This window comes from Bacteroides sp. 41_26 (genome assembly GCF_949740115.1).
Classification (GTDB): domain Bacteria; phylum Bacteroidota; class Bacteroidia; order Bacteroidales; family Bacteroidaceae; genus Bacteroides; species Bacteroides nordii.
On sequence record NZ_CATJGZ010000033.1, the window covers coordinates 1 to 46,987 of the forward strand.

General features: G+C 42.1%; 36 protein-coding genes and 1 tRNA gene. 26 read left to right on the forward strand and 11 right to left on the reverse strand.

All coding sequences use genetic code 11. The features are described from left to right. From QX565_RS00485 to QX565_RS00515, 7 genes are all read left to right on the forward strand, one after another. The coding region (locus tag QX565_RS00485; RefSeq protein WP_289290602.1) for a hypothetical protein at nucleotides 1-343 on the forward strand (343 nt) is incomplete at its 5' end. A gap of 27 nt (nucleotides 344-370) precedes the next feature. Next, nucleotides 371-583: a hypothetical protein gene (locus tag QX565_RS00490; RefSeq protein ID WP_289290603.1), complete on the forward strand. Its 213-nt coding sequence runs from the start codon at nucleotides 371-373 to the stop codon at nucleotides 581-583. Next, nucleotides 580-1,068 (forward strand): hypothetical protein, encoded by a 489-nt coding sequence (locus QX565_RS00495; RefSeq protein WP_289290604.1) that lies wholly within the window; start codon nucleotides 580-582, stop codon nucleotides 1,066-1,068. The genes QX565_RS00490 and QX565_RS00495 overlap by 4 nt, the downstream gene beginning before the upstream one ends. Before the next feature lie 213 nt (nucleotides 1,069-1,281). Next, complete coding sequence (locus QX565_RS00500) at nucleotides 1,282-1,692, forward strand: structural protein P5 (RefSeq protein ID WP_289290605.1); 411 nt, start codon at nucleotides 1,282-1,284, stop codon at nucleotides 1,690-1,692. 6 nt (nucleotides 1,693-1,698) lie between these two features. After that, on the forward strand, nucleotides 1,699-2,241 hold the full coding sequence (locus QX565_RS00505) for a hypothetical protein (RefSeq protein ID WP_289290606.1): 543 nt from the start codon (nucleotides 1,699-1,701) through the stop codon (nucleotides 2,239-2,241). Then, on the forward strand, nucleotides 2,238-5,801 hold the full coding sequence (locus QX565_RS00510; RefSeq protein ID WP_289290608.1) for a phage tail tape measure protein: 3,564 nt from the start codon (nucleotides 2,238-2,240) through the stop codon (nucleotides 5,799-5,801). Before QX565_RS00505 ends, QX565_RS00510 begins: the two co-directional genes overlap by 4 nt. Before the next feature lie 2 nt (nucleotides 5,802-5,803). Beyond that, nucleotides 5,804-7,606, forward strand: coding sequence for a hypothetical protein (locus QX565_RS00515; protein WP_289290609.1), 1,803 nt, complete (start codon nucleotides 5,804-5,806; stop codon nucleotides 7,604-7,606). Between the two features lie 56 nt (nucleotides 7,607-7,662). Here the strand turns inward: QX565_RS00515 and QX565_RS00520 are convergent, their stop codons facing one another. From QX565_RS00520 to QX565_RS00535, 4 genes are all read right to left on the reverse strand, one after another. After that, a complete protein-coding gene (locus QX565_RS00520; protein ID WP_289290610.1) occupies nucleotides 7,663-8,067 on the reverse strand; it encodes a DUF5053 domain-containing protein in 405 nt (134 codons plus the stop codon). Between the two features lie 42 nt (nucleotides 8,068-8,109). Beyond that, entirely contained in the window at nucleotides 8,110-8,295 is a 186-nt protein-coding gene (locus QX565_RS00525) for a hypothetical protein (protein WP_289290611.1), read from the reverse strand. 117 nt (nucleotides 8,296-8,412) lie between these two features. After that, on the reverse strand, nucleotides 8,413-9,600 hold the full coding sequence (locus tag QX565_RS00530; protein ID WP_289290613.1) for a tyrosine-type recombinase/integrase: 1,188 nt from the start codon (nucleotides 9,598-9,600) through the stop codon (nucleotides 8,413-8,415). A 144-nt stretch (nucleotides 9,601-9,744) separates the two neighbouring features. Beyond that, nucleotides 9,745-9,817, reverse strand: a tRNA-Met gene (locus QX565_RS00535). A 236-nt stretch (nucleotides 9,818-10,053) separates the two neighbouring features. Here QX565_RS00535 and QX565_RS00540 point away from each other — a divergent pair. The 3 genes from QX565_RS00540 to QX565_RS00550 are packed head-to-tail and all read left to right on the forward strand — an operon-like array spanning nucleotide 10,054 to nucleotide 12,088. After that, complete coding sequence (locus QX565_RS00540; RefSeq protein ID WP_221650931.1) at nucleotides 10,054-10,644, forward strand: TetR/AcrR family transcriptional regulator; 591 nt, start codon at nucleotides 10,054-10,056, stop codon at nucleotides 10,642-10,644. Between the two features lie 16 nt (nucleotides 10,645-10,660). Beyond that, nucleotides 10,661-11,407 (forward strand): 3-oxoacyl-[acyl-carrier-protein] reductase, encoded by a 747-nt coding sequence (gene fabG / locus QX565_RS00545; RefSeq protein ID WP_195350526.1) that lies wholly within the window; start codon nucleotides 10,661-10,663, stop codon nucleotides 11,405-11,407. 9 nt (nucleotides 11,408-11,416) lie between these two features. Continuing rightward, nucleotides 11,417-12,088 (forward strand): RluA family pseudouridine synthase, encoded by a 672-nt coding sequence (locus tag QX565_RS00550; protein WP_221650932.1) that lies wholly within the window; start codon nucleotides 11,417-11,419, stop codon nucleotides 12,086-12,088. A gap of 365 nt (nucleotides 12,089-12,453) precedes the next feature. Here the strand turns inward: QX565_RS00550 and QX565_RS00555 are convergent, their stop codons facing one another. From QX565_RS00555 to QX565_RS00565, 3 genes are all read right to left on the reverse strand, one after another. Then, nucleotides 12,454-12,705 carry a hypothetical protein gene (locus QX565_RS00555; protein ID WP_221650933.1) on the reverse strand — a complete coding sequence of 84 codons (252 nt, stop codon included), beginning with the start codon at nucleotides 12,703-12,705 and terminating at the stop codon, nucleotides 12,454-12,456. A gap of 76 nt (nucleotides 12,706-12,781) precedes the next feature. Next, nucleotides 12,782-13,024: a hypothetical protein gene (locus QX565_RS00560; protein ID WP_289290620.1), complete on the reverse strand. Its 243-nt coding sequence runs from the start codon at nucleotides 13,022-13,024 to the stop codon at nucleotides 12,782-12,784. Between the two features lie 217 nt (nucleotides 13,025-13,241). Continuing rightward, entirely contained in the window at nucleotides 13,242-14,582 is a 1,341-nt protein-coding gene (locus QX565_RS00565) for a sigma-54-dependent transcriptional regulator (RefSeq protein WP_289290621.1), read from the reverse strand. A gap of 91 nt (nucleotides 14,583-14,673) precedes the next feature. Here QX565_RS00565 and QX565_RS00570 point away from each other — a divergent pair, with 91 nt between their 5' ends. From QX565_RS00570 to rodA, 16 genes are all read left to right on the forward strand, one after another. Beyond that, entirely contained in the window at nucleotides 14,674-15,522 is an 849-nt protein-coding gene (locus tag QX565_RS00570; RefSeq protein WP_221650936.1) for a peptidylprolyl isomerase, read from the forward strand. Between the two features lies 1 nt (nucleotide 15,523). Next, nucleotides 15,524-16,768: a M16 family metallopeptidase gene (locus QX565_RS00575; RefSeq protein ID WP_221650937.1), complete on the forward strand. Its 1,245-nt coding sequence runs from the start codon at nucleotides 15,524-15,526 to the stop codon at nucleotides 16,766-16,768. A gap of 144 nt (nucleotides 16,769-16,912) precedes the next feature. Further along, nucleotides 16,913-18,253 (forward strand): MATE family efflux transporter, encoded by a 1,341-nt coding sequence (locus tag QX565_RS00580; protein WP_221650938.1) that lies wholly within the window; start codon nucleotides 16,913-16,915, stop codon nucleotides 18,251-18,253. Nucleotides 18,254-18,346: 93 nt separating this feature from the next. Continuing rightward, nucleotides 18,347-20,809 (forward strand): ATP-binding response regulator, encoded by a 2,463-nt coding sequence (locus QX565_RS00585; RefSeq protein WP_289290623.1) that lies wholly within the window; start codon nucleotides 18,347-18,349, stop codon nucleotides 20,807-20,809. Between the two features lie 60 nt (nucleotides 20,810-20,869). Beyond that, entirely contained in the window at nucleotides 20,870-25,375 is a 4,506-nt protein-coding gene (locus tag QX565_RS00590; protein WP_289290624.1) for a translocation/assembly module TamB domain-containing protein, read from the forward strand. Continuing rightward, complete coding sequence (gene tamL / locus QX565_RS00595; RefSeq protein WP_289290625.1) at nucleotides 25,372-27,735, forward strand: translocation and assembly module lipoprotein TamL; 2,364 nt, start codon at nucleotides 25,372-25,374, stop codon at nucleotides 27,733-27,735. The genes QX565_RS00590 and tamL overlap by 4 nt, the downstream gene beginning before the upstream one ends. A gap of 170 nt (nucleotides 27,736-27,905) precedes the next feature. Continuing rightward, entirely contained in the window at nucleotides 27,906-28,808 is a 903-nt protein-coding gene (locus tag QX565_RS00600) for a glycosyltransferase family protein (protein ID WP_221650941.1), read from the forward strand. A gap of 100 nt (nucleotides 28,809-28,908) precedes the next feature. Further along, nucleotides 28,909-30,318 (forward strand): S41 family peptidase, encoded by a 1,410-nt coding sequence (locus tag QX565_RS00605; protein WP_289290627.1) that lies wholly within the window; start codon nucleotides 28,909-28,911, stop codon nucleotides 30,316-30,318. A 147-nt stretch (nucleotides 30,319-30,465) separates the two neighbouring features. Beyond that, nucleotides 30,466-32,427, forward strand: a complete 1,962-nt coding sequence (locus tag QX565_RS00610; RefSeq protein WP_289290630.1) for an ABC-F family ATP-binding cassette domain-containing protein — start codon at nucleotides 30,466-30,468, stop codon at nucleotides 32,425-32,427. A 164-nt stretch (nucleotides 32,428-32,591) separates the two neighbouring features. Continuing rightward, on the forward strand, nucleotides 32,592-34,625 hold the full coding sequence (locus QX565_RS00615) for a M13 family metallopeptidase (RefSeq protein WP_221650944.1): 2,034 nt from the start codon (nucleotides 32,592-32,594) through the stop codon (nucleotides 34,623-34,625). A 150-nt stretch (nucleotides 34,626-34,775) separates the two neighbouring features. Then, complete coding sequence (gene purH / locus QX565_RS00620) at nucleotides 34,776-36,299, forward strand: bifunctional phosphoribosylaminoimidazolecarboxamide formyltransferase/IMP cyclohydrolase (protein WP_221650945.1); 1,524 nt, start codon at nucleotides 34,776-34,778, stop codon at nucleotides 36,297-36,299. A gap of 126 nt (nucleotides 36,300-36,425) precedes the next feature. Next, complete coding sequence (locus tag QX565_RS00625; protein ID WP_002562696.1) at nucleotides 36,426-37,448, forward strand: rod shape-determining protein; 1,023 nt, start codon at nucleotides 36,426-36,428, stop codon at nucleotides 37,446-37,448. Nucleotides 37,449-37,556: 108 nt separating this feature from the next. Continuing rightward, a complete protein-coding gene (gene mreC / locus QX565_RS00630) occupies nucleotides 37,557-38,399 on the forward strand; it encodes a rod shape-determining protein MreC (RefSeq protein ID WP_289290633.1) in 843 nt (280 codons plus the stop codon). Continuing rightward, nucleotides 38,399-38,896, forward strand: coding sequence for a rod shape-determining protein MreD (gene mreD, locus QX565_RS00635; RefSeq protein ID WP_002562694.1), 498 nt, complete (start codon nucleotides 38,399-38,401; stop codon nucleotides 38,894-38,896). Before mreC ends, mreD begins: the two co-directional genes overlap by 1 nt. A 2-nt stretch (nucleotides 38,897-38,898) precedes the next feature. Next, complete coding sequence (locus QX565_RS00640) at nucleotides 38,899-40,755, forward strand: penicillin-binding transpeptidase domain-containing protein (RefSeq protein ID WP_289290636.1); 1,857 nt, start codon at nucleotides 38,899-38,901, stop codon at nucleotides 40,753-40,755. After that, nucleotides 40,736-42,193 carry a rod shape-determining protein RodA gene (rodA, locus tag QX565_RS00645; RefSeq protein ID WP_289290637.1) on the forward strand — a complete coding sequence of 486 codons (1,458 nt, stop codon included), beginning with the start codon at nucleotides 40,736-40,738 and terminating at the stop codon, nucleotides 42,191-42,193. The genes QX565_RS00640 and rodA overlap by 20 nt, the downstream gene beginning before the upstream one ends. An 85-nt stretch (nucleotides 42,194-42,278) precedes the next feature. On the opposite strand, the gene gldH is transcribed toward rodA, so the two are convergent. The 4 genes from gldH to metF all read right to left on the reverse strand — a co-directional run bounded on the left by gldH (nucleotide 42,279) and on the right by metF (nucleotide 46,423). Next, the gene (gene gldH, locus QX565_RS00650) at nucleotides 42,279-42,758 is read right to left on the reverse strand and encodes a gliding motility lipoprotein GldH (RefSeq protein ID WP_289290638.1); all 480 of its coding nucleotides are present in this window, start codon (nucleotides 42,756-42,758) and stop codon (nucleotides 42,279-42,281) included. Next, nucleotides 42,736-44,232 carry a regulatory iron-sulfur-containing complex subunit RicT gene (locus QX565_RS00655; RefSeq protein ID WP_289290640.1) on the reverse strand — a complete coding sequence of 499 codons (1,497 nt, stop codon included), beginning with the start codon at nucleotides 44,230-44,232 and terminating at the stop codon, nucleotides 42,736-42,738. The genes gldH and QX565_RS00655 overlap by 23 nt, the downstream gene beginning before the upstream one ends. A gap of 76 nt (nucleotides 44,233-44,308) precedes the next feature. Beyond that, on the reverse strand, nucleotides 44,309-45,418 hold the full coding sequence (locus tag QX565_RS00660) for a DNA polymerase III subunit (RefSeq protein ID WP_289290641.1): 1,110 nt from the start codon (nucleotides 45,416-45,418) through the stop codon (nucleotides 44,309-44,311). Between the two features lie 51 nt (nucleotides 45,419-45,469). Continuing rightward, nucleotides 45,470-46,423: a methylenetetrahydrofolate reductase [NAD(P)H] gene (gene metF / locus QX565_RS00665; RefSeq protein ID WP_289290643.1), complete on the reverse strand. Its 954-nt coding sequence runs from the start codon at nucleotides 46,421-46,423 to the stop codon at nucleotides 45,470-45,472. Nucleotides 46,424-46,987: the final 564 nt, after the last annotated feature.

A 46,987-nucleotide genomic window follows, 5' to 3' on the forward strand; every position in this document is an offset into this window, starting at 1 on the left:
GCCGGACGGAACGGAACGCGTTGTACAGGGAATTACTGTTTATAATGCGGATATTTATCCTACCCACATGGTTTGGGGCCGGTATATGGATTTGATTGCAGCCAAAGAAGGCGGTTCCACTTCTTCACATTGGTTTGACAGGTTCTATGTGGGTACTGGGCTTTCTCGTGTGGTGTATCGGTCGTTCAGCTACGCGAGCGCGTATGGCGGTGTTTCGTGTGCGAGCGCGAGTGACGTTTCATCGAACACGTACGCGAACATTGGCGTTCGGCTTGCCTTTAGGGGCATAATACGCTGGGCGGGTAGCGTCTCGGCCTTTAAGGCCATAAATCAGGCTGATTAAGATAAAAAAATAGCAACGTAAAACGTTGTGCGAGTAGCGCAGGCGTCCGGAAGTAAGACGGGTGCCGGTGCTTCCTGCCAACAGCAACCGTTTACGGCTGGAAAGGGGAAAAATAAAGCGCAGAATGGGGTGGCAGGAACTTTTTTCGAAGAAGCCCGGTCCGGGGGAATTGAAGAGGTACATTGCAAAGGTGAAGTAAATGAAAAAAGGATTGATAATTATATATTTTACTTGAAATGATACGAATTTATGCAGACAGCAAGGCGGAACCGGTAAGATGCACCAACCGCCGCCGGGGAATCTGGCGTATTACGTGGGATTACCGGGAAACAGAGACACCCGAAGGAGTGCAACGCAGTTACATGGAAGAGACGTTCGACCATAGACCCGCACTGGCAGAAATCAAGGCGGTTATTAATGAATGGTATAACCGGCAGATAACCGACACGATCGAAAGCGGGTACGTGTGGAACGGTTTGAAAGTCTGGCTTTCCATGGAGAACCAGATGAATTATAAGACGGCGTACGATCTTGCAATACAGACAGGCGGGGAAAACCTTCCTGTGACGTTTAAGTTCGGGACGGATGAATGTCCTCAGTACCGGACATTTGAGAAGTTAGAGGAGTTGACGGATTTCTATACGAAAGCGATGAAATACATACAGGATACTTTGTATGAGGGGTGGAGGAAGAAAGACGGGTTGGACTTGAATTTATATCAATAAATAAAAACCGCCTTACTTTCACAAGTAGGGCGGTAAAATTTAGGATGTTTTCTCATTTAGAGAAAGTACTATGAAAGACGATATAAAGATAGTATAATTATTATTTCGTTGTTATCGATAATTTATATTTGATTTTAATAAGGAGATTTTTTGTGTCCTATTTACTCCGCTTTTTCACTTTTAGTTTTGTGCTCATCATTAAAAAAAACTTATATGAGCACATCAAGAGGTATTCGTAATTGTAATCCCTTAAACATTCGTCGTAATTCAACGAAGTGGCAGGGGCTACGTACAGAGCAGACTGATTCTGCTTTCTTCCAATTTATTAGTATGCCGTATGGCTATCGTGCGGCTATCAGAACACTTGTGACGTATTACAATAAATACGGTCTCAAGACAATTCGGGGCATTGTATCGCGATGGGCACCACCCTCTGAGAATAACACAGAGAACTATATTAATGTGGTTGCGAAACGTTCCGGCTTTTCTCCGGATGTGGAGATTGACATCTATGATGCGGATACGATGATCGCTATTGTGTCGGCTATGAGCTTTGTTGAGAATGGTGTAGAAGCTGATGAAAACGAAGTGCGTCAAGGCTATTTGTTAGCTTTTGCATCCTAATTCGCGATGGCTGAAGAGCATCTGATGACAGTAGAAGAGTTCAATCAGGCTGCTACGAAATGGGCACTAAAAATTCGTGCACAATCACGTAGTAGCTTGAGCAGGACTCATGCATCCGGGCGGCTTGCAATTCTTCTTGAACAGTTTGTTGACAAAGGATCTTCCGATAAGCCGGCATATAAGATCAAGTTCAATTTTCTTCGATATGGTGTTTTCAGGGCGTATGGTGCCGGACGTGGTTATGTCATTGTGAACGGTGTACCGGTTCGCGGTTATCGGGTTCGATCAGACAGTGATATTAAAAAGAAACTATTTGGGGGAGAAGCTAAGGAAATGCTGGAGAATGGTTACAGAACACGCGAGATCAATGTAGCTAAAAAAGTTATTAAAGACCAGAGGAGGGTTATGCGTACCCCACTTGATTGGATTGACCAGCACATTCAGGCAAATATCAACCATTTGGCAGATGCCGTACAGGAATTTTATGGTGACGAAGCTCTTCGAAATATGCTCAGAAATTTCAATCAAATTAAAATCGTCAAAAAATGAGTACTAATAAGGATGTCAGAAGAGGTATTGTTCTCTATCTCGATGGTAAGGAGGTTGTCAATAATATTACTGCTATTGAAGCCGAATGCCGTAAATTGGTCAAGGACCAGAAGTCAATGACAAGAGGTTCTAAAGAGTATATAGAACAGGGGAAGAAGATACGTATGCTTAAAGGCATTCTTGCCGAACACAATCAACAACTTAGGGCTATTGACCAGACACAAAAGATGTCTTTATCAAAAGGGGTTGATTTATTTAATAAATACGCAGCATCAATAACAGCCGTAGTTGCAGCCTTAACAGGTGTAGTACTTAAACTGAATACATTCCGCAATTTATTAAATGAGCGTGAAGAGTCGAAAGCCAACGTGAAGGCACTGACCGGTTTGGATGATGACGCTATCGACTGGATGGAGCAAAAGGCGGTTGAGCTTTCTACCACAATGGATGAATCCGGGCTTCGTATTCGTCAGAGTGCAAGCGAGATCATGGAAGCCTATATGATGGTCGGTTCAAATAAACCGGAACTTCTTGAGAGCAAAGAAGCATTGAATGCTGTCACCGTTGAGACAATGCGTTTGGCCACTGCTTCGGGGATGTCTCTTACTAAGTCGGTGGATGCAACGACTACTGCATTAAATCAATACGGTGCCAGTGCTGACGATGCGTCAAGGTATGTAAATGTACTGGCTGCCGGTTCCAAATTCGGTGCGGCTAATGTAGAACAACAATCTGCTGCCATCTTAAAAGCCGGTACTATTGCGGCAAACTCTAATATTTCGATTGAGGAATTGGTCGGTACGATTGAGATGTTGGGCGAAAAAGGTATTAAAAGTGAGATTGCCGGTACCGGACTTAAAACTTTCTTCACCCGTTTGGCAACAGGAGCTACTGATACAAATCCTAAAGTAGTGGGTTTGGCAACCGCGCTTGATAATCTGAATGCAAAGGTAGAAGCAGCTGAGCGGCAGAATGTAGGTGACGGTACAGCACTACTGAAGAAACTTTTTGGTGATGAAGGCATGCAGACAGCCATGATCCTCTCTCAGAATACTGAGAAGGTCAATGAGTATACTCAGGCAGTAACCGGTACCAGTATTGCTTATGAACAGGCCGCAATTAATTCCGATACGGCTGTCGCCAAGTTGGATCAAGTGAGAAATGAATTAAATGAACAGGGTATTATTCTGATGCAGGAGCTGAATCCCGCTATAACGAAAACTTTGTCCCATTTGGTTAACTGGTCCAGATATACCGTAACACTTGTGCGCTTTATTGCAGATCACCGGTCGGCTTTGGCCATGTTGACAACTGCCATTGCTTTATATTGGGTTTGGATAAACAAAAAAATCATTTTAGATAAGTTGCAGGTCTTGTGGAATACTAAAGTTTTTACTTCCACAAAGGCGGTTAGTGCTGCACTGAAAGCAAATCCCTGGTTGGCTGTTGCTTCCGCAATTTTATTGGTAGTGGGGGCACTGGTAGATTATCAACGGAATCAGAATAAAATTACTCAATCTATGCGTTCTTTTGAATCTATCAACAAAAAGGTGGCAGATGAGTATGGCGGGCAGGCGGCAAATATTGATCGGTTGACGCAAATGATAAACAATAACAATCTTTCTCTTGCTATTCGTCGGGAGAAATTAGAGGAACTTAAAAAGATCATTCCGGATTATAATGCAGAATTGACGGATGAGGGTACGATTATTAATAATAATACCGAAGCTATAAAAAAATATCTGGTGGAGTTGGAGAAACAGATCAAGATGAAAGCTGCGGAAGAAGAACTTGAGGAATTAATTAAGAAGCAGCGCCTTACGAAAAAACGGTTACTTAAAGAAAAGGACGAAGAGAAGAATGCAGCGGCTTCTTTGGCCGGAGCCAGATTTGCAGCTTCACAGCAATCTTCTTCTCTTTCTACATCTGGGACAAAAGCGTTGAACATAGGCTTAAATCAAAGTGTGAAACAAATGGAAACATTGCATGATGTTGCTGTCAAAGTGGTACGTGCAACCGAAGGTGAACTAAAAGAATTAGCGGCCGCGATTGAGGATGTTAATAAAGAAATAGCTTCTACTTCTGTTATAACAATTGAGACTGATGATCAGAAAACGGGTGGAAATGGTGGTACCGGTGGAGAGTCTGAGATAGAAGCTAAAAAAAGAATAAAAAAAGAGCTGGAAGAAATCGAGACTGCATACCTGAAGCGGCAGAATGAGCTAAAGCAGCAGTATATGCGAGATGAAACAATGACTCAACAGGATTACGCTAATGAACTTGAAAAACTGGAGCTTGAGAAGCTTGATAAGCAGTTGGCGATTGTCGGTCTTGAACCTGATGCACGCGAGAAGATCAGTCAAAAGATAGTTGATATTTCATTAACCACAAAGCAGAAGATCGAGAGTATTTTAGAGTCTATTACCAAAGAGAGTTTAAATGAATATCAGAAACAAAAAGCGGAATTGGAGAAGCATGAGAACGAGGAACTGGAGGTTTTGCAAAAGGCACTTGATCAGAAATTAATATCTGTACAGAAGTATGAAGAAACGCTTTTGGCCATTAAGAAAAAGTATGCTGAGAAAGTTAAGAAAATAGAGAAGAAACGTACTAAGGAGGAATCTGCTGCAATACGGTTACAGTATAGTGATCAGGTTCAAAGTATAATAGATGATGCAGATGGTGATCTTAAGAAATTTAATTTTAAAGGATTCTTTTCTAAAATCAGTTCTTCTGCCTTTGAAATGAGACAGGATATACAAACAGCATTCTCTGAGGATGATCCTATGTTTACACCGTTGATGGAACAAGTTACGGAGTTAGAAGAACATGCAAGAGAGAAAATGGAAGAGTTTGCCAATGATATTGTAGACGCATTATCATCTATTGGTGAGAGTTTTGCAGACTTTTTCACGAATGAAGAGACGGATTTCGGAGACTTCATGGGTAACATCTTGACGATTCTACTTGATTTTTTGCAGAAACAGTTGATTGCTACACAGGCGAATGCAATTGCTACTATATTGATGAAGGATATAACGCTTCATGGATTAGTTGGTATAGCTAAGGCTTCAGCTAAGATAGTACTTATAACGGCAGCATTTGAAACGGCCAAAGGAATATTAGGTGGTTTCTATACCGGTGGCTATACTGGCGGTGGTGATTGGGATGAACCTAAAGGTGTGGTACATTCCAACGAGTTCGTTGCAAATCGTTTTGCGGTTGCTAATCCTGCTGTACGTCCGGTTTTGGACTTGATCGATGTCGCTCAACGTACAGGTTCGATTGATAATCTTTCAAGTGATGATATTGCAGCCGTTACCGGCAGAAGTGATTTTTCTCCTGTAACGGTGGTTTCTTCTCCTGTTCCTGTTCCGGATCACGGCAGTGATGACGAAGTTAAGTTCTTGCTAATAGAGTGTTCCCGGCTGATGAAGCAAATGAGAGAGCGGTTAAAAGAGCCATTAATGGCGCGTACCTATGCTAACGGCAAGGGGGGGACAATGGAAGCCGAAGAGCTTGTAAATAAAATGAAACGAAATGCACAAAGGAGAAGATAATTATGACAATTTTATATTTAAATGACAAACAATGTGCGATGCCGGCGGATTTTTCATTTACATTAAAAAAAACTTCGCTGTTTTGGAATGAAGAGACGGACCACACATTCGATCTCGATCTTGATCTGTCATCATCTGATAATCGAATTATTTTTGGTCATATCGATCGTTACAATGTCAATAAGCAGATACCCGATATGACAGCTAAGTTAATCGTAAATAACCGGCTTATATTGGTGGGTGACGTGTACTTGTTAGATATCAACGGTGACATCATAACGATACAGATTGTCAGCGAAGGGACTTCTTTCTCTTATAAATCAGAGGATACGACTGATCAGGAGGGCAGCCGCATGGTTTACGATCTCCATTTAGGTACAATACAAGACACAAAAATAACCTCAGAGGATGCACTTAATTCCCTGCAAGCGTGTTATCCTGATCGTAAATACGTTTGTCTGCCTACCTTGTACAAGTACAAACGTCGTGTTGTTTTGAATACGAATATGTCTACATCTGTCTGGGATGGAATTGCGAATTGTGTCTCTCCTGACAATTTACAGGATTGGGTCCCGGATAGACCGTTTATCGGCCATCCTTATTTATTATTTATCATAGAGAGAATCGCCGGAGCATTAGGATATACGATTCGGCGTAATGACCTGTTAGACGATGAACAGGCCTGCCGTGAATTTGTTGTGACTGCTTTTTCTTCGTTGCAACTGGTTAATCATCTACCATCATGGACGGTAGCGAAATTTTTCCGTGAGATTGAGAAGCACTTTAATGCGCTTTGTCTCTTTAACCGGATTAGCAAAACCATTGATATTTATACTTTTCGCAATGAGATACGAATGCAGCGTATTTCATATATTGATAAGGTATTGGATAAACCAGATGTTAAGTTTGAAGAGGATAGTGTAAATATTGAGCGGAATTTTTCTGACGTATCATATAATTTCCCGTCCGGATATTCTTTTTTTAAAGAAGCTGATTTCAGTGAAGATTTGATGTCACAATGTACTGTTATAGAGGTTACTTCTCTTGACGATGTGGCCGCCTACGACTCTAAGGTGATAAGTCGTTATAATGGTATAGATTTAATTCGCAGACGTGAAGAGACAACTTCAGCAGAACAGGGGTATTACGAATATATTGTGCCGGTTAACTTATTCCGGCATAAAGGCGATGAGACAGGTGGTCTCGATTTAGATATCGTGCCTTGTATCTATTCAGTAGGACATGCGAAGTTTTGTGCTATTCCTGGCGGGGAGAGGATTAATACTGCATATAAGGTTCCGGTAATTGTTGCATGCAATGAGATCGAGCAAGAAGAATCTGCCGATCAGGGGCTGAATGATATGATAGAAAACGGTGTACAGGAGCGAAAAAGAAATGTTGCGGAACAGTTATTTATTGGTGTTTATAATGGGATTCAAAAGCAAACATTTAAACTTGCAGAGTATACCCACTTCTTTGAATATCCGGAGATATCCGTACCACTCATGATCGATACACCCAATGATAATCCGTTATTAGGTAAAAAGGTACTTTATCAAAAGGAACAGAAATATAGCTTGCAGCTCACAGGGGCAAACAGTTTATCGGAGCATTATTACTCTTCTGAATTTCTAATGCAGAATAAATACTATTATAAGATAAAATTCCCGGTAACTGATATTATAGAGCCGGGTGAAGCTGTATTAAGAAACCGGAGGATGTTTTGTTCTTCGATTGAATATTTAGTGACCGCGCAGGGGCTTGATGTTATTGCAGAGGGAGAATTCTACGAAATAAAGGTATAAAAAAGCCCTGCAAATGGCTCAATTTGCAGGGCGGTGTCAAAATAAAAGCATAACCATTACGCAATGGATATTGAGCCTATTTCTTTAGCTATATCTTTCAGGGCATTATTGAATATGGCCTTTTCCTTTTCATTTAGCGTATAAACACGACCTCGTACTTTGGTACCGTTGATTCGTTGGTATAGCCAAGAAGTACTTTTATTGAAATAGTTTTTAGCAATGTATGAGATAGGAAGTATTTCATAGTTTTTTTGTAACTGTTTTTTTATGATCATACTATCCAATTCTTCATTAACAGACTTTATTTCATTTTCAATCTGCTTGCATTCATTGAGAAGATAATCTTTTATAATTTCTTTGTCTGAAGGACTGTTATATTTTTCTTTAATGGCTAATAACGCCAGGTCTAAAGCTTCTCCCTGAAGTGATTCTGTTTTTTTAAGTTCCTCAAGTAATTTCATATTGATTTCTTTTTTTTGCCCCTCACTGAGAGGGGCTTGTTATTATTTCTTTTTGAGTTTCTCTTTGATATCGTCTCTCTTTTTTAATGTTTCCGAAAGCAATTCTAATAACCGGTCGATTTTGTCACTCATGTCTGTTTCCAGTACTCTTGCTTTTCGTTGTGTCATCATGATTGCTGCCTTTAGTCTTTCAATGTGCAGCTCAATTTTTTCTAACTCATTTTCCATTGTTCTTTTTTTATGGTTAATACTTACTTATTTTGACATCACAAAGATACATAATATTTTTGTTATGCTAAAGAAATACATAATATTTTTGTGATGTATTTGTTTGTTTTTTGAGAATTAGAGATTTCCTTCATAATTTTTTAGTTCCGGATGTGCCAATAGTTGTTCTTTTCTCACGTACTTGTTTGTTGTAGCGACAGACGAGTGACGTGCCTGATCTTTTGCGATGGTTAGACCGACACGATCGATAGTGTCGGTTATGCCGGTATCTTTAAGGCTATAAAATTGATAACTTTTAGGGAATTCCAATTTCTCCCGTACTTTTATCCACTTTTCGCGGAAAATACGGCTATCGGAACGTTCTTTGTTAGGCCTGAATCCTGTACCGAATAGATAGTAGTCGCCCGGATAGCTAAATATCCCGCGATCGATCATCATTTTGATAACCTTTGCCGGTATAGTGACTTTTGCGTCTTTCCGGTTTTTACTAACCTCTTTACTTATGAATAGAGTCTGGTCGCGGACGCTGATGTCATTGATTTGCACGAAAGTTAATTCATTAGGGCGGATGAGAGTATAATAATGTATCTGGCAGGCTAAAAGGAAATCTTTGTCATGTTCGGACAAATATTCGTTCAGCCTTTTCATATCTGTTTCAGATAGTGGTTTTCGCTGTTTATCCTTCTCTCTAAGTGGAGTTATTTTTTCTGCCGGATTCTCTGATATGTAGCCGTTTGACTTTAAATAACTACAAAACGAAGATAGCCAATTTAAATAGTTGTTCCGAGTGCGTGGAGTGGTATTACGATCAATATATATGTGCTCAAGAAAACCCTCAATGTAGCTTTGGTTTAACTGATAAACATAGATTATTTTTTCAGGCAGTGCTTCATTGTATTCTTTTAGGTGCTTGAGACGACATTTATAATCATCGATTGTTTTTTTCTTTATAACATCATCTTTAAAGAGCTTATTCAAATAGGTGGTGTATCGTTCTAAGACAGTGGGATATAGAGTAAAACCTCTTTTCCCGCACTCTTGTATGAGCGGATTCCAACCTTGTTTTAGTTTTATAGAAACTTCGTCCCGGAAGCGTAAGGCAGCTTCGTCCCGGTCTTTCTTATTATGAATGTGGTTGAATTTCTTCCGGATGCGGCGTAATCGTGGTGTTCCTGCTAATACTGATTCCGGATCAAGTACGTAGAAGTACACGTACTTTTCTTTTCCTTTCCTATTATATATAGGCAAACGGAATTTTTCAATTTCCGCAAAAGATAACTTATTGTTCTTGAGTTCAGACAACATTTTTTTTACATTGTTTCGTTCCCGTAACAATGCAGCCGTTAATACTCGATTTACAAATAGATTTGTTTTGTCCCGTTTTTGTCCCGGTACAAAACGAAAAAACGGAATAACTAATTGATTTACAATTAATTATTCCGTATGTTGTTGCGGAGATCCGACTCGAACGAATGACCTTTGGGTTATGAGCCCAACGAGCTACCAACTGCTCCACTCCGCGATGTTTTCTGAGTGCAAAGGTACGGCTTTTGATTGAATAAGCAAATTATTTCTGAATTATTTTTCTAAAAAAATCCCAATACCCGTTTATTGTATTGATAATGAACAAGGTATATGAGAGATTTTTTCTTGGCATATATTAATATACAAATGTTAATAATCTCGTATTTTTCTTGTAGGGTAGAAAGAAAAGAATTACTTTTGCTCAAATTATTCAGCAATGTGCAATTATAACCTATGACCGTATCAAAAACGAAAGCCAGATTAGTAGACGTCGCCCGTCAGCTTTTTGCGAAGATGGGAGTGGAGAATACCACAATGAATGATATTGCCCTCGCTTCAAAAAAAGGCAGGAGAACCCTCTATACCTATTTTAAGAGTAAGGACGAAATCTATTTGGCGGTCGTTGAGTCTGAGTTGGATATACTCTCGGATATGATGAAACGTGTGGCTGAGAAGAATATTTCACCTGACAAGAAAATCATTGAGATGATTTATACACGGTTGGATGCGGTGAAAGAGGTGGTGTATCGTAATGGGACGTTGCGTGCTAACTTTTTCCGGGATATATGGAGAGTTGAAAAAGTGCGTAAGAAGTTTGATGCAAAGGAGATGGTACTTTTCAAGGGGGTATTGCAGGAAGGTAAAGATAAAGGAGTTTTTCATATCGATGATGTTGACATGACTGCTTCGTTGGTGCATTATTGTGTGAAGGGGATAGAAGTCCCTTATATCCGTGGGCATATAGGAGCTAATCTGGATATGGAAACCCGGAAAAAATATGTAGCCAACATTGTGTTTGGCGCACTTCATAGAACAGAAATTTAATTAAAATCAATTTAGTATGGGATTATTAGATGGAAAGACAGCCATTGTAACGGGTGCTGCTCGTGGTATTGGTAAGGCTATCGCTTTAAAATTCGCTTCAGAAGGAGCAAATATCGCATTCACTGATCTTGTGATTGACGAAAATGCAGAAAATACAGCCAAAGAAATAGAAGCAATGGGCGTGAAAGCTAAAGGATATGCTTCAAATGCTGCTAATTTTGAAGATACTGCAAAAGTAGTAGCAGATATTCATAAGGATTTTGGACGTATTGATATTCTGGTAAATAATGCAGGTATTACACGTGACGGCTTGATGATGCGTATGAGCGAACAGCAGTGGGATATGGTTATCAATGTCAATTTGAAATCTGCATTCAACTTTATCCATGCTTGTACACCGATTATGATGCGTCAGAAAGCTGGTAGCATTATCAATATGGCTTCTGTAGTGGGTGTTCACGGAAATGCAGGACAGGCTAACTATTCTGCTTCAAAAGCAGGTATGATTGGTTTGGCTAAATCTATTGCACAGGAATTGGGCTCTCGTGGTATCCGTGCCAATGCCATTGCTCCGGGCTTTATTATTACAGACATGACTGCTGCTTTGTCTGAGGAGGTAAAGACAGAATGGGCAAAGAAGATTCCTTTGCGTCGTGGTGGTACACCCGAAGATGTGGCTAACATTGCTACATTCCTGGCTTCTGATATGTCTGCTTATGTATCTGGTCAGGTGATTCAGGTAGATGGTGGTATGAATATGTAATTCTTCGGTATGACCGTCATATACGAAGACAATCACATTATAGTAGTCAATAAGACCGCTTCCGAGATCGTTCAGGGAGATAAAACGGGTGATACGCCTCTTTCCGAAACTGTAAAACAGTATTTAAAAGAGAAATATGCAAAGCCCGGCAATGTCTTCATCGGTGTTACTCACCGGCTGGACCGCCCCGTAAGCGGTCTTGTTATTTTTGCCAAAACCAGTAAAGCACTTCCCCGTTTGAATGAAATGTTCAAAAATAGTGAAGTGAAGAAAACTTATTGGGCCATTGTGAAAGACGCTCCGAAGGAACCGGAAGGTGAATTAGTTCATTATCTGGTGCGCAATGAAAAGCAGAATAAGAGTTATGCTTATGATAAAGAAGTACCTAATAGTAAGAAGGCGATTCTTCACTATCGGCTTATAGGTCGGTCACAGAATTATTTTCTTCTGGAGGTTGATCTCAAAACCGGGCGTCATCATCAGATTCGTTGCCAACTTGCTAAGATGGGGTGTCCCATAAAGGGGGATTTGAAATATGGTTCGCCACGTTCCAATCCCGATGGCAGTATTTGTCTGCATGCACGGCATGTGCAATTTATACATCCTGTGTCTAAGGAATTGATAGAGTTGGATGCTCCTGTTCCTGCAGGAAGTTTGTGGAATGGGTTTGAGATGTTCTGATATAATCGTTTGTATGAATCCCTTCAATAGATTGCTACCTTTATCTTATTATTAACAGTACACTTTCGGGTAGTAAAGTAATAGCTTTCAACCAGAGATAATTCAAAGGTTTAATAGTAAAAACATCCCCATGTTCTTGCTGAAAACACCCGGATGTTTTGATGTAGAACATCCGGGTGTTATCTGTCAGAACATCTGGGTGTTTTTGTAGCAGATATAGGGCTTTATGCTGTGTATAATAATGATATACAGTATCCTAAGCAAGTATACTTTAGTGTATAAAGAGTGTATACTTTGGGTATACAAAAAAGCCATCCCCGGAATAGACGAAGCAGGGATGGCTTTTTATGGTAGTGTGCTTACTATTATTCGGCAGACTGAGCAGGAGTTTCTGTTGAAGCGGGGGCGTCAGTAGCCGGAGCATTTTGGGCCGGTTCTTCTGCTTTAGGCTCTTCAGCTTTAGGTTCTTCCTTTGCAGGCTCAGAAGTTGTTGTTTCCTCTGTGCTTTCTGTTTTTTCAGTTGCAGGCTGAGTTTTAACAGGATCTTGAGCCAATGCAAAGGCTGAACCACCACAAACAAACATAAACATTGCTACTACTAATACTAACTTTTTCATAATTTCTTTGCTTTAAAGAAGTAATCTTTTAATTGATTTCAATTCTCTCGTGTTAAGGTTGGTTAGGTTTTATATCTTATTCAGCAGCAGGAGTTTCTGTTGTCGGAGCGTCCTGTGCCGGAGCTTCTGCGGCAGGTACATCTGTTTTAGGCTCTTCAGCTTTGGGTTCTTCCTTTGCAGGCTCAGAAGTTGTTGTTTCCTCTGTGCTTTCTGTTTTTTCAGTTGCAGGCTGAGTCTTAACAGGATCCTGAGCCATTGCAAAGATTGAACCACCACAAACAAACATAAACATTGCTACTATTAATACTGATTTTTTCATGACTATATATTTTTAAGTTATTTGTATCGTTGGGGCTTTGTTACTGAACGCTTACGGTTATATAAGTTCAAAGGATGTGCCAAAAAAAATATGTACTCCTGTAAGTGCCTTGTATATAGATGCTTATTTGCTTATTCTGCTTTTGGAGCGTGTAGAAAAGTGTGGAAATGTGTGTGGGGTGTAGAAGAAAGGTGTGGAAATAATCCACACCTTTTTATTATAAGTCGATCCCGTAGAGTTTGAGTTTATTATAGAGCGTTTTTCTGTCAATATCCAGCAGTTGTGCCGCTTTACTTTTGTTGTTACCTGTCTGTCTTAGTGCTTCAAGGATATGTTCTTTTTCCGTTTCTTCATTCTTTAAAGAAATATTAGACGGAGTGGAAGATATTTCAAGCAGATCTGTACCTAACTCAACGGGAGTAATGAAGCTTCCTTGTGCTAGTAAAGTTGCCCGTTTGATAATGTTTTTCATTTGCCGTAAATTACCCGGCCAATGATAATCGAGTAACATTCGCGAGGCTTTGGCATCGAATCCGATCAGTTGTTTGTCTAACTCTCTGTTGGCCTGATCGAGGAAGAAATTGGCGAATAATAAAATATCTTCTCCACGTTCTTTAAGAGTTGGCATTCGTAACGTAAACTCATTGATACGATGATACAGATCCTGGCGGAAACTTCCTTTTTCTATTGCCAGTTCCAGATTCTCATTGGTAGCAGAAACGAGACGAATGTCTACTGTAATTTCTTGTGTAGACCCCAGCGGGCGTATTTTGCGTTCCTGAAGGGCACGGAGTAACTGTATCTGTACCTCGTAGCTGAGATTGCCTATCTCATCAAGGAAAATAGTACCACCATTGGCGGCTACGAAAGCACCGGTCTTGTCTGTTAGTGCACCGGTAAAAGAACCTTTTATGTGACCAAAAAACTCCGAAGCTGCCAGTTCTTTGGGAATGGAACCGCAGTCGATGGCTATAAAAGGTTTATCAGCTCGTTTACTGAGTTGATGGATACGATGGGCTATATACTCTTTTCCTGTTCCACTGGCACCATTAATAAGAACAGACATATTGGTTGGTGCTACCAGCCCCACATAATTATATAATTGCTTGGCGGCATCACTTTCACCTTCCAGATAAGCATGTTTTGGGTCAGGGGTAACTGAGTGTTGGCTTTTGGCGGATAAAGGTTTCCCATTTTCTTTGCCTTGTAAGGCTTCGGACATTTTTTTGAGAAGTTCTTCCGGATTCACCGGTTTGGCTATATAGTCCCGTGCACCCAGTTTGATGGCCTGGACTGCCGACTGTATATCTGCATATCCGGTCATGATAATCAACGGGATATCCATATGCTGTTCATTCATCCATTTTAATAAATGGATACCGTCATGATCGGGCAGGCGGAGATCGGAGAGAATTAAGTCGGGCATTTGTGCTTCGATACATTTCTTTGCCCGGGCAATGTTACTTGCCGAGTTCACCTCAAATCCTTTTTTCCCTAACCAGGTTTTCAGCATCATGCCGAAGGTTATATCATCTTCAACTATTAATATGGATTTCATGATATTATCTTTAGCCATTTTGTGAGTTACAAAGGTAAGAGGTTTTAGACGAAAATCGTATATTTGCAAACTTAAATTAATTGAAAGCGTTATGAAAAGGAATTTATTGATACTATTAACAATATTGGTTTGTGGAGCTGTAGCTTCTTGTAAACCAGGTCAAAAGAAAAATGTAGATATGGAAAATCAGAAAGAAACAATGTTGAAGATTGAAACTTCGCTTGGAGATATTAAAGTGAAACTTTACAATGAAACTCCGAAGCACAGAGATAATTTTATTAAACTGGCTAAAGAAGGTATGTACAACGGTACACTGTTCCACCGTGTGATAAAAGATTTTATGGTGCAGGCCGGTGATCCGGATTCCAAGAATGCTCCGAAGGGTAAAATGCTGGGTGCCGGTGATGTTGGATATACCATTCCTGCTGAGTTTGTTTATCCGAAATATTTCCATAAAAAAGGTGCTTTATCGGCAGCTCGTCAGGGAGACAATGTGAATCCGAATAAGGAGTCGTCCGGTTGCCAGTTCTATATTGTAACCGGAAAGGTATACAATGATTCTACTTTACTGGGTATGGAGCAGCAGATGAACGAAAACAAACTGACTAATATTTTTAATGGGTTGGCGCAGAAACATATGAAGGAAATTTATAAGATGCGTAAAGCCAATGATGAGGATGGATTGTACGATTTGCAGGAAAAATTGTTTGCACAGGCCCAGGAAGAAGCAGCTAAGCAGCCGGAATTTCATTTTACTAAAGAACAGATAGAAGCTTATACTACTGTAGGTGGCACTCCTCATCTGGATGGTGAATACACAGTGTTTGGTGAGGTCGTTGACGGTATGGATATTGTAGACAAGATACAGAATGTGAAGACTGACCGTAGTGACCGTCCGGAAGATGATGTGAAAATTATTAAAGTATCTGTATTAGATTAAGATGTTAAAGATAAACAGGCATATTTTAGCCAATGGGCTGAGGCTGGTGCACTCACAGGATGATAGTACCCAGATGGTAGCTCTTAATATATTATATAATGTAGGAGCGAGAGACGAACATCCCGAACATACAGGGTTTGCTCATCTTTTTGAGCATCTTATGTTTGGTGGTTCAGTGAATATCCCCGATTATGATGCTCCGCTTCAACTTGCCGGCGGGGAAAATAATGCCTGGACAAATAATGACATCACTAATTATTATCTTACCGTTCCCCGCCAGAATGTAGAAACAGGTTTCTGGTTGGAGTCCGATCGCATGTTGAGTCTTGATTTTAATGAACGTAGTCTGGAAGTTCAGCGGGGAGTGGTAATGGAGGAATTTAAACAACGTTGCCTCAATCAGCCTTATGGCGATGTGGGGCATCTGTTGCGTCCGCTTGCTTATAAAGAGCATCCTTATCAATGGCCTACTATCGGTAAAGAATTGTCACACATCGCTAATGCCACGTTGGGCGAGGTGAAAGATTTCTTTTTCCGATTCTATGCGCCCAATAATGCAGTACTTGCTGTAACCGGAAATATCTCCTTTGAAGAGACAGTGGACCTTACCGAGAAGTGGTTTGGAACTATTCCGTGCAGGGATGTTCCGATACGCCGGTTGCCGCAGGAACCTGTACAAACAGAAGAGCGGCGTTTAACGGTAGAACGCAATGTTCCTCTTGATGCACTCTTTATGGCATTTCATATGTGTGAACGTGCTCATCCTGACTATTATGCATTTGACATCTTGTCAGATATTCTGAGCAATGGACGTTCCAGTCGTCTGAATCAACATCTGGTACAGGAGAAGCAGCTGTTTTCCAGTATTGACGCATCTATTTCGGGCTCGATAGATGCCGGATTGTTTCATATATCCGGTAAACCTTCAGCGGGTGTGTCACTGGAAGAGGCGGAAGCTGCGGTGCGTGAAGAGTTAAAGATACTGCAGAATGAAGCAATCGCTGCACAAGAGCTGGAAAAAGTAAAAAATAAATTTGAGTCTACTCAGATATTTGGTAATATCAATTATCTGAATGTAGCTACTAATCTTGCCTGGTTCGAGCTGAATGGAGAGGCTGAAGATATGGAAAGAGAGGTAGAACGTTATCGGGCTGTAACTGCCGGGCAATTGCAAACTGTAGCACAAGCAGCTTTTGACAAGACTAACGGAGTGGTATTGTATTATAAAAGAGTGAGTAGTGATTAGTGAGTTAGTGATAAGTGAGTAGTGATGGGTGATTAGCGGGCTGCGCTATAGGTTGTAGCCTTTAATATCCATACTTTTTTCTACTCACTTATCACTCATCACTAACTACTCATTACTTATTGTTGATCACTAATCACTACTTTCATGAGATTAAGAAACTTCTATGAAACCTACAAGGGGCATTACAAAGCGTTGTTCCTCCTGGGATTACCCATCGTTATCGGACAGGTGGGAGTCATTATCCTTGGATTTGCTGACACGCTGATGATCGGGCATCATAGCACCAGTGAACTGGGAGCTGCCTCCTTTGTAAATAATGTATTTAACCTGGCTATTATTTTCAGTACAGGTTTTTCCTATGGATTGACCCCCATTGTGGGAAGTTTATATGGAAATAAGAAATTTGCACCTGTTGGTCAGGCTTTGCGCTGTAGCCTGCTGGCAAATCTGCTTGTTGGTTTGTTGCTGACACTGATAATGGGGATTTTGTTTTTGAATATAGAACGGTTAGGACAGCCTGACGAATTGCTTCCACTGATTAAGCCTTATTACATAGTATTGCTCATTTCCCTTGTATTTGTATTGCTTTTCAATGGCTTTAAGCAGTTTACAGATGGTATTACCGATACTAAAACTGCGATGTGGATATTGTTGGGTGGTAATGTTCTGAATATTATCGGGAACTATATCCTGATTAACGGTAAGATCGGTTTTCCGGAATTAGGATTGCTGGGTGCAGGTATTAGTACTTTGTTTTCCCGCATTGTCATGGTGATTGTATTTACTGTGATATTTTTCAATAGCCGTCGTTTCCTGCGTTATAAAGTAGGATTTTTCCGTTTAGGATGGTCACGGCAAATGTTTATCCGCCTCAATGCCTTAGGGTGGCCTGTTGCTTTCCAAATGGGAATGGAAACAGCTTCTTTTAGTTTGAGTGCTGTGATGATAGGCTGGCTGGGTACCATTGCACTGGCTTCACACCAGATAATGTGTGCTATTTCTCAGTTTACGTTTATGATGTTCTATGGCATGGGAGCTGCTGTTGCGGTACGTGTCAGCAATTTTAAAGGACAGGATGATATTGTTAATGTGCGCCGTTCTGCTTATGCCGGTTTTCAGTTGATTATGGCAATGGCGGTGGTACTGGGCGGCATTGTGTTTTTATGCCGCAATTATCTGGGAGGATGGTTCACAGACAATGAGGAGGTATCTGCTATGGTTGTAATGCTGATCATCCCGATGCTTGTTTATCAGCTTGGTGATGGCATGCAAATAAACTTTGCCAATGCTTTGCGTGGTATTTCGGATGTGAAACCGATGATGCTCATAGCATTTATTGCCTATTTTATGATATCTTTGCCAGTAGGTTATTTCTGTGGATTCGTTCTTAACTGGGGTATTACCGGGGTGTGGATGGCTTTTCCTTTTGGATTGACCAGTGCGGGTATTATGCTGTGGTGGCGATTCTACTACAAAACGAAATAATATGCCAATACGCCAATGTGCCAATTACCATGTGGTATCATAGCGCAGCCAATTGGCACATTGGGATATTGGCACATTAAATAATTATTTAATATGACTCCTTCGCGTTTTACCAAAGTAAAGATTGCCATTGGATACTCTCTTCTGCTGGCAATATTACTCTTTTCTCTTGTGTTTGTTCACCGGGAGATGGAGACCCTTTCGGCTTCAGACGATCAACAAAGTCTAATGACGGATAGTCTGTTGGTGCTGTTACGTGAAAAAGATCAGAATACGATCCGGATGCTTCGTGTGTTGAGTGAGGCTAATGATAGTCTTCTGTCCGCCAGAGAGATTGAAGAAATTATAGCTGAACAGGATTCGGTTGTCACTCAACAACGTGTGCAACATCGCGTAATTACCACCCGTGATTCTCTTATTACCAAACCTAAGAAGAAGGGTTTTTTTAAGAGGCTGGCCGAGGCTTTCGTTCCCTCCAAACAAGATACTGCCGTATTGGTAAACACCTCACAAGAGTTTGCTACCGATACGATTCTTGAAGCTTACAATCCTGCCGATTCATTACATCAGAAGATTCGTACCGCCAGCGAGCAGAAGCGGGCAAAGAAGAAAACCACTATCCGGCGGAGAAATGTGCAATTCCGCCGCCTCGATACACAACTGACGGCCCGTATTGATAGTCTGGTGAAAGAGTATGAACAGAATGTTGTGTTACGCGCACAACTCAATGCGCAGAAGGAACAGGATATACGTCAACGTTCTGCCCGTACTATTGGAGGGATTGCTGTAGGTGCCGTGTTGCTTTCTGCCTTTTTTCTTATATTGATCTGGAGAGATATTACTCGTAGTAATCGTTATCGGGCAGAGTTGGAAGACGCGAACCGTCGTGCTGAAGATCTGCTGGAGGCCCGTGAAAAATTAATGCTTGCTATTACTCACGATTTTAAAGCACCTCTTGGATCTATCATAGGTTATACCGATTTGCTGGTTCGTCTTACGGAAGATGAACGTCAGCGTTTCTATCTGGATAATATGAAGAGTTCTTCACAGCATCTGTTGAAACTGGTCAGTGACTTGCTCGATTTCCATCGTCTCGACTTGAATAAAGCGGAAGTCAATCGTGTTACTTTCAATCCCTCACAGCTTTTTGAAGAAATTCGTATTAGCTTTGAACCTCTTACTGTAGCCAAAGGTCTTGTGCTACATTCTAATATCGCTTCGGAACTTGATGACCGTTTTATCAGTGATCCGCTTCGCATTCGTCAGATTGTGAACAACCTGCTTTCCAATGCTGTGAAGTTTACTTCCAAAGGAGAGATTACGCTCTCAGTAAGCTATTCTTCCTCTCGTTTGCACATTGATGTAACGGATACCGGTAAGGGGATGGCAGCCAAAGACCGGGAACGTATTTTTCAGGAGTTTACCCGACTGCCCGGTGCACAAGGTGAAGAAGGTTTTGGACTTGGGCTTTCTATTGTGCACAAACTGGTTACTTTGCTTGAAGGCACAATTGATGTACGGAGTGTAGTAGGTGAAGGGAGCACATTTACAGTGATTCTGCCATTATTCCCCGTAGGTAAAGCCATAGCAGACGATAAGGATAAAAAACAAACTGCAATAAATAAGACTGATACTGTTCCTGTTGCCGAAGAGGATGAAGGACCACAACTTCTGGTTCCTGCAACAAAGATTCTGCTTATCGATGATGATAAAATACAGTTGACACTCACTGCTGCCATGCTTGAGCAGCAGGGTATTCATGCTACTTGTTGTGAGCAACTTGACGAGTTAACAGAGCAACTTCGTGAGAATCATTTTGATGTATTACTTACAGATGTCCAGATGCCCGCAATTAATGGTTTTGATCTGTTGAAGTTACTTCGTGCTTCCAATATCCCCCAGGCAAAAACAATTCCGATTATAGCGGTTACAGCCCGTAGCGATATGAATGAAGCCGAGTTTCTGGAACATGGCTTTGCCGGTTGTCTGCATAAACCATTTACGGTGAAAGAGCTTATTCAATTGACAATTGACAGTGGACAATTGACAGTTGACAGTGGACAGTTGACAGTTGACAGTGGACAGTTGACAGTTGAGAGTGGACAGTTGAGAGTTGACAGTGGACAATTGACAGTGAAGGAGAAGCCATTAGTATGGAGTACAGTAGCGCAGCCCACTGTCAATTGTCAATTGTCAACTGTCAATTCTCTAACTGTCAATTCTCTGAATTTCAAAGCTCTTGCCGCCTTTTCTGAATACGAACCGGAGGCTACACGTTCTATTATTTCTTCCTTTATAGAAGAAACCGAGAAAAATATTGGCCGGATGAAGAAGGCATTGGAGGATGAAGATATGGCTGGTATTGCTGGTATGTCGCACAAATTGCTTCCGTTACTGACTTTGATAGGCGCAGGAAATATAGTGCCGTTACTGTCTTGGCTGGAAGCTCGTCGCGATGAGGACATTTCTGATGAAGTGAAACAAAAAACAGAGGCTGTATTGCCTTTGCTATGGTTAGTTGTAGAGGAGGCAAGGAAGTATTTATTAAACTCCTAAATCTTTTTCACGGATTTATTTGTTTACTTTGTATCTCTTTAAAGTATTGAAACACGCTTGATGAAACGAAAATGGATAAAATGGGTGAGTTGGATTCTACTCACTCCTATACTACTTTTTGTAGTACTAATGATACTGCTTTATGTGCCTCCCGTACAGAATTTTCTACGGAAGCAGGCTACTGCATATGCATCTCAGGCTACCGGCATGCAAATTAATGTCGGACGTATTGATCTTCGTTTCCCGTTAAACCTGTTGGTACGGGATGTAGAAGTCATACAGACTCCGGACACTTTACTCACATTGGCCAGTCTCAATGTACATGTACAGGCTATGCCCTTGTTTAAAGGGAAAATAGAGGTGGATGATATTACAATTCAGCGTGTAGCTGTCAATTCGGCTAACCTGATAGAAGGTATGCAGATTCGTGGTGTACTGGGACGTTTCTTCCTCGAAAGCCATGGTGTAGACCTTACTAACGAGGCAGCTGTTATAAATCGTGCAGAGCTTTCAGATACTCATATTGGACTTATTCTCACAGATACCACTACTACGGAAAAAACGGACACAGCTTCGGCACCTGTCAACTGGAAAGTAAACCTTCATGCACTTAATCTGAAAAATGTCTCTTTCAGTATGCAACTTCCTGCTGATTCTATGTGTATGGCTGCTCATGTAGATGAGGCGAGTGTCAATGATGTGTCTGCTGACCTTAAACAGCAGTTTTATGGTTTGCGGTCTTTTTTGCTGACAGGAGCTTCGGTCAATTATGATACAGGGAGTACCTTGCCTGCCGATGGGTTTGATCCTTCGCATATCGCTTTGCGTGATATTCGTATCGGCATCGATTCTGTTCTCTACCGGGGGCGTAATATGAACGCAGTCATTCGTGAATTCTCTATGAATGAGCGTTCGGGACTTAGTGTCACTTCTCTCACAGGACGTGTTTTTGCTGATAGTACGTTGATTCGTGTACCTTATTTCCGTTTGCTCACTCCCCATTCAGAAATGAATCTAACTGCTCAGACGTATTGGGAATTGGTAAATATTCCTACTACAGGGCGTTTGACAGCTCGTTTCAATGCTATTATAGGCAAACAGGATGTACTTTTGTTTGCCGGCGGATTACCCGATGCGTTTAAAGAGGCTTATCCCTTCCGTCCGCTTGTTGTTCAGGCGGGTACAGAAGGAAACCTGAAATCAATGCAAATTTCCCGCTTTAAGATTGATTTGCCCGGTGCTTTTTCACTGGATGGTGGCGGAGAACTATATAACCTGATGGATAGTGTCACTCGCTCTGCTGCTATTGATCTGAAGATGCGAACCGGAAACCTAAACTTCCTGACAGCGTTGGCAGATATGAAACCCGGAGCGCCTCTGGCTATTCCGGATAGTATGTTGCTCAATGCTCGTCTGGGGATGGAGGGATCTAAGTATGATGCTCGTTTGCAGCTGAAAGAAAAAGAAGGTAGGTTGAATCTTACTGCCAATCTTAATACAAATACCGAAGTATACAGTGCTGATTTGAAAATTGAAGATCTGCAGGTGAATCATTTTCTTCCGCATGATTCTATCTATGAACTGACCACCTCTCTCTCTGCCCGCGGACGTGGACTGGACTTTACTTCTTATCGGTCTGTTGCTACAGTCAATGCATCTGTAGATAAATTACATTATGCCGATTATAAGATTTCAGGTGTTGAGCTTTCAGGAGCTCTTAAGAACGCTGTTGCTACGGCGCAACTGACCAGTGACAATGCTCTGCTGAAGATGAAAGCCGATGCGGAATATCATTTAGCCCATCGTTATCCGGATGGAAAAGTAGAGTTGGATGTTACTTCTCTCGATACTGAAAAACTATTAGGTATCAGTTTGGGGAAAGATCCGGAAAAAATGTTGGCTTTTCAGTTTACCGGAGAAGTTCGCAAGGAACGTGTGTTTACTCATCTTACTTCCGGTGACTTGAAACTGAACCTTAGTGCTCATGCCGGATTAGAACCTTTGATTCGCCAGTCTACTCATTTTGCAGATATACTGATGAGGCAACTGGATAATAAAGAACTGGATCATGCAGAGTTGCGTAAAGCATTGCCTACCGCAATCTTTTCTTTCTCGGCAGGACGCAACAATCCGATGGCATGGTATCTTGCCACACAAAAAATATCGTATCAGGATGCTTCTGTCAAAATAGGCTGTGCACCCGATTGGGGAATTAATGGTAAGGCTTCTCTTCATGCACTCAAGATAGATACCTTGCAACTTGATACTATATTTCTGACTTTGAAGCAAGATACAAGCCATATTAATTTGTATGGCGGGGTAATCAATGGACCGAAGAATCCGCAAATCTCTTTTAAATCGATTCTTACAGGAGAAATACGTGACAAGGATGCCGAGTTGACCGCACAATATATTAATGATAAAGGAAAAACCGGACTGCTTTTCGGAGTCAATGCCAAGCCTCTTTATGGCGGTCGTGGTAAAGGGAACGGAATTGCCCTGACCCTGATACCGGAGGAGCCTATTATTGCTTTCCATAAGTTTCGCTTTGAGGAGCGTCACAACTGGATTTATCTACATAATAATATGCGTGTTTATGCTAATGTGGATATGCAGGATAGTGAAGGAATGGGGATCCGGATGCAGTCTTTGCCAAGTGATACTGTTTCGTTACAGAATATGGATGTCGAGTTGCGTCGTATCCGGCTGGATGAACTATTCAGTATCTTGCCGTATATGCCCGAAATTACCGGGTTACTTTCTGCCGAGGCCCACTACATACAAACGGAACACTCACTGGAGCTCTCTGCTGAGGCCAGTATTGATGAACTGACTTACGAGCGTCAACGTATTGGCGATGTTTCTTTGGGGGCTACCTGGCTTCCGGGTGAGGCTGGCAAGCAGTATGTTAATACGTACCTGACACATGAAGGTACGGAGATTATGGTTGCTGACGGAGCATTGTATCCTACCATTTCCGGGAAAGACAGTATTGTGGTAAACTCCACACTTGAGCACTTTCCGCTTACTATTGCCAATGTGTTTGTACCCGATCAGATGGTAACTCTTTCCGGTGATATGGATGGTGATTTGCATATTACGGGATATACTGATACTCCATTGATAAATGGTGGATTATCACTGGATAGTGTTTCTGTTTATGCACGCCAGGCAGATGCCCGGTTTACATTTGATAACCGTCCGATACAAGTACAGAATAATCGCATCGTATTTGATAAATTTGCTATTTATACTACCAGCAAGAATCCGTTCAGTATTGACGGTTATGTAGACTTTCGCGATATGAGCCGTCCGATGGCAAACCTGAAACTGTTTGCTGAGAACTATACATTGCTCAATGCCAAACGGACGAAGGAAAGTATGGTCTATGGTAAGGTGTTTGTTGACTTTGATGCTACGGTACGTGGTCCGTTGGAGGCACTTATGATGCGTGGTAATGTGAATTTGCTGGGCAATACGGATGTTACCTATGTACTTACTGACTCTCCACTCACAGTACAGGACCGGCTGAGTGATCTGGTGACTTTCACTTCGTTTGCAGATACCACTTCTTTAAATAAAGAAGAAGTACCGACCCTTTCTCTGGGCGGGCTGGATATGATAATGACTGTACACATAGATCCGGCTGTCCGTTTGAAGGCCGATTTAAGTGCAGACCGTAGCAGCCGTGTTGAGCTTGAAGGTGGAGGTGATTTGTCTTTGCAATATACGCCACAGGGAGATCTTACCCTTACCGGGCGCTATACCCTTTCCGGAGGTATGATGAAATATGCTCTTCCGGTTATTCCGTTGAAAGAGTTCCAGATACAGAACGGCAGTTATGTGGACTGGACGGGTAATCCGATGGATCCTTTGCTGAATTTCCGGGCTACGGAACGTATGCGGGCTTCTGTGTCGCAGGAGGATGGAACATCGCGAATGGTGAACTTTGATATTTCTATTGTTGTAAAGAATCGCCTTGACAATCTTTCATTAGCCTTTGAAATAGATGCACCCGATGATGCTTCGGTACAAAATCAATTGGCGGGAATGGGACCGGACGAACGTAGCAAACAGGCCGTGGCAATGTTGGCTACAGGTATATTCCTTGCCGATTCGGGTAGTGGCGGTGGCATGAACCTGAATATGGGAGCTGCCCTGAACTCGGTACTTGCCAGTCAGATTAATGCTCTTACCGGAAATATGAAGAATGCCAGTCTGTCGTTTGGTGTCGAAGACCATGATGATTCGGATGCCGGTGGTAAGCGGACGGATTATAGTTTCCGTTACTCACAGCGCCTCTTTAATGACCGTTTCCAGATTGTGTTGGGAGGTAAAGTTTCTACCGGAGCCAATGCTACCAATGATGTAGAATCGTTTATTGACAACATCTCTCTGGAGTATCGTCTGGATCAATCGGGGACACGTTATATCCGCCTGTTCCACAACAAGAACTATGAAAGTGTTTTTGAAGGTGAGATAACTGAGACCGGTATTGGCCTTGTACTTCGTAAGAAGATGGATCGTCTGAGTGAATTGTTTATTTTTAAAAAGAAGAAGAAATGAAAATAGTAAGAATAACCCGCAAACGAGGAATATCCCTATTTTTTATTGGCATATTGGCGTATTTTCTTATTGGCACATTATTCAGCTGTTCCACTACAAAACATTTGCCCGAAGGTGAAGTGCTGTACACGGGAAATAAAAATATTTTTAAGGATGCTTCTGCCACTCCTGTGGGTGAGACGGCTATCAGTGAGGTTACGGCTGCATTGGATAAAAGTCCGTCAACGAAGTTATTTGGTATTCTGCCTATCCCCTTCGGTATGTGGGTATATAATGACTTTGTGAAGTACGAGAAAGGTTTCGGTAAATGGATATTCAATCGTTTTGCTGCAAAACCAGTGTTTATTTCTACTGTAAATCCGGAAATTCGCGTCAAGGTAGCTACCAATTTACTGCATGATTATGGCTATTTCAATGGGAAAGTGACGCAACAAACCATTGTCAATCCGAAGGATAGCCTTAAAGCAAGAGTGGAATATACTGTGGAGATGCGTGATCCTTATTTTATTGATACAGTATATTATAGTCGCTTTACACCGCAAACCCTTCGTATTATGGAGCGGGGGCGCCGCCGTTCATTACTTACTCCGGGCGAGCAGTTTAATGTAAGTGATTTGGATGAAGAGCGCAATCGTATCAGTACTTTGTTACGTAATCTGGGATATTTCTATTTTCGTCCTGACTATATGACTTATCAGGCAGATACTACGCTTGTACCCGGTGGACATGTTAGTTTGCGGCTTAGCCCTGTACCGGGTTTGCCTGTAGCTGCACAGCGTCAGTATTATGTAGGAAACAAAACCGTTTATCTGATAGGTAAAAACGGGGAGCAACCGAATGACAGTATGGATTACCGGGGTATGAAGATACATTATTATAAGAAGATGCAGGTGCGTCCCAATATGCTTTACCGATGGCTGAATTATCAGGCTTATGTGAAGAATGACTCTTTGCGCAATTCGCAGCGTAGCCGTCTTTACAGTCAGTATCGCCAACAACGTGTGCAAGAGAAACTGGCACAGTTGGGAATTTTCCGCTACATGGATATGCAATATGTACCTCGAGATACAACGGCGGCTTGTGATACACTTGATGTTAGTCTGCAAGCTACGTTTGACAAACCACTGGATGCGGAACTGGAATTGAATGTTACTACAAAAAGTAATGATCAGACAGGGCCGGGAGCTTCTTTTTCCGTCACCCGTAACAATGTGTTTGGTGGTGGTGAAACCTGGAATGTGAAATTGAAAGGCGCTTATGAATGGCAAACCGGAGGGGGGAAAGGCTCTTCTTTATTGAACAGTTGGGAGATAGGAGCTTCAACTTCCCTTATGTTTCCACGTGTAGTGTTCCCTCGCTTTGGAGGACGGGAGTATGATTTCCCTGCTTCTACTACTTTTAAGTTGTATGCCGATCAGATGAACCGTGCAAAGTATTATAAGTTACTTTCTTTTGGTGGAAACGCAACGTATGATTTTCAACCGACTCCTACCAGCCGACATTCGCTGACTCCTTTCCGCCTGACGTTTAACGTGCTGCAACATCGTACAGAAGCCTTTGAGGAAGTTGCAGAAAAGAACAAGGCGTTATTACTTAGTTTGCAGGATCAGTTTGTTCCGGCTATGGAGTACACCTACACATATGATAACTCTTCGGTTCGCAGTGTACGCAACCCTGTCTGGTGGCAGACTACTTTTACTTCTGCTGGTAATATAACCTCTGGTATTTATCGTATATTCGGGCAGCCGTTTAGTGAGAAGAATAAGAAATTGCTGGGTGCACCGTTTGCCCAGTTCCTTAAACTGAATACAGATTATCGTTATCTCTGGAAGTTAGATCGTAATAATGCCATTGCTGCCCGTATAGCCGGAGGTGTTCTTTGGACTTATGGTAACTCGACAGTAGCTCCTTATAATGAACAGTTCTATGTGGGTGGTGCCAATAGTATTCGTGCCTTTACCGTACGTAGCATTGGCCCCGGTGGGTATCATCCCGAGAAGAGTGAGTTCTCTTATCTTGACCAGACCGGCGATATACGTCTCGAAGCAAATATCGAATACCGCTTTCGTATTTATAAAGACCTGCATGGTGCTGTATTTTTGGATGCCGGAAATGTGTGGCTGATGCGTTATGACCCTGAGCGTCCCGATGCACAGCTTCGTCTCAAAACATTTCCGAAGCAGGTAGCTCTTGGCACAGGTGCCGGATTGCGTTATGATCTTGATTTTCTGATCTTCCGCCTTGATTGCGGAGTTCCTTTACATGATCCGTATGATACAGGGAAATCCGGATATTACAATGTCAGAGGTGCATTTTGGAAACAGTTGGGGTTACACTTTGCTATCGGATACCCGTTTTAGAAGGGAGAGGGGAGAATGGAGAGGGGAGAAGTACTGTGCAGCGTGATAGCGCAGTCAACTGTCAATTGTCAACTAAATAAGCTTTCAATTTTCAACTTTCAACTAAAAAAGTTGTACATTTGCACCGTTATCACAACATTGACATTACTAACCTTTAATATTACACAGTTATGAAACCAACTTTATTTGTACTCGCTGCCGGTATGGGTAGCCGCTATGGGGGATTGAAACAACTTGACGGACTGGGTCCTAACGGCGAAACTATTATGGATTATTCTATCTACGATGCTATTCGTGGTGGATTTGGCAAGGTTGTTTTCGTCATCCGCAAAGATTTCGAGAAAGACTTCCGCGATAAAATTCTGAGTAAATATGAGAACCATATTCCGGTAGAGCTGGTATTCCAGGCACTGGATAATCTGCCCGAGGGCTTTACTTGCCCTGCCGATCGTGTGAAACCATGGGGAACAAACCATGCCGTACTGATGGGTAAAGATGTGATCAAGGAGCCATTTGCTGTTATCAATGCTGACGACTTCTACGGTCGTGACAGCTTTGCTGTACTGGGTGCTGCACTGAGCGAGATGGGCGGAAAGAAAGATGACTACTGCATGGTAGGCTATCGTGTAGGTAATACGTTGAGCGAAAGTGGTTCTGTTGCTCGTGGTGTATGCGAGACAAATGCAGACGGTTACCTGACTACGGTAGTTGAACGTACTGCTATCGAGCGCATAGATGGCAAAGTATCTTTCAAAGATGAAAACGGTGTGATGCAAACGATTGCTGACAATACTCCGGTTTCTATGAACATGTGGGGTTTCACTCCCGATTATTTTGAATATTCTGAAGAGTTCTTTAAAGATTTCCTCAAAGAGAATATGAGTAACCTGAAGTCGGAATACTTTATTCCATTAATGGTGAATAAGCTGATTAACGATGGAACTGCACGCGTGAAAGTATTGGATACCACTAGTAAATGGTTTGGTGTGACATATGCTGACGATCGTCAGGGTGTTGTAGACAAAATTCAGGCTTTGGTAGATGCCGGCGAATATCCTGCAAAACTATTCTAATCAACAGAAAATAACAGAAATAGGAAAGGGGAGAGCAGTAGCTTTTCCCTTTTTTTGTACCTTTGCCCCTTGTATATTCCAAACTAAAAGAAAGGTAGTTATGATTAAGTTTTCCGCATATTGCCAGGTGTGTCTGTTGCTGGGACTCCTGTGCGCTTTCTCTTCTTGTGAAAAGGATGATGATAAAAGCGATAAAGCTATCAATCAATGGATCGATGCCACTATGCGTAGCTGGTATCTTTGGTATAGTGATATCCCCGATAAAAAGCAGCTGAATTTTAATGCTGAGCCGGAAACATTCTTTCGTTCTCTTTTGTCAAAAGAAGATGGGAAGAATAATCCGCAGGTGTCTGGCGGACATTATTACTATTCTACGATAAAAAAGAAAACCACTTCCACAACGACACGGTCGTATATGGGCGGGGAACCTGCTTTGGGCTTTGAGTTTCAGAACTGGCAATTAGACAATACAGGCACAAAGTTTGCGGCCAATGTACTTTATGTATTGCCTGGTTCTCCGGCAGAGAAAAAGGGATTGAAACGTGGTGACTGGATACATAAGATAAACGGAACGGGGACTAATAATAGTAATATATATGATCTGTTGGGCAGTAAAACGGTTGTTCTGGCAGTTTCGGATAGTTGGAATAATTTTGTGACACATTCTATGGAACTGGTTCCGGCCCTGATAGAAGACAATCCGGTTTTACTGACAAAGGTTTATCAGGATGAGTCTACCGGAAATAAGAAGGTGGGGTATATGGTATACAATCATTTCACATCCGGCCCCGATGGCGATAAAGATACAACTTATGACAAACAGCTCCGTCAGCGGTTTGCCGAGTTTAAGGCAGAGGGAGTGGAAGAGTTTATTCTTGATCTCCGTTACAATGGTGGTGGTTTAGTAACATCTGCACAGCTGTTGGCCGAATTACTAGCTCCGAAATCTGCTTTGGGAGAAATATTCTGTAACCTGAAGTATAACGATAAACAGGATAAAACGGTTACTTACCGATTGGACAAGACGGATGAAAATCTGAACCTGCCCCGGTTGTTTATACTCACCGGTAATAGAACGGCTTCCGCTTCCGAAGCTGTGATTAACGGGCTTCGTCCTTTCTATAAAGTATATTTGCTGGGAGAGCAGACTGAGGGTAAGAATGTGGGATCTATTACGTTGACAAGTGATAAGTATGATTATGAACTGCATCCCATTGTTTGTAAAATATCCAATGCAGAGGGAAATTCTGAATATAAAGATGGTTTTATTCCTGATTGGAAGTTGGAAGGTAATGACCGGATGATACTTGGGCATATTGACTTGGGAGATAAAGACAATGATAAGTTACTGAATGTTGCTGTAGGTATGATTTCGGGACGGACTTCTATGATGAATGGAGATACCCGTTCATCAGCAGCGTCCAATGCTATCCCCGGTTATAGTTCTTTGGATAGAAAGGCGATGAATGGAGTGCAAATTCCCTTCACACCAGAGGATGTGGAGTGGTAGTGTGATATCTCAAATGAACCGAAAGAGTGAAGATGACCGTTTTACTGGGTGGAACTGACAGATGTCAGCAATTTACGGCCTAAACCCTTACTGGTTAAGGGATAATTTTCTATCTTTGTAGCCCAATATCAATTATTTATTAGCAAAGTGATATCAGTAGAAGGACTTACCGTAGAATTTAATGCCACGCCCTTGTTTTCGGACGTGTCCTATGTTATAAATAAGAAGGACCGTATAGCCCTGGTGGGTAAGAACGGTGCCGGCAAATCGACCATGCTTAAAATTCTGGCTGGTTTACAAAGCCCTACATCGGGTGTGATTGCTATTCCTAAAGAAGTCACGATAGGTTATCTGCCTCAGGTGATGATACTTTCTGACAAGCATACTGTAATGGAAGAAGCCGAACAGGCTTTTGAACATATTTTTCAGTTGCAGGCAGACCTGGAACGGATGAATCAGGAATTAGCAGACCGTACAGACTATGAATCAGAAGAATATCATAAGCTGATAGACCGGTTTACGCATGAGAATGACCGCTTTCTGATGATGGGCGGAACGAACTTTCGTGCCGAGATAGAGCGTACACTGTTGGGACTTGGTTTCTGTCGGGAGGATTTTGACCGTTTCACATCCGAGTTTTCCGGAGGTTGGCGTATGCGTATCGAGCTGGCCAAACTTCTGCTTCGTCGTCCGGATGTACTGCTATTGGATGAGCCAACCAACCACCTTGATATCGAGAGTATCCAATGGCTGGAAAACTTCCTGTCTACGCGTGCCAATGCCGTAGTGCTGGTCAGCCATGACCGGGCTTTCCTCAATAATGTCACTACCCGTACCATTGAGATCACCTGCGGACAGATCTACGATTATAAAGTGAAATACGACGAGTTTGTCGTATTGCGTAAAGAACGCCGTGAACAGCAGCTCCGTGCCTATGAGAATCAACAGAAACAGATACAGGACACTGAAGATTTTATCGAACGTTTCCGCTATAAAGCGACTAAAGCCGTGCAGGTACAGAGTCGCATCAAGCAACTGGAGAAAATAGAGCGCATTGAGGTAGATGAGGAAGATAATTCTGCCCTTCGTCTCAAATTTGTTTGCTCCAGCCGTAGTGGTAATTATCCCGTTATCTGTGAGGATGTCAGGAAAGCATACGGTGCTCATGTTGTTTTTCATGATGTCAACCTCACCATCAATCGGGGGGAGAAGGTTGCGTTTGTAGGAAAGAATGGTGAAGGAAAATCTACCCTGGTAAAGTGTATTATGGGAGCAATTACCGATTATGAAGGCAAACTCACCATCGGACATAATGTGCAGATCGGTTATTTTGCTCAGAACCAGGCACAGATGCTGGATGAGAATCTGACGGTATTCGATACGATAGACCGTGTGGCAACCGGAGATATTCGTCTTAAAATCCGCGATATTCTCGGCGCCTTTATGTTTGGCGGCGAAGCTTCGGACAAGAAGGTGAAAGTGCTTTCGGGTGGTGAACGTACGCGTCTTGCCATGATCAAGCTACTGCTTGAACCGGTGAACTTCCTGATCCTCGATGAGCCGACGAACCACCTGGATATGCGTTCAAAGGATGTGTTGAAAGAAGCGATTCGTGAGTTTGACGGTACGGTGATACTCGTCAGCCATGACCGCGACTTTTTGGATGGACTGGCAACTAAAGTTTATGAGTTTGGAGGTGGCCTTGTAAAAGAGCATATCGGAGGCATTTACGACTTCCTGCAGAAGAAAAAGATGGAAAGCCTGAATGAGCTGCAAAAGGGGCCGGCACTTTCAACGTCGCCTACCGGCGTAAAAGGAGATAGCATTTCCGAAGAAGAATCACCTTCGGACAATAAACTCTCTTATGAGGCCCAGAAGGAACTGAATAAAAAGATAAAGAAGCTCGAACGCCAAGTGGCCGATTGTGAAGAGGCGATAGAACAGACGGAATCTGCCATTGCCATTCTTGAAGAGAGGATGGCTACACCGGAAGGGGCTGCAAATATGGCTCTTTATGAACAACATCAGAAACTTAAACAACAACTTGACCGTACGGTGGAAGAGTGGGAGAAAGTTTCGATGGAACTGGAGAGAACTACCGGCGGGTAGTGAGGAGAGCTATAAAGTTGTAAGTTAAAGGGGTATAAAGTAGTAGAATTATAATAAGATGATGATATAAACGATATTATAATTACTGCCCATCCTACAATTCCGACCCTTACCACCTTTATAACTCTATAACCACCCTATAACATTATAACATTATATATAATATGAGAGTAAAGTATTTACCAATTCTTGCAATCTGCATGATGACTACAGGATGCAACAGCAGCAAGCAACAGGCCGCCCTTACGTCCGGCATAGATCTTGCCAACCTTGACACAATGGCTCTTCCGGGAACCGACTTTTATCAGTATGCCTGCGGCGGTTGGATGAAAAATCATCCGCTTACAGACGAGTATTCACGTTTTGGCTCATTTGATATGCTTGCTGAGAACAACCGTAAGCAACTTCGTGAAGTTATTGAGGAGCTGGCGTCTACTCAGCATGAAGCGGGTAGTATCGCTCAGAAAGTAGGTGACCTTTACAACATCGCTATGGACAGTGTAAAACTGAATCGTGAAGGTGCTACTCCTATTAAGGCAGAACTGGAAAAGATAGCTGCTTTGAAAGACAAATCGGAGGTTTATCCGATGATAGCAGAAATGCAGAAAAACGGTATATATCCCTACTTTGTTGTTTTCGTGAGTGCCGATGACATGAATAGTTCAATGAACCTGGTACAGACCTATCAGGGCGGTCTGGGGATGGGCGAACGCGACTATTATCTCGAAAACGATGATAAGACCAAAGAGATTCGCGATGCCTATCAGAAGCATATCGTTAAGATGTTCCAATTGGCTGGTTATGATGAAGCTGCTGCGCAGAAAGCAATGAAAGCTGTTATGAATATCGAAACCCGTCTGGCCAAATCAGCACGTTCTATGGTAGAGTTACGTGATCCGCATGCCAACTATAACAAGAAGGCGATGGCTGATGTGAAGAAGGAATATGCTCCTTTTGCATGGGATGTATTCTTTTCTACTCTTGGATTGAATAATCTGGAAGAGGTGAACATCGGTCAGCCAGGTTCACTTAAAGAAGTAAATGATATCATTAATACAGTTGCGTTGGAAGATCAGATTGCCTATTTGCAATGGAACCTTATAAACAGCGCTGCCAGTTACCTGAGCGATGACTTTATAGCGCAGAATTTTGATTTCTACGGAAAGACGATGTCTGGTAGAAAGGAAATGAAGCCGCGTTGGAAATCTGCAGTAAGTACGGTTGACGGTTCTTTGGGTGAGGCAGTGGGACAGATGTATGTAGAGAAATATTTCCCTGCTGCAGCCAAAGAACGTATGGTAGGGCTGGTGAAAAACCTGCAAACCTCTTTGGGTGAACGTATCAAAGAACTTACCTGGATGAGTGATGCGACCAAAGAAAAAGCACTGGAAAAACTGGCTACCTTCCATGTAAAGATCGGTTATCCGGATAAATGGAAAGATTACTCTTCTCTTGAAATCAAAGACGATTCCTATTGGGCTAACATAGAACGTGCCAACCAGTGGGAACATGCAGAGATGATAGCCAAAGCCGGTAAGCCGGTGGATAAGGATGAGTGGCTGATGACTCCGCAAACTGTAAATGCCTATTATAATCCGACTACCAATGAGATTTGTTTCCCGGCGGGTATTCTTCAGTATCCTTTCTTCGATATGAATGCCGATGATGCTTTCAATTATGGTGCTATCGGTGTAGTGATTGGCCATGAGATGACACATGGATTTGACGACCAGGGGCGGCAGTATGACAAAGAAGGTAATCTGAAAGACTGGTGGACTGAGGAAGATGCCAAAAATTTTGAAGAACGTGCACAAGTGATGGTTAATTTCTTTGACAGTATAGAGGTTGCTCCGGGTGTGCATGCCAACGGTCAACTTACATTGGGTGAGAATATCGCCGACCATGGTGGATTGCAGGTGTCTTTCCAGGCATTTAAGAATGCAACTGCCCAGACTCCTCTGAAAGATGAAAACGGTTTTACACCCGAACAACGTTTCTTCCTTGCCTATGCCAATGTGTGGGCAGGTAATATCCGTCCAGAAGAAATTCTTCGTTTGACTAAATTGGATGTACACTCATTAGGCAAATGGCGTGTGAATGGAGCGTTGCCTCAGATAGGTGCATGGTACGAAGCATTCGGTGTAACAGAGGAAAATCCGATGTTCCTTCCGGTTGACAAACGGGTGTCTATTTGGTAATAGATTTGTATAAACAATAGCGTATATAACAAAGCGCTGACTTTTAATCTTTTAAGTCAGCGCTTTTTTATTATTAATTCACACCTTGTTTATTACGCACGATAAACAATATTTCGTAACTTTGCGCATCAAATACTTAATAAGCAAACCATGTCTGAATCAAAAAGAATAAAAACCGCATTGGTATCGGTTTATCATAAGGAAGGTTTGGATGAAATTATCACCAAACTGCATGAAGAAGGAGTAGAGTTTCTGTCAACAGGTGGAACTCGTCAGTTTATCGAGTCATTGGGATATCCTTGTAAGGCTGTGGAAGATCTTACTTCTTATCCTTCCATCCTCGGAGGTCGCGTGAAGACACTTCACCCGAAAATCTTCGGGGGTATCCTTTGCCGTCGCGGACTGGAACAAGACATCCAGCAAATTGAGAAATATGAAATACCGGAAATAGATCTTGTGATTGTAGACCTCTATCCGTTTGAAGCAACCGTAGCATCGGGTGCTGATGAGGCTTCAATCATCGAGAAGATTGATATCGGTGGAATCTCACTGATTCGTGCCGCTGCTAAAAACTACAATGATGTAGTGATCGTTGCTTCTCAGGCCCAGTACAAGCCATTGCTCGATATGTTGATGGAGCATGGGGCTACCTCTTCACTCGAAGAGCGTCGTTGGATGGCTAAAGAAGCTTTTGCTGTTTCTTCACATTACGATTCGGCGATCTTCAATTATTTTGATGCAGAAGAGGGCTCGGCTTTCCGTCAGTCTGCCAATGATCAGAAGATGCTCCGTTATGGTGAGAACCCACATCAGAAGGGATATTTCTATGGAAACCTGGACGCTATGTTCGACCAGATTCATGGAAAAGAAATCTCTTACAACAATCTGTTGGATATCAATGCAGCTGTTGAACTGATTGATGAATTTGAAGATGTAACTTTTGCTATTCTGAAGCACAATAATGCTTGTGGACTGGCTTCACGTTCTACTGTGCTCGATGCATGGAAAGATGCGTTGGCCGGTGACCCGGTTTCTGCTTTTGGTGGAGTGTTAATCACGAATGCTGTAATTGATAAAGCAACTGCAGAGGAGATTAATAAAATATTCTTTGAAGTAGTGATTGCTCCGGATTATGATGTAGATGCACTTGAAATTCTGGGACAGAAGAAAAATCGTATTATTTTGGTTCGCAAGGAAGCTAAGCTGCCCAAGAAGCAGTTCCGCTCATTGCTGAACGGTGTGTTGGTACAGGAGAGAGATCTAAACATTGAAACCGTGGCCGACTTAAAGACCGTGACTGATAAAGCACCTGCTCCCGAAGAGGTAGAGGACATGCTGTTTGCCAATAAAATAGTGAAGAACAGCAAATCCAATGCCATCGTACTGGCTAAAAACAAACAGTTGTTGGCAAGTGGTGTAGGACAGACTTCACGCGTAGACGCTCTCAAACAAGCTATCGAGAAAGCTAAATCATTCGGATTTGATCTGAATGGGGCAGTGATGGCTTCGGATGCATTCTTCCCTTTCCCCGATTGTGTTGAAATTGCGGGTAATGAGGGAGTAACAGCAGTTATCCAGCCGGGTGGCTCTGTAAAAGATGAATTAACGTTCGAGTATTGTAATGAACATGGCATTGCAATGGTGACAACGGGGATTCGTCACTTTAAACACTAAAAGGATTTACGATTTGACGATTTACGATTTACAATTGAAGTTTGTTTCTTGTAAATCATAAATCTGAGAATTGTAATAAAGAGTAATATCAATCGTAAATTGTAAATAGTTAAATCGTAAATATACATGGGATTATTCTCTTTTACACAAGAAATAGCGATGGACCTGGGAACTGCCAATACCATCATCATTACCAATGGTAAGATTGTGGTGGACGAACCGTCAGTGGTAGCTTTGGACCGTCGTACTGATAAGATGATTGCCGTGGGTGAGAAGGCAAAGATGATGCATGAGAAAACTCACGAAAATATACGTACCATCCGTCCGCTCCGTGACGGTGTAATTGCTGATTTCTATGCCTGTGAACAGATGATGCGCGGACTTATCAAGCAGGTGAATACCCGTAGCCATTTATTCTCTCCTTCTCTCCGCATGGTTATCGGAGTGCCTTCGGGTAGCACAGAGGTTGAGCTTCGTGCTGTTCGTGACTCTGCAGAGCATGCCGGAGGACGCGATGTCTATCTGGTATTTGAGCCTATGGCGGCAGCTATTGGTATTGGTATTGATGTAGAAGCTCCCGAAGGAAATATGATTGTTGATATAGGTGGAGGTTCTACTGAAATTGCTGTTATTTCACTGGGGGGGATTGTTTCTAATAATTCCATCCGTATTGCCGGCGATGATCTTACCGCTGATATTCAGGAATACATGAGCCGCCAGCATAACGTGAAGGTTAGTGAGCGTATGGCAGAGCGTATTAAGATTAATGTAGGTGCTGCTCTTACTGAATTGGGTGATGATGCTCCCGAAGATTATATCGTTCACGGACCGAATCGTATTACTGCACTTCCGATGGAGGTACCTGTATGTTATCAGGAAGTAGCTCACTGTCTGGAAAAATCTATTTCTAAGATTGAAACAGCCGTGCTGAGTGCATTGGAAAATACACCTCCCGAATTGTATGCCGATATTGTTCACAATGGAATCTATCTGGCAGGTGGTGGCGCATTGCTCCGTGGCCTTGACAAACGTCTGACGGACAAAATCAATATTCCTTTCCACATAGCCGAAGATCCTCTTCATGCAGTGGCAAAAGGAACAGGAGTGGCATTAAAGAACATTGACCGCTTCTCGTTCTTAATGAGATAAATAATGTAATAATGTGCCAATATGCCAATGTGCCAATTACCATGCGGTATTATAGCGCGGCCAATTGGCACATTGGCATATTAGCATATCGACACATTATTAATAATTATGCGGAATTTACTGAACTTCCTTCTTAAGTATAATTACTGGTTCCTCTTCATTTTGTTGGAGGTGGTCTGTTTTGTTCTATTATTTCGCTTTAATAACTACCAGCAGAGTGTTTACTTCACTTCTGCCAATGTTGTTACCGGTAAGGTCTATGAGGTTTCGGGAAGTATCTCTTCTTATTTTCATCTGAAGTCAGTAAACGAAGATTTGCTTGATCGCAATATGTTGCTTGAACAGCAGATAACCAATCTGGAGAATGCATTGCGGGAGTATCAGGTCGATTCTCTTGTTGTAAACAGTATCCGGAATCTTGATAATAAGGACTATCAGCTATTCAAGGCACATGTTATTCGGAATAGTTTGAATCAGGCAGATAACTACATTACATTGGATAAAGGTTCCTCTTCCGGCATTCGACCCGAGATGGGAGTGGTGGATGGAAACGGGGTTGTAGGTATTGTATATAAAACATCTCCCAACTATTCACTTGTTATTTCAGTATTGAACAGTAAATCGAGTATAAGTTGTAAAATTGTAGGCAGTGAGTATTTCGGTTATCTGAAATGGGAGCATGGTGACTCACGTTATGCCTATTTGAAAGATCTGCCCCGTCATGCCGAATTTAATTTAGGAGATACGGTAGTGACCAGCGGGTATTCCACTGTTTTTCCGGCAGGTGTTATGGTCGGTACAGTAGACGATATGTCCGATTCCAATGACGGACTTTCTTATTTACTAAAGATTAAACTGGCTACGGACTTCGGAAAACTGAGTGATGTGAGAGTGATTGCCCGGACCGGGCAAATGGAACAGCAGGAACTTGAAAATATGAGTACGAAGTAATGATGATACACTATATACACAGGATGGGATGGTTTGTGGGATTGGTCCTTCTTCAGGTACTGATTCTTAACAATGTTCATATTGCGGGCTATGCCACTCCTTTCTTATATGTCTATTTCATCTTGAAATTTGCTTCCGGCACTTCCCGGAACGAATTGATGTTATGGGCTTTCTTCTTAGGACTAACCATAGATATATTTTCCAATACTCCGGGGATGAATGCGGCGGCAACTGTATTTCTGGCTTTTGTGCGTCCCACATTTCTGCGATTGTTTACTCCGCGTGATACATTAGACAGCATCATACCTTCCATCCGGACGATGGGGATTGCTTCTTTTCTGAAGTTTACGGTGACAAGTGTTTTTGTGCATCATCTGATCCTGCTCACTATCGAGTTCTTTTCATTTTCCAGCATACCGCTGTTGTTGCTAAGGGTAGTTGCATGTACCCTGCTGACTGTTACGTGTATTATGGCTGTTGAAGGAATAAGGAGATAGGCATGGCAAAAGATTATGTATTAGAGAAACGAAAATTTGTTATTGCAGGAACTGCTATTTGTATTGTACTTATCTATATAGTACGGCTTTTCTTTTTGCAGATATCCACCGATGATTATAAAAAGAATGCTGACAGTAATGCTTTTCTGAATAAGATACAGTATCCTTCGCGTGGGGCAATGTATGATCGTAACGGTAAATTGCTTGTTTTCAATCAGCCGGCATATGATATAACGATTGTTCCCAAAGAAATAGAAAACCTGGATACACTTGATTTGTGCCAGACGTTGAATATCACGCGGGAGCAGTTTCTGAAAATCATGTCCGACATGAAAGATCGCCGGAGGAATCCGGGCTATTCAAGATATACCAATCAGGTATTCATGTCCCAGTTATCTGCCGAAGAGTGTGGGGTATTCCAGGAAAAACTGTTTAAGTTTCAGGGATTTTACATCCAGCGGCGTACCATCCGGCAGTATACCTATAATTCTGCTGCTCATGCTTTGGGAGATATTGGCGAGGTATCAATGCGTGATATTGAAAATGATGATTATTACATCCGTGGAGATTATATCGGTAAGCAGGGAGTAGAAAAATCCTATGAGAAATACCTTCGTGGCGAGAAAGGGGTTGAAGTTTTGCTTCGAGATGCTCACGGACGTATTCAGGGGCATTATATGGATGGTCAGTTCGATCGTCCTTCCATACCGGGTAAGAATCTCACTTTAGGACTGGATATTGATCTGCAGATGCTGGGCGAACGCTTGCTGAAGAATAAAATCGGAAGTATTGTTGCCATTGAACCCGAAACAGGAGAAATTTTATGTCTGGTTTCCTCCCCTGATTTTGATCCGCATCTGATGATTGGGCGGCAACGGGGTAAGAATCACTTGATGCTGCAACGGGACAAGCGTAAGCCTCTGTTGAATCGTGCTTTGATGGGAGCTTATCCTCCGGGATCAACCTTTAAAGCTGCTCAGGCATTAACTTTCTTACAAGAAGGGATTATTCAGGAAAATACTCCGGCATTCCCATGCTATCATGGATTTATATATGGGAGTTTAAAGGTGGGATGTCATGCTCATGGTTCTCCATTACCACTGGTGCCGGCGTTGGCTACTTCCTGTAACTCTTATTTCTGTTGGGGATTGTTTCGTATGTTTGGTGACCGTAAATATGGTTCGCCGCAAAATGCTATAACAGTTTGGAAGGATCATATGGTGTCTCAGGGCTTCGGTTATAAGTTAGGCGTAGATTTGCCCAGTGAAGGACGAGGGTTGATACCCAATGCTGCATTTTATGATAAGCCTTACAAGGGGCGCTGGAACGGATTGACTGTGATCAGTATTGCTATCGGGCAAGGGGAGATTCTGGCCACTCCTTTGCAAATCGCAAATTTGAGTGCAACGATTGCCAACCGAGGACATTTTATCACTCCACATATTGTGAAAGAGATTCAGGACAATCAGCTTGACAGTATTTACCGGACTCCCCGCGTGCCCACCATTGACCGCATACATTATGAAGAGGTAGTGAAGGGAATGCGTGCTGCTGTAACGGGGGGAACCTGTAGAATAGCCGGTTATATGTTTCCCGAAGGGGAGATATGCGGTAAAACGGGTACGGCGCAGAATCGTGGGCACGACCACTCTGCCTTTATGGGATTTGCTCCGATGAACAATCCCAAGATAGCCATTGCAGTCTATGTGGAGAATGGAGGGTTTGGTGCAACCTATGGTGTACCTATTGGTACTTTGATGATAGAACAATATTTGAATGGAAAACTTTCTCCGGCCAGTGAAGCAAAGGCGGCAGAGTTTAGCGATAGAATTATAATGTATGGTGACGAGGAACGATAGTTTATGGAAAACGCTGGATTGGGTAACAATTGCTATTTACCTGCTCCTTATTATTGCCGGATGGTTCAGTGTTTGCGGAGCCAGTTATGACTATGGCGATCGGGACTTCCTTGATTTTTCTACCCGTGCCGGTAAGCAGTTTATGTGGATTATCTGCTCATTTGGTCTGGGATTTATCTTACTGATGCTCGAAGACAGGATGTATGATATGTTTTCCTACATTATATATATAGGAATGATGCTTCTGCTCGTGGCTACCATATTTATTGGTAGTGATATTAAAGGTTCCAATTCATGGATCAAACTTGGGCCTGTAAATCTTCAACCGGCAGAGTTTGCTAAGTTTGCCACTGCTCTGGTGTTAGCCAAATATATCAACTCCTATTCCTTTAATATCAGGAAAGGGAAGTGTTTTCTGGCACTGCTTGCCTTTATCATGCTTCCTATGATACTGATTATTCTGCAAAAGGAAACGGGATCTGCACTGGTATATCTGGCTTTTTTTCTGGTGCTTTATCGTGAAGGCATGCCGGGAGTCGTACTCTTTTCCGGTGTGTGTGCTGTAGTCTATTTTGTTGTTGGTATACGTTTTGATCAGGTATTTATAGCCGATACGCCTACTCCCATCGGAGAGTTTTCAGTTCTGTCTATGGTGTTGTTGTTTGCCGGTGGCATGGTGTGGGTTTATAGAAGGAAGTGGAAGCCGATGCGGAATATCATTGCAGGTAGCTTGATTGTGATGCTTCTTGCTTTCCTCATCTCGGAATATATTGTACCTTTTAATCTGGTATGGGTACAATGGGTGCTTTGTGTTGCTGTGGTTGGGTATCTGATGTTTCTCTCTTTGAGTGAACGCCAGAAATCTTATATGCTTATCGGATTGTTTGCTATTGGATCTGTCGGTTTCCTCTATTCCAGCGATTATGTTTTCGATAATATCCTCGAACCACATCAGCAGATTCGTATTAAAGTTGTGCTGGGTATGGAAGAAGACCTGACCGGTGCCGGGTATAATGTAAACCAATCAAAAATTGCTATTGGTTCCGGTGGCCTTACAGGGAAAGGATTCCTGAATGGTACACAGACAAAGTTGAAGTATGTTCCCGAGCAAGACACTGATTTTATCTTTTGTACGGTAGGTGAAGAGCAGGGCTTTGTTGGATCATCTATTGTGCTACTGCTGTTTTTGGCACTGATATTACGGCTTATTGCAGTGTCCGAACGGCAACCTTCTGCTTTTGGGCGTGTATATGGGTATTCGGTAGTTAGTATATTCCTTTTCCATATCTTTATTAATATTGGTATGGTACTTGGATTGACACCTGTGATTGGTATCCCATTGCCTTTCTTTAGTTATGGAGGTTCTTCTCTGTGGGGATTTACAATTTTGCTTTTTATTTTCCTGCGGATTGATGCAGGGCGCGGAAGGAGACTGTAAAGAAGGGAGAGGGGAGAATTGAGAAGGGAGAAGTACTATGCAGCGTGATAGCGCAGCTCACTTCTCCCTTCTCACTTCTCCCTTCTCACTTCTCCCCTCTCCCTTCAATTTTGACCCCTACGTCATTGATACCTTTCAGCAGTTCATCCTGCATTCCGTGTGTTATTTTAAAGGTATAATTTCCCGGATGCCGGACAATGGCAGAGCCGATAGGCAAAGTTGATTGAAATAAACTTCCCCAGCCGGTACCATTCCACTTGCCTTCTTTGTCTGCGAGGATAAGCAGTAACGTATCTGTTTTCCATACCGTGCTGTCTTCAAGATTGTGACTGACAGTTAAGTAGATATTCCGGTAAGCGTAATTACTTTCATTACGTATTTCTGCAGATAGCCGGAGTAGGGCTAACGAATCTTTGATCGGGACATTGAAAAAGAGTGTATCACTCTTTTTCCATCCTTCTGTGGGTATGGATTGGTAAGAGTGATACACAGTATTTTCGTTGCAAGCGGCTGTCAGGCAGGTAGCTAACAGAAGCCATATACTATTCCTGAGTAGGTTTTTCATTTCTCTCTTTAGCTGGCTTCTCGTTGTTTTGTGGTCTTTCTCCATTCTGCGGTTTTTCTCCGTTTTGTGGTCTTTCTCCACGTCTGTCATTATTATTACGTGGACGATTGTTGTTTTTCGGACGATCGTTACGTGGACGTTGTTGCTCACCACTATTATTGGATTGTGGCGTTTGTTGCTGTCCTTCTGCATTATTCTGTTGCGGACGATTAGGGCGTGGTCCGTTTTCCCGTTGTGCAGGTCGTTCCGGGCGAGTGTTGGTTTCCTGCTGTGAACGTCCCGGACGATTGCCATTATCTTGTTGCGGACGTCCTGTTCTTCCTTCAGCTTCTTGCTGCGGACGATTCGCATTGTTCTTTTTCTTCTTTCTGTTACGGTTTCCACCTTCGGCTCCTTCTTTTCCTTCCTTTCGGCGACGATCACGATCAAAGCGAGTCAAACTTTCCTGTTCTACCAGATCAACCGGTTTTTTAGGTTCTTGTTTGTGCTCTTCTTCCAGTAAACTTTCCGGTTTAGCACCTCTTTTGTTCATTCCGATGACTTCAAAAGCCCTTTTACCACTAATAGTTACCAAATTAGCGGGGAAATTTTTATCGGTAGAGTAGGAGATCTGATTACTTAAAATATCCGCTTTGAAGAAATAGAACGTTCCGTCTTTTGTTTCTAATTCAATTTCTTTAGAAGGCAGGCGCTTCTGTGCTTCTACATAGCAATCTACTTCGTAGTTCAGGCAACATTTCAGCTTGGCACATTGTCCGGCAAGTTTCTGCGGGTTAAGTGAAATGTCCTGATAGCGGGCTGCACTTGTAGATACGGATACGAAACTGGTCATCCAGGTAGCACAGCATAATTCACGTCCACAAGGACCGATACCACCGATACGTCCGGCTTCCTGACGTGCACCAATCTGCTTCATTTCGATACGGACACGAAATGCTTCTGCCAGTACTTTGATCAATTGGCGGAAGTCTACCCGTTCGTCCGCAATATAGTAGAAAATGGCTTTATTACCATCTCCCTGATATTCAACGTCTCCTATTTTCATATCCAGATTCAGGCTGGATGCAATCTGACGTGAGCGAATCATTGTAGCGTGCTCTTTAGCTTTTGCTTCATCAAACTTTTCCATGTCCACCGGTTTGGCTTTGCGGTAGATACGTTTAATTTCTGCATCTGGCTTAATGTTTGCTTTTCGCATTTGCAATGGAACGAGGCGTCCCGTCAGTGTTACTACACCGATATCATGCCCAGGCGTTGCTTCGACGGCTACTACGTCACCCTTTTCTAACTTAATTTTATTACTGTTTCGATAGTATCCCTTACGAGTGTTCTTGAACTGAACCTCCACCATGTCACTCTCCTCAGCATTGCCTGGTATATCTGCCAGCCAATCGTAGGTGTTCAATTTATTATCTTGTCGGGAGCAACTTTTGCAGCAAAGGCTACCGCTCCCATTATGTAACTTAAAATCCATCTATATATTTACAATTTTACAATTTACAATTTACTGAATTAACTCTTCCTTCTCCCCTCTCCATTCTCCCTTTTTTTTAGCTCTTCAACAGTACAATCATTTTCAACGAGAAGTCGAAGAATACCATTTTGGCATTCACATTCTGTTCGATATGTTGTTGCGCTTCACTCAACTCATCCATGATGCCCATCACATTTCGCTCATTGACGAACGGTGCAAAGCGGGTTGAAAAATTTTGTTCATCGGGCGTCATATAGACTAATTCTTTCTGATGCAGGTTGTATATGAAGTTTTCTCTTATCATTCGCTGACAGTAAGATAAGAAATTCTTCTGACGTTCGCGCCCCAGAGCAGCCACTTGTTCACTCCATAGTTTCATTTCCCGTATTTTCCGTTGATAGGAGAGTCGCATCAGGTTGACAAAGAGCTCAAAGAATAACTGGCTCTCTTTATTCAGATGAATTGTTTCGAGGGCTTTGATAAAATTCCCGTTTGCCAGGTGGGCGATAGTTGCGCTGGTTGCCTGCTGTACACCATATTTCTGTTGAAGCACTTGCGCTATGCTTGCTTCATCTATCTTGCGGATGTTGAAACGTTGTGTTCGACTTAATATGGTTGGCAGAATCAAGTCCGGTGCCTCGGAAACCAAGAGGAAAACTGTTTTCTCGGGTGGTTCTTCTAGAAGCTTCAGTAGCTTGTTGGAGCAAGCTAGTTGCATCTTCTCCGGCAACCAGATTATTGTGATTTTAAATCCACCTTCGCTTGATTTCAAGCTGAGCTTCTTCATTATTTCATCACTTTCCTTGGTATAGATGACGGCTTGTGCATTTTCTGCATTAATCTCATTCAACCAATGATTAAGATTGAAATACGAATTATTTAATACCATCCGCCGCCATTCTACTATATAGTCGTCACTTCGCCCGGACTTCACAACAGGAAAAACAAAGTGTACATCCGGGTGTACCAGCTTACTGAACTTCACGCATGACGGACAAACTCCACAGGCATCCGTTGCACCACGATTGGTACAGCTGATATAGCGTGCATATGCCAAGGCCAGAGGTAATTTACCTACTCCTTCCGGCCCGCAAATAAGCTGTGCATGTGGAATACGACCTTCATTTACTTCCTGAATAAGTCGTTGCTTTGTTTCTTCTTGTCCGATTACGTCTTTAAAAAACACAATTCTATTTATTATTTAATCGTTCACAAATTATGAATCACAATTCATGATTCAATAAATCTCTTTAGCAACCTCTTTAATGCTGTCCACGGCACCAATAGAGTAGAAATGGATACTTGATACTCCATGTGTCATCAGTTCCCGGCATTGCTTAACACACCATTCTACACCTACTTGCTGTACCTCTGCCTCATTTTTACATTTCAGTGCTTCCTTCACCAGATCATCCGGAAGATCCACTTTGAAGGTTTTGGGTATCATACTTAGTTGTGAAGTCTTTTTGAAAGGTTTTATTCCCGGAATAATAGGAATATTGATGCCTTCCCGTTTGGCTTTCTCTACAAAGTCGAAGTATTTCTGATTGTCATAGAAAAGCTGGGTTACGGCATATTCAGCTCCGGCCTCTACTTTTTTCTTCAACCAATAGATATCCGAATCCATGTTAGGAGCTTCTTCATGTTTCTCAGGATAGCAAGCCACACCATATGAAAATGGAGTATTGGTAACTTTCATTTCCGATCCGTCAACGAAGATACCTTTATTGAAATTATTGATTTGTTCCTGCAATTCGATAGCATGATAATAACCGTCTCCTTCGGGAGTGAACACCGATTCGTGTTTTGCTTTGTCTCCACGGAGTACCAACAGGTCAGTTATGCCCAGAAATTGAAGATCGAGCAGTACATATTCTGTCTCTTCACGGGTAAAGCCACTACATAAGAGATGTGGGACTACTGTGATATTGTATTTATTCTGAATGGCAGCGGCTACGGCTACTGTTCCCGGACGTCTTCTTAGTCTGTTACGTTGAAATAATCCGTTACCCAGATCTTTGTACACATATTCACTCCGGTGTGTTGTTATATTGATATATTTAGGGTCGAATTCACGCAATGTATCAATATCCCGGCATAATTTCTCAATCCCTGTACCTTTCAGAGGGGGGAGGATTTCAAAAGAAAAAGCTGTTTTCTCGTTGCTATGTATAAGGTCTATTACTTTCATTTATTCAGTTATTCTTCTTGGCTTCTGTGTAGAAGCGTGCATATTGGGACAAAAATACGAAAAAAGAAAGATTTTCTTTCGTTTGAGCTGAAATAGTTTCGTATTTCTCGATAAGGAGAGATATAAAATGATATTTTCACTTTATAAGTGTCTTTGTTGATTTCTTTTTTGGATCTATTTTTTGTTTTATGTATTTTCTCATAACTGTTTTTAAAGTTTGAAGGTGTATGCCTTTTAATTTGACTGTCGAATATGAAACCATTTTGCTCTTTTGTTTGGGGTTACTTTTAGAAAATAGATAGTTGTGCTTTTGTGAGATTCACTGTGAATTATGATATAATGTAATTGTTTCAAAAAAGAAAAATAGAAAGATGTTATACATAGATGGCATTGATAAGGCTTATTCTGCTTGTTTTTGTCCTTATATTTTGAGTCGATTTTAATATTGTCCTTATAAATATATGTTTGTTTTCAATAAAAAAAGTGTACATTTATTATTTTTTGTAATCTATTGCTATTCAGCGCGTTGCTATTTTTGTTTTTTCCTCTACCATTATCTTTGCC

Excerpts from the sequence above, each read along its gene's own strand:
- QX565_RS00495 (WP_289290604.1), top strand. The coding sequence starts at position 580 with ATGATACGAATTTATGCAGACAGCAAGGCGGAACCGGTAAGATGCACC.
- QX565_RS00500 (WP_289290605.1), top strand. The coding sequence starts at position 1,282 with ATGAGCACATCAAGAGGTATTCGTAATTGTAATCCCTTAAACATTCGT.
- QX565_RS00505 (WP_289290606.1), top strand. The coding sequence starts at position 1,699 with ATGGCTGAAGAGCATCTGATGACAGTAGAAGAGTTCAATCAGGCTGCT.
- QX565_RS00510 (WP_289290608.1), top strand. The coding sequence starts at position 2,238 with ATGAGTACTAATAAGGATGTCAGAAGAGGTATTGTTCTCTATCTCGAT.
- QX565_RS00515 (WP_289290609.1), top strand. The coding sequence starts at position 5,804 with ATGACAATTTTATATTTAAATGACAAACAATGTGCGATGCCGGCGGAT.
- QX565_RS00520 (WP_289290610.1), bottom strand. The coding sequence starts at position 8,067 with ATGAAATTACTTGAGGAACTTAAAAAAACAGAATCACTTCAGGGAGAA.
- QX565_RS00525 (WP_289290611.1), bottom strand. The coding sequence starts at position 8,295 with ATGGAAAATGAGTTAGAAAAAATTGAGCTGCACATTGAAAGACTAAAG.
- QX565_RS00530 (WP_289290613.1), bottom strand. The coding sequence starts at position 9,600 with ATGTTGTCTGAACTCAAGAACAATAAGTTATCTTTTGCGGAAATTGAA.
- QX565_RS00540 (WP_221650931.1), top strand. The coding sequence starts at position 10,054 with ATGACCGTATCAAAAACGAAAGCCAGATTAGTAGACGTCGCCCGTCAG.
- fabG (WP_195350526.1), top strand. The coding sequence starts at position 10,661 with ATGGGATTATTAGATGGAAAGACAGCCATTGTAACGGGTGCTGCTCGT.
- QX565_RS00550 (WP_221650932.1), top strand. The coding sequence starts at position 11,417 with ATGACCGTCATATACGAAGACAATCACATTATAGTAGTCAATAAGACC.
- QX565_RS00555 (WP_221650933.1), bottom strand. The coding sequence starts at position 12,705 with ATGAAAAAGTTAGTATTAGTAGTAGCAATGTTTATGTTTGTTTGTGGT.
- QX565_RS00560 (WP_289290620.1), bottom strand. The coding sequence starts at position 13,024 with ATGAAAAAATCAGTATTAATAGTAGCAATGTTTATGTTTGTTTGTGGT.
- QX565_RS00565 (WP_289290621.1), bottom strand. The coding sequence starts at position 14,582 with ATGAAATCCATATTAATAGTTGAAGATGATATAACCTTCGGCATGATG.
- QX565_RS00570 (WP_221650936.1), top strand. The coding sequence starts at position 14,674 with ATGAAAAGGAATTTATTGATACTATTAACAATATTGGTTTGTGGAGCT.
- QX565_RS00575 (WP_221650937.1), top strand. The coding sequence starts at position 15,524 with ATGTTAAAGATAAACAGGCATATTTTAGCCAATGGGCTGAGGCTGGTG.
- QX565_RS00580 (WP_221650938.1), top strand. The coding sequence starts at position 16,913 with ATGAGATTAAGAAACTTCTATGAAACCTACAAGGGGCATTACAAAGCG.
- QX565_RS00585 (WP_289290623.1), top strand. The coding sequence starts at position 18,347 with ATGACTCCTTCGCGTTTTACCAAAGTAAAGATTGCCATTGGATACTCT.
- QX565_RS00590 (WP_289290624.1), top strand. The coding sequence starts at position 20,870 with ATGAAACGAAAATGGATAAAATGGGTGAGTTGGATTCTACTCACTCCT.
- tamL (WP_289290625.1), top strand. The coding sequence starts at position 25,372 with ATGAAAATAGTAAGAATAACCCGCAAACGAGGAATATCCCTATTTTTT.
- QX565_RS00600 (WP_221650941.1), top strand. The coding sequence starts at position 27,906 with ATGAAACCAACTTTATTTGTACTCGCTGCCGGTATGGGTAGCCGCTAT.
- QX565_RS00605 (WP_289290627.1), top strand. The coding sequence starts at position 28,909 with ATGATTAAGTTTTCCGCATATTGCCAGGTGTGTCTGTTGCTGGGACTC.
- QX565_RS00615 (WP_221650944.1), top strand. The coding sequence starts at position 32,592 with ATGAGAGTAAAGTATTTACCAATTCTTGCAATCTGCATGATGACTACA.
- purH (WP_221650945.1), top strand. The coding sequence starts at position 34,776 with ATGTCTGAATCAAAAAGAATAAAAACCGCATTGGTATCGGTTTATCAT.
- QX565_RS00625 (WP_002562696.1), top strand. The coding sequence starts at position 36,426 with ATGGGATTATTCTCTTTTACACAAGAAATAGCGATGGACCTGGGAACT.
- mreC (WP_289290633.1), top strand. The coding sequence starts at position 37,557 with ATGCGGAATTTACTGAACTTCCTTCTTAAGTATAATTACTGGTTCCTC.
- mreD (WP_002562694.1), top strand. The coding sequence starts at position 38,399 with ATGATGATACACTATATACACAGGATGGGATGGTTTGTGGGATTGGTC.
- QX565_RS00640 (WP_289290636.1), top strand. The coding sequence starts at position 38,899 with ATGGCAAAAGATTATGTATTAGAGAAACGAAAATTTGTTATTGCAGGA.
- rodA (WP_289290637.1), top strand. The coding sequence starts at position 40,736 with ATGGTGACGAGGAACGATAGTTTATGGAAAACGCTGGATTGGGTAACA.
- gldH (WP_289290638.1), bottom strand. The coding sequence starts at position 42,758 with ATGAAAAACCTACTCAGGAATAGTATATGGCTTCTGTTAGCTACCTGC.
- QX565_RS00655 (WP_289290640.1), bottom strand. The coding sequence starts at position 44,232 with ATGGATTTTAAGTTACATAATGGGAGCGGTAGCCTTTGCTGCAAAAGT.
- metF (WP_289290643.1), bottom strand. The coding sequence starts at position 46,423 with ATGAAAGTAATAGACCTTATACATAGCAACGAGAAAACAGCTTTTTCT.